Source organism: Microbacterium ginsengisoli (assembly GCF_000956535.1).
In the GTDB taxonomy this organism is placed as follows: Bacteria; Actinomycetota; Actinomycetes; order Actinomycetales; family Microbacteriaceae; genus Microbacterium; species Microbacterium ginsengisoli.
In genome coordinates this window covers 1-57,270 of record NZ_JYIY01000065.1, presented here as the reverse complement: position 1 = coordinate 57,270, position 57,270 = coordinate 1, and the positions used below count along the sequence as shown (strand labels likewise).

General features: G+C 69.5%; 54 protein-coding genes and 3 tRNA genes (1 of these 57 only partly in view). 26 read left to right on the top strand and 31 right to left on the bottom strand.

The features are described 5' to 3' along the window. Positions 1-1,023: the 5' portion of an ImmA/IrrE family metallo-endopeptidase gene (locus RR49_RS04545; protein WP_045246879.1), read on the bottom strand. Its footprint begins 165 nt before the window's first position; only the first 1,023 of its 1,188 coding nucleotides appear in the window; the start codon lies at positions 1,021-1,023; its stop codon lies off the left edge, out of view. A gap of 630 nt (positions 1,024-1,653) precedes the next feature. On the opposite strand from RR49_RS04545, the gene RR49_RS04535 reads away from it, so the two are divergent. The 4 genes from RR49_RS04535 (at position 1,654) to RR49_RS15100 (ending at position 4,498) form a co-directional block, all read left to right on the top strand. Continuing rightward, on the top strand, positions 1,654-2,403 hold the full coding sequence (locus RR49_RS04535; RefSeq protein ID WP_045246877.1) for a hypothetical protein: 750 nt from the start codon (positions 1,654-1,656) through the stop codon (positions 2,401-2,403). A 491-nt stretch (positions 2,404-2,894) separates the two neighbouring features. Beyond that, positions 2,895-3,131 carry a hypothetical protein gene (locus tag RR49_RS04530; protein ID WP_045246876.1) on the top strand — a complete coding sequence of 79 codons (237 nt, stop codon included), beginning with the start codon at positions 2,895-2,897 and terminating at the stop codon, positions 3,129-3,131. A 72-nt stretch (positions 3,132-3,203) separates the two neighbouring features. Further along, on the top strand, positions 3,204-3,374 hold the full coding sequence (locus RR49_RS15360; RefSeq protein WP_048809266.1) for a helix-turn-helix domain-containing protein: 171 nt from the start codon (positions 3,204-3,206) through the stop codon (positions 3,372-3,374). After that, positions 3,371-4,498: a tyrosine-type recombinase/integrase gene (locus tag RR49_RS15100; protein ID WP_048809265.1), complete on the top strand. Its 1,128-nt coding sequence runs from the start codon at positions 3,371-3,373 to the stop codon at positions 4,496-4,498. Before RR49_RS15360 ends, RR49_RS15100 begins: the two co-directional genes overlap by 4 nt. Before the next feature lie 25 nt (positions 4,499-4,523). On the opposite strand, the gene RR49_RS04520 is transcribed toward RR49_RS15100, so the two are convergent. After that, positions 4,524-4,596, bottom strand: a tRNA-Val gene (locus RR49_RS04520). 195 nt (positions 4,597-4,791) lie between these two features. Between RR49_RS04520 and aceE the strand changes: the two genes are divergently transcribed. From aceE to RR49_RS04490, 6 genes are all read left to right on the top strand, one after another. After that, on the top strand, positions 4,792-7,521 hold the full coding sequence (aceE, locus tag RR49_RS04515; protein ID WP_045246875.1) for a pyruvate dehydrogenase (acetyl-transferring), homodimeric type: 2,730 nt from the start codon (positions 4,792-4,794) through the stop codon (positions 7,519-7,521). 5 nt (positions 7,522-7,526) lie between these two features. Next, positions 7,527-8,753, top strand: a complete 1,227-nt coding sequence (locus RR49_RS04510) for a PucR family transcriptional regulator (protein ID WP_045246874.1) — start codon at positions 7,527-7,529, stop codon at positions 8,751-8,753. A 91-nt stretch (positions 8,754-8,844) separates the two neighbouring features. Beyond that, on the top strand, positions 8,845-9,765 hold the full coding sequence (locus tag RR49_RS04505) for an ACP S-malonyltransferase (protein ID WP_045246873.1): 921 nt from the start codon (positions 8,845-8,847) through the stop codon (positions 9,763-9,765). Further along, on the top strand, positions 9,762-10,766 hold the full coding sequence (locus RR49_RS04500; protein ID WP_045246872.1) for a beta-ketoacyl-ACP synthase III: 1,005 nt from the start codon (positions 9,762-9,764) through the stop codon (positions 10,764-10,766). Before RR49_RS04505 ends, RR49_RS04500 begins: the two co-directional genes overlap by 4 nt. 75 nt (positions 10,767-10,841) lie before the next feature. After that, a complete protein-coding gene (locus tag RR49_RS04495; RefSeq protein ID WP_045246871.1) occupies positions 10,842-11,090 on the top strand; it encodes an acyl carrier protein in 249 nt (82 codons plus the stop codon). Positions 11,091-11,140: 50 nt separating this feature from the next. Beyond that, a complete protein-coding gene (locus tag RR49_RS04490) occupies positions 11,141-12,379 on the top strand; it encodes a beta-ketoacyl-[acyl-carrier-protein] synthase family protein (RefSeq protein ID WP_045246870.1) in 1,239 nt (412 codons plus the stop codon). A 130-nt stretch (positions 12,380-12,509) separates the two neighbouring features. On the opposite strand, the gene RR49_RS04485 is transcribed toward RR49_RS04490, so the two are convergent. The 3 genes from RR49_RS04485 to RR49_RS04475 all read right to left on the bottom strand — a co-directional run bounded on the left by RR49_RS04485 (position 12,510) and on the right by RR49_RS04475 (position 14,201). Beyond that, on the bottom strand, positions 12,510-13,013 hold the full coding sequence (locus RR49_RS04485; protein WP_045246869.1) for a DUF3145 domain-containing protein: 504 nt from the start codon (positions 13,011-13,013) through the stop codon (positions 12,510-12,512). Between the two features lie 115 nt (positions 13,014-13,128). Further along, positions 13,129-13,202: transfer RNA gene (locus RR49_RS04480), tRNA-Ile, on the bottom strand. A gap of 24 nt (positions 13,203-13,226) precedes the next feature. Further along, entirely contained in the window at positions 13,227-14,201 is a 975-nt protein-coding gene (locus RR49_RS04475; RefSeq protein WP_045246868.1) for a DMT family transporter, read from the bottom strand. Positions 14,202-14,246: 45 nt separating this feature from the next. Here RR49_RS04475 and def point away from each other — a divergent pair, with 45 nt between their 5' ends. Further along, on the top strand, positions 14,247-14,813 hold the full coding sequence (gene def / locus RR49_RS04470) for a peptide deformylase (protein WP_048809264.1): 567 nt from the start codon (positions 14,247-14,249) through the stop codon (positions 14,811-14,813). Positions 14,814-14,866: 53 nt separating this feature from the next. Here the strand turns inward: def and RR49_RS04465 are convergent. The 4 genes from RR49_RS04465 to dusB all read right to left on the bottom strand — a co-directional run bounded on the left by RR49_RS04465 (position 14,867) and on the right by dusB (position 19,361). Next, positions 14,867-14,942 (bottom strand) — tRNA-Asn (locus RR49_RS04465). A gap of 72 nt (positions 14,943-15,014) precedes the next feature. Continuing rightward, positions 15,015-16,862: a DNA primase gene (dnaG, locus tag RR49_RS04460; protein ID WP_045246891.1), complete on the bottom strand. Its 1,848-nt coding sequence runs from the start codon at positions 16,860-16,862 to the stop codon at positions 15,015-15,017. Continuing rightward, positions 16,862-18,205 (bottom strand): deoxyguanosinetriphosphate triphosphohydrolase, encoded by a 1,344-nt coding sequence (locus RR49_RS04455; RefSeq protein WP_045246867.1) that lies wholly within the window; start codon positions 18,203-18,205, stop codon positions 16,862-16,864. Before RR49_RS04455 ends, dnaG begins: the two co-directional genes overlap by 1 nt. Further along, positions 18,195-19,361 carry a tRNA dihydrouridine synthase DusB gene (gene dusB / locus RR49_RS16085; protein WP_045246866.1) on the bottom strand — a complete coding sequence of 389 codons (1,167 nt, stop codon included), beginning with the start codon at positions 19,359-19,361 and terminating at the stop codon, positions 18,195-18,197. Before dusB ends, RR49_RS04455 begins: the two co-directional genes overlap by 11 nt. 57 nt (positions 19,362-19,418) lie before the next feature. On the opposite strand from dusB, the gene RR49_RS04445 reads away from it, so the two are divergent. Beyond that, the gene (locus RR49_RS04445; protein WP_045246865.1) at positions 19,419-19,922 is read left to right on the top strand and encodes a glutathione peroxidase; all 504 of its coding nucleotides are present in this window, start codon (positions 19,419-19,421) and stop codon (positions 19,920-19,922) included. Between the two features lie 12 nt (positions 19,923-19,934). On the opposite strand, the gene RR49_RS04440 is transcribed toward RR49_RS04445, so the two are convergent. Beyond that, complete coding sequence (locus tag RR49_RS04440; protein ID WP_045246864.1) at positions 19,935-20,612, bottom strand: DsbA family oxidoreductase; 678 nt, start codon at positions 20,610-20,612, stop codon at positions 19,935-19,937. A 139-nt stretch (positions 20,613-20,751) separates the two neighbouring features. Here RR49_RS04440 and RR49_RS04435 point away from each other — a divergent pair, with 139 nt between their 5' ends. Next, entirely contained in the window at positions 20,752-21,864 is a 1,113-nt protein-coding gene (locus RR49_RS04435; protein WP_045246863.1) for a PIG-L family deacetylase, read from the top strand. A gap of 3 nt (positions 21,865-21,867) precedes the next feature. Here the strand turns inward: RR49_RS04435 and RR49_RS04430 are convergent, their stop codons facing one another. Further along, entirely contained in the window at positions 21,868-22,671 is an 804-nt protein-coding gene (locus RR49_RS04430) for an isoprenyl transferase (protein ID WP_045246862.1), read from the bottom strand. Next, positions 22,668-23,396: a DNA repair protein RecO gene (gene recO, locus RR49_RS04425; protein WP_045246861.1), complete on the bottom strand. Its 729-nt coding sequence runs from the start codon at positions 23,394-23,396 to the stop codon at positions 22,668-22,670. Before recO ends, RR49_RS04430 begins: the two co-directional genes overlap by 4 nt. Positions 23,397-23,432: 36 nt before the next feature. On the opposite strand from recO, the gene RR49_RS04420 reads away from it, so the two are divergent. Continuing rightward, positions 23,433-24,128, top strand: a complete 696-nt coding sequence (locus RR49_RS04420) for a trimeric intracellular cation channel family protein (RefSeq protein ID WP_045246860.1) — start codon at positions 23,433-23,435, stop codon at positions 24,126-24,128. 18 nt (positions 24,129-24,146) lie between these two features. On the opposite strand, the gene leuA is transcribed toward RR49_RS04420, so the two are convergent. From leuA to lepA, 12 genes are all read right to left on the bottom strand, one after another. Further along, positions 24,147-25,907, bottom strand: a complete 1,761-nt coding sequence (gene leuA / locus RR49_RS04415) for a 2-isopropylmalate synthase (protein ID WP_045246859.1) — start codon at positions 25,905-25,907, stop codon at positions 24,147-24,149. A 170-nt stretch (positions 25,908-26,077) separates the two neighbouring features. Further along, positions 26,078-26,980 carry a GTPase Era gene (gene era, locus RR49_RS04410; RefSeq protein WP_045246858.1) on the bottom strand — a complete coding sequence of 301 codons (903 nt, stop codon included), beginning with the start codon at positions 26,978-26,980 and terminating at the stop codon, positions 26,078-26,080. Then, positions 26,977-28,320 carry a hemolysin family protein gene (locus RR49_RS04405; protein ID WP_045246857.1) on the bottom strand — a complete coding sequence of 448 codons (1,344 nt, stop codon included), beginning with the start codon at positions 28,318-28,320 and terminating at the stop codon, positions 26,977-26,979. Before RR49_RS04405 ends, era begins: the two co-directional genes overlap by 4 nt. After that, positions 28,317-28,793: an rRNA maturation RNase YbeY gene (gene ybeY / locus RR49_RS04400; protein WP_045246856.1), complete on the bottom strand. Its 477-nt coding sequence runs from the start codon at positions 28,791-28,793 to the stop codon at positions 28,317-28,319. The genes RR49_RS04405 and ybeY overlap by 4 nt, the downstream gene beginning before the upstream one ends. Continuing rightward, positions 28,790-29,818 carry a PhoH family protein gene (locus tag RR49_RS04395; protein WP_245610946.1) on the bottom strand — a complete coding sequence of 343 codons (1,029 nt, stop codon included), beginning with the start codon at positions 29,816-29,818 and terminating at the stop codon, positions 28,790-28,792. The genes ybeY and RR49_RS04395 overlap by 4 nt, the downstream gene beginning before the upstream one ends. Before the next feature lie 43 nt (positions 29,819-29,861). Continuing rightward, positions 29,862-30,209 (bottom strand): HIT domain-containing protein, encoded by a 348-nt coding sequence (locus RR49_RS04390; RefSeq protein ID WP_045246854.1) that lies wholly within the window; start codon positions 30,207-30,209, stop codon positions 29,862-29,864. Between the two features lie 25 nt (positions 30,210-30,234). Beyond that, positions 30,235-30,966, bottom strand: coding sequence for a 16S rRNA (uracil(1498)-N(3))-methyltransferase (locus RR49_RS04385; protein WP_045246853.1), 732 nt, complete (start codon positions 30,964-30,966; stop codon positions 30,235-30,237). 3 nt (positions 30,967-30,969) lie between these two features. Next, positions 30,970-32,079, bottom strand: coding sequence for a molecular chaperone DnaJ (dnaJ, locus tag RR49_RS04380; RefSeq protein WP_045246852.1), 1,110 nt, complete (start codon positions 32,077-32,079; stop codon positions 30,970-30,972). Positions 32,080-32,119: 40 nt separating this feature from the next. Further along, a complete protein-coding gene (gene hrcA, locus RR49_RS04375; RefSeq protein ID WP_045246851.1) occupies positions 32,120-33,160 on the bottom strand; it encodes a heat-inducible transcriptional repressor HrcA in 1,041 nt (346 codons plus the stop codon). An 86-nt stretch (positions 33,161-33,246) separates the two neighbouring features. Continuing rightward, entirely contained in the window at positions 33,247-34,461 is a 1,215-nt protein-coding gene (gene hemW / locus RR49_RS04370) for a radical SAM family heme chaperone HemW (protein ID WP_045246850.1), read from the bottom strand. After that, entirely contained in the window at positions 34,461-35,111 is a 651-nt protein-coding gene (locus RR49_RS04365) for a DUF1990 domain-containing protein (protein WP_045246890.1), read from the bottom strand. The genes hemW and RR49_RS04365 overlap by 1 nt, the downstream gene beginning before the upstream one ends. A 13-nt stretch (positions 35,112-35,124) precedes the next feature. Beyond that, positions 35,125-36,975 carry a translation elongation factor 4 gene (gene lepA, locus RR49_RS04360; protein WP_045246849.1) on the bottom strand — a complete coding sequence of 617 codons (1,851 nt, stop codon included), beginning with the start codon at positions 36,973-36,975 and terminating at the stop codon, positions 35,125-35,127. A 72-nt stretch (positions 36,976-37,047) separates the two neighbouring features. Here lepA and RR49_RS04355 point away from each other — a divergent pair, with 72 nt between their 5' ends. Both RR49_RS04355 and rpsT read left to right on the top strand, forming a co-directional pair. Then, positions 37,048-37,794: an alpha/beta fold hydrolase gene (locus tag RR49_RS04355; protein WP_045246848.1), complete on the top strand. Its 747-nt coding sequence runs from the start codon at positions 37,048-37,050 to the stop codon at positions 37,792-37,794. Positions 37,795-37,940: 146 nt separating this feature from the next. Further along, positions 37,941-38,201, top strand: a complete 261-nt coding sequence (rpsT, locus tag RR49_RS04350) for a 30S ribosomal protein S20 (protein ID WP_045246847.1) — start codon at positions 37,941-37,943, stop codon at positions 38,199-38,201. A gap of 185 nt (positions 38,202-38,386) precedes the next feature. On the opposite strand, the gene holA is transcribed toward rpsT, so the two are convergent. The 5 genes from holA to RR49_RS04325 form a co-directional block, all read right to left on the bottom strand. Then, positions 38,387-39,412, bottom strand: coding sequence for a DNA polymerase III subunit delta (gene holA, locus RR49_RS04345; protein WP_045246846.1), 1,026 nt, complete (start codon positions 39,410-39,412; stop codon positions 38,387-38,389). Positions 39,413-39,422: 10 nt separating this feature from the next. Continuing rightward, positions 39,423-41,744, bottom strand: a complete 2,322-nt coding sequence (locus RR49_RS04340; RefSeq protein ID WP_048809261.1) for a ComEC/Rec2 family competence protein — start codon at positions 41,742-41,744, stop codon at positions 39,423-39,425. Between the two features lies 1 nt (position 41,745). After that, on the bottom strand, positions 41,746-42,342 hold the full coding sequence (locus RR49_RS04335; protein ID WP_045246845.1) for a ComEA family DNA-binding protein: 597 nt from the start codon (positions 42,340-42,342) through the stop codon (positions 41,746-41,748). 89 nt (positions 42,343-42,431) lie between these two features. Further along, positions 42,432-45,026: a leucine--tRNA ligase gene (gene leuS, locus RR49_RS04330; protein WP_425411853.1), complete on the bottom strand. Its 2,595-nt coding sequence runs from the start codon at positions 45,024-45,026 to the stop codon at positions 42,432-42,434. 42 nt (positions 45,027-45,068) lie between these two features. After that, entirely contained in the window at positions 45,069-46,337 is a 1,269-nt protein-coding gene (locus RR49_RS04325) for an anthranilate synthase component I family protein (protein ID WP_048809260.1), read from the bottom strand. 41 nt (positions 46,338-46,378) lie between these two features. On the opposite strand from RR49_RS04325, the gene RR49_RS04320 reads away from it, so the two are divergent. Genes RR49_RS04320 through RR49_RS04305 form a run of 4 tightly spaced genes read left to right on the top strand, consistent with a single transcriptional unit; the run spans position 46,379 to position 49,749 of the window. Next, positions 46,379-47,056: a DedA family protein gene (locus tag RR49_RS04320; RefSeq protein WP_045246843.1), complete on the top strand. Its 678-nt coding sequence runs from the start codon at positions 46,379-46,381 to the stop codon at positions 47,054-47,056. Positions 47,057-47,060: 4 nt separating this feature from the next. Continuing rightward, entirely contained in the window at positions 47,061-48,104 is a 1,044-nt protein-coding gene (locus RR49_RS04315; RefSeq protein ID WP_045246842.1) for an App1 family protein phosphatidate phosphatase, read from the top strand. A 29-nt stretch (positions 48,105-48,133) separates the two neighbouring features. Continuing rightward, positions 48,134-48,847 (top strand): SOS response-associated peptidase, encoded by a 714-nt coding sequence (locus RR49_RS04310; protein ID WP_045246841.1) that lies wholly within the window; start codon positions 48,134-48,136, stop codon positions 48,845-48,847. 14 nt (positions 48,848-48,861) lie between these two features. After that, positions 48,862-49,749 carry a hypothetical protein gene (locus RR49_RS04305; protein ID WP_045246840.1) on the top strand — a complete coding sequence of 296 codons (888 nt, stop codon included), beginning with the start codon at positions 48,862-48,864 and terminating at the stop codon, positions 49,747-49,749. Here RR49_RS04305 and RR49_RS04300 read toward each other — a convergent pair. Continuing rightward, entirely contained in the window at positions 49,719-50,600 is an 882-nt protein-coding gene (locus tag RR49_RS04300; RefSeq protein ID WP_045246839.1) for a ribokinase, read from the bottom strand. The two genes, RR49_RS04305 and RR49_RS04300, sit on opposite strands and share 31 nt — an antisense overlap. A gap of 40 nt (positions 50,601-50,640) precedes the next feature. Between RR49_RS04300 and RR49_RS04295 the strand changes: the two genes are divergently transcribed. Then, positions 50,641-51,609, top strand: coding sequence for a nucleoside hydrolase (locus RR49_RS04295; RefSeq protein WP_045246838.1), 969 nt, complete (start codon positions 50,641-50,643; stop codon positions 51,607-51,609). On the opposite strand, the gene RR49_RS04290 is transcribed toward RR49_RS04295, so the two are convergent. Then, positions 51,578-52,165, bottom strand: coding sequence for a TetR family transcriptional regulator (locus RR49_RS04290; RefSeq protein ID WP_048809259.1), 588 nt, complete (start codon positions 52,163-52,165; stop codon positions 51,578-51,580). The genes RR49_RS04295 and RR49_RS04290 overlap by 32 nt on opposite strands. A 48-nt stretch (positions 52,166-52,213) precedes the next feature. Here RR49_RS04290 and RR49_RS04285 point away from each other — a divergent pair, with 48 nt between their 5' ends. The 5 genes from RR49_RS04285 to RR49_RS04265 all read left to right on the top strand — a co-directional run bounded on the left by RR49_RS04285 (position 52,214) and on the right by RR49_RS04265 (position 57,112). After that, on the top strand, positions 52,214-53,266 hold the full coding sequence (locus RR49_RS04285) for an SDR family NAD(P)-dependent oxidoreductase (protein ID WP_045246836.1): 1,053 nt from the start codon (positions 52,214-52,216) through the stop codon (positions 53,264-53,266). 156 nt (positions 53,267-53,422) lie between these two features. Beyond that, positions 53,423-53,698, top strand: coding sequence for a hypothetical protein (locus RR49_RS04280; protein WP_045246835.1), 276 nt, complete (start codon positions 53,423-53,425; stop codon positions 53,696-53,698). Positions 53,699-53,848: 150 nt separating this feature from the next. Then, positions 53,849-55,051 carry a methyl acetate hydrolase AcmB gene (acmB, locus tag RR49_RS04275; RefSeq protein ID WP_048809258.1) on the top strand — a complete coding sequence of 401 codons (1,203 nt, stop codon included), beginning with the start codon at positions 53,849-53,851 and terminating at the stop codon, positions 55,049-55,051. A 38-nt stretch (positions 55,052-55,089) separates the two neighbouring features. Next, the gene (locus tag RR49_RS04270; RefSeq protein WP_084603799.1) at positions 55,090-56,034 is read left to right on the top strand and encodes an alpha/beta hydrolase; all 945 of its coding nucleotides are present in this window, start codon (positions 55,090-55,092) and stop codon (positions 56,032-56,034) included. A 43-nt stretch (positions 56,035-56,077) separates the two neighbouring features. Beyond that, positions 56,078-57,112 carry a helix-turn-helix domain-containing protein gene (locus RR49_RS04265; RefSeq protein WP_045246834.1) on the top strand — a complete coding sequence of 345 codons (1,035 nt, stop codon included), beginning with the start codon at positions 56,078-56,080 and terminating at the stop codon, positions 57,110-57,112. The last annotated feature ends 158 nt before the right edge of the window (positions 57,113-57,270 follow it).

The following is a 57,270-nucleotide window of genomic DNA, read 5'->3' as shown; positions in this document are numbered from 1 at the left end:
GCCGTCCCCACCGTTGGCCTTCCGCGGTTCGGGTCCGCTCGACCAACGGTCGGTGTCGTTGTACTCCTCGCGCCAGTTCTCGTAAAACTCCTGGCTCGCCTTGCCATGGGTGAACAGCTTTCGCAGAATCACTTCCGGACTCACGCCCCAGGCTCGCGCCTCGTCACGGAGCTGCCACAGCTGCCAGTCCGACGCGCCAGTCTGCGCGCCGAGCACGATCGGGCGTTGAGCGAATGCGGCGCTAGGCACCAGAATCTCTGCGGCTAGCCAGTTGCACTCGACCTCGATGCGGTCCACGTCATCCGCGCCCGTCGATTCCTCGTGGAGGTCGCAGAGCGCGGACGTGTTGTGCAGCAGGTGCGCGTACTCGTGGAGCAGCGTGAAGATACGGCGATTGAAATGGGTAGCACCGTTGACGCCCACAACCGGCACAGGGTCTAGAGCGACGGAGAAGCCGTCTGCCTCCTGGGCAGGTACAGCATTGGCCGTGACGACGAGTACGCCCATCTCTTCCAGGGCGCTACTCCAGTAGAAGAACCAGTCCGTTGGCTTGCCGGACTGACCGGGCCGCGCAATCAAGGAGTGCTTATTCAGAAGCGTTCGCGCGCGCGCCGCTACGTCCTCGAACCCGGCAGGCTCTTTCCATACATGGGTCGGCTCCTGGTCCCGCAGCTCCATGATTTCCAGCACGTTGTCGCGCTGGAACTCCGCTCGCCGTATCTCAGCCGCGAGCATCGGGCTCTCTCGGCGTCGTGCGGTGAGCCAGGGACGCCGGTAGTCGCGGACGCGCTCCGGCACCTCAGGGCGCTCGCTGAGGTAGAACGCTGCCAGGGGGCGCCGGTACAGGTCTGCAACGGCCTGGAGCTTGGCCACCGTCAGACCGGGGTCCCCGCTCTCCCAGGCGAGTAACTGGGCCTCGTCTACGGACAGGCGAGCAGCCGCCACGGCAGGTTCCAGGCGCGACGTTTCGCGAGCCCACACGAGCATGTCGGGGTTCGGGAACGCAGGGATGGAGCGGGACACTCAGGCCTCCGGGCGACGGTTCACGTGAGACTATCGCGCAGTTCTATTGCAGCGCACGCCACCGACACGGCCTACCGAAACTCATCGCGGAGTCGGCTGTACCTCACGCGGCGGACCCCACCGGGGTAGCGGTAGACCTCGCCAGCGCCTCCGACGGTCGCCACGTGCTTCGCGCCAGCAGGGGGACTCTGAGTGCCGTGGTTCAGTCCAACGCAGGCACACTGACACATCATGATCGCCTCGTCAGAGTCCGATCCCGTGTAACAGGCGCTGGAACACCCGCCCTCCCGGCCCTGGTAGAGCGCTAGGTCGATGTCTTCAATATCGGGCCGCTTCATCAGACCTGCGACCAACATCCCGAGGTGGTTCCGACCCACGAGCCAATCCCCGGACCGCGGGCCGCGCGTGACCTGTGACCCCGTGGGAAGAATCGAACGGATGACACCCTCCCAGCTGTGGCCTGTGTAAGGAATGCGGACTGTCACCTTGCCCGTCTTTGGTCGCGTGACCTTCGCGATAACCATGCTTCCCCCTCAGCGCGGTAACGGTGTGAGCAGATGCTAGAGCACGCCTGCCGCCTCGCACACCGCGGTGTCGAGTCACATGCGCGGCTCGTGCGAGGATGCCGCTGTGTACGCCCTCATGGCCACTCCTGCCCCCGAGCTGCAGCAGTCTCTGCCGGACCCCATGTCCGCATACGTGGTTCCTCTCGTGCTGGCGCTTCTCGGTATCGCCGGGATAGCCCTGGGAGCGTGGATCGCCGCGCGATCGGCACTCCGTAGCCGTCTCATCGACCTCAACGTGAAGGAAGCCGAGGACGAACGCGCGTTCGGCGTCCGGGCGGTTTCCGTCGTGACCAGCCTGGGCATAGCGACCCACCACCTCATTGAAGACTTGAAGCGCCGTAGCGATGAGCTGGCGCGGCCTGCGAACGGCCAGCCGGTGACCGTGATGCTCACCCTCGACGTAGAACGGTCAGCGCATGTGGCCCGGCTCACAGATGAATGGCGCGCGGTGATGGCCGAAGCGCAGTTCTACACGTCCGGCGACCTGGCGAAAGCGTTCTACGCCTTCGACAACCAGCGCGACATCGTTATCCAGAGGGTCAACGGGGCAAGTACCGCGGCAGACCTCAACGCCGCAATAGAAGAGTGCGAAACACTGCGGGAGCACAGCGCCGTGCAGATATACCGCCTCCTCCAGGTGGCGAAGGTGAAGGGCCGCGCCCGCATCTACCGGCTTGCTCACGTGCGGCGCCTCCACCACTTCGCTGAAACGCTGGATGCGGCACTGACGCGCGAAATCGCGACTGGGGAGAGCATCGCCCGTGACGCGGAGACCCGCCATGCTCGTGACGCAACCGCGGAGCCCAACGGCTGAGGGTCCCCAGGCGCTGGAATATCCGCCAGCTCGCGTTCATTTCGGGCGTACTGTCGCGGCCACGGACCCGTGCTGGAGGTGCCCGAGCTGTGGCGCCGTCACGAGCCCCTGACGAATCCGCCCGTCCCGTGGGCGCCAGCTCCGCGGCGAGCGCGGCCCAGCTCTACCCACTCCTCCGCGCGCCCTCTATCTCCGATCGCAGCGCGGTGCACAGCTCGTAAGCGTGCGGCCCGTCATAGAACCCCGCGACTCGCCCAGCGACCTGCGCCAGGATGTCGGTTCGCTCGCCAGCTACGCGTCGCAGCTCAGCAATGACCGGCGCTGGATCGTGCGTGTATTGGTTGCGCGTGCAGATGGCCGACGGGTGCACGTTTAGGGCCGTTTCTGGGCTCAGTCCGGGGCGGGGCATGCCAGGACGCTACGCGGCGCCCACGACACTGAGCTGCCTTCTGGTACGTTTCCAGTACGTTTAAAGTACGGAGAGTGGGACGATGACCAACCACGACGACCTGACGCCGCAGCAGTTCAAGGCTTGGGAGAACCGCATGCGGCGACGCCTCGCCGTGCAGGGACTGACGCTCTCCCGATCCCGCTCCCGGCTGTCCGTCGCAACCGACTATGGCCTCTACGGCGTCGCGGACCCCACCGGAAAAAGCCTCAGCCACGGCTATACGCTCTCGCCCGCCGACGTGGAGCGCTGGGCCGCTGGGGACGTGAGCAAGTCATGAGCCCGCACCCTGTGCAACGCGCCCGTAGCGGCGTATCACTCCCTGAGGAGATACCTCGGGCAGGAGAACAACATGCAGAAACTACTCACGAGCAAGGAGGTCGCGGGCATGCTGGACGTGTCTGAATCGACGCTCTCGCGCTGGCGCGAGGCGGGCACCGGTCCCCGGTTCGCCAACCTCGACGGCATCATCAGGTACGCGCAAGGCGACGTGATCGCCTACGCGGAGGGCAAGCGCGCATGAGCATTCAGGTCGTCATTAACGCCCAGGGGAAGAAGCGCTACCGGGCTAAGCCCAAGGTGGGCCGCATCGTCATTGCCTCGAAGACTTTCGACCGCAGGAAGGACGCCGAGGCCTGGCACGACGCGCAGCTCCGTGCTTACCACCTGGGCTCGTTCGTTCACCCCAAGGCAGGAAACGAGAAGTTCGGCGCAGTCCTGGACCGCTGGCGCGCCGCGCGAGAGGGCACCATTGGCGTGAAGACCTACCGGAACGAGGGGTACGCCCTCAAACACGTAGACGCACTCCGCAACCGCCCGATCGCGGCCCTTGATAAGGGCGAATGGGAAGCGCTCTACGCCAAGCTCCTGCGCACAACGGCGCGCAGCACGGTTTTGCGCTTCCGGGACAGCATGAGCGCGCTGTATGAGTGGGCCGTGGGTGAGAACATCGTGCCCGCGAACGTCATCCGTGCATCCCGCGTACCCCGAGGCACCGCCGAGCGGGCGACTCGCGAAATCTTCCCGTATAACCTCGCAGAGCTTCGCGCCGTCTATGCGGCTATGGCTGAACGCACCACTAAGTCGAACGCGGATATCTTGCTTGTGCTGGGCCTCACAGGTCTGCGCTGGGGCGAGCTGTCCGCGCTTCGCGTGCGTGACGTTCAGGAACTGCCGTATCCCGCTCTACGCCCCTCGCGGTCAAAGTCAGACGGCGCACCCCTCCGGACCATCACCAAGGGCGGGCAGCCCCGCACAGTGCCGATGTCGGAGGACGTGGCCGCCATGGTTTTCCTTCTCATCGACGGGCGGGGACCTAACGAACTCGTGTTCCCCAGCACGGTCGGATCGTTCCGAGCTGAGAACAACTGGAAACGCGATTCGCACTGGGATGACGTGAAGCGCGGGCGCCGCGTTCACGACCTCCGCCACACGTTCGCGACCCTCGCCTTGTCCAACGGCGTAGACATCAAGACGGTGCAGAACTGGCTGGGTCACAGCACCGCGAAACTCACCCTGGACACCTACGGCCACTACATGCACAGTGACGCTGATACGGCGGGCATCGCACGCCTGAACGACGCCCTCTCGGGGGACGCCGGGGGGACGCGCCATACAAAGCGGAGGAAGCGTGAGAGCGGGCGATAACCCGCCTCACCTACTCCCGTCTGAGTGGGCCCTGCCGGGATCGAACCGACGACATCCACGGTGTAAACGTGGCGCTCTACCAGCTGAGCTAAAGGCCCTCGGGGCCGAGTGTACGAGACATCCGCTCTTCGTGCGGCCCGATCAGAGGGTGCGTGGGGCGCGCTGACACCGGTGCCGCCGATCTTCGTCTGCGGCGGCGCTAGGCTATCCGTCGGCGTTGTAGACCGCGGACAAAGCCGCCGGTCTCGGTGATCTGATCTGGCACGACCTGCCAGCCCGACGAAAGGTGCCTCGTGACTGTTCACGACCAGGATCCCTACTCGCAAGGCCCCCTCGACAGCGACCCTGAAGAGACGTCCGAGTGGCAGGAATCCCTGCAGCAGCTCGTCGACGCCAAGGGTCACGGTCGCGGGCGCGAGATCATGCTCAGCCTGCTGAAGACCTCGCGAGAGCTGCACCTCGGCGTGCCGACGGTGCCGACCACCGACTACATCAACACGATCGCGCCCGAGAACGAGCCCGAGTTCCCCGGTGACGAGGAGATCGAGCGCCGCTACCGCGCGTGGATCCGCTGGAACGCGGCCATCACCGTGCACCGCGCGCAGCGTCCCGGCATCGGCGTCGGCGGCCACATCTCGACCTACGCGTCGTCGGCGGCGCTCTACGAGGTGGGCTTCAACCACTTCTTCCGCGGCCAGAACCACCCCTCGGGCGGCGACCAGATCTTCTTCCAGGGCCACGCCTCCCCCGGCATGTACGCCCGCTCGTTCCTCGAGGGACGCCTCACCGAGCAGCAGCTCGACGGCTTCCGCCAGGAGAAGTCGGCCTTCCCGAACGGCCTCCCCTCCTACCCGCACCCGCGCCTCATGCCGGAGTACTGGCAGTTCCCGACCGTGTCGATGGGCCTCGGGCCGATCAACGCGATCTACCAGGCGATGACGAACAAGTACCTCACCAACCGGGGCATCAAGGACGTCTCCGACTCGCACGTGTGGGCGTTCCTCGGTGACGGCGAGATGGATGAGGTCGAGAGCCGCGGTCAGCTCCAGGTCGCGGCCAACGAGGGCCTGGACAACCTGACGTTCATCGTCAACTGCAACCTGCAGCGCCTCGACGGACCCGTGCGCGGCAACGGCAAGATCATCCAGGAGCTCGAGAGCTTCTTCCGCGGCGCCGGCTGGAACGTCATCAAGGTCGTGTGGGGCCGCGAATGGGACGACCTGCTCGCCCGCGACAGCGACGGCGCGCTGCTCAACCTCATGAACATCACGCCCGACGGCGACTACCAGACCTACAAGGCCGAGAACGGCGCCTACGTGCGCCAGCACTTCTTCGGCCGGGACGAGCGCACCGCCGCCCTGGTCAAGGACTACAGCGACGAGCAGATCTGGAACCTCAAGCGCGGCGGTCACGACTATCGCAAGGTCTACGCCGCGTTCAAGGCCGCCGTCGAGCACAAGGGCCAACCCACCGTCATCCTCGCCAAGACCATCAAGGGCTACGGCCTCGGTCCGCACTTCGAGGGCCGCAACGCGACCCACCAGATGAAGAAGATGACCCTTGACGACCTGAAGCTGTTCCGCGACGCGATGCACATCCCGGTCACGGACGCGAAGCTCGAGGAGAACCCGTACCTGCCCCCTTACTACAACCCGGGACCGCAGGACGAGACCATCCAGTACCTGCTCGAGCGTCGCCAGGCCCTCGGCGGATACCTGCCGGAGCGCCGCTCGCACCACGTCGGCATCGAGCTGCCGGGCGACGCGGCCTACGCGCTGCCGAAGAAGGGCTCGGGCACCCAGGAGATCGCCACCACGATGGCGTTCGTGCGTCTGCTGAAGGACCTCTTGCGGGTCAAGGACTTCGGCAACCGCATCGTGCCGATCATCCCCGACGAGGCGCGCACCTTCGGCATGGACGCGTACTTCCCGACGGCGAAGATCTACAACCCGAACGGCCAGAACTACACGTCGGTCGACCGCGAGCTGCTACTGGCCTACAAGGAGAGCCCGCAGGGCCAGATCGTCCACGTCGGCATCAACGAGGCCGGCGCCCTCGCGGCCTTCACCGGTGTCGGCACCTCGTACGCGACGCACGGCGAGCCGCTCATCCCGGTCTACGTGTTCTACTCGCAGTTCGGCTTCCAGCGCACCGGCGACGCGAACTGGGCCGCGGGCGACCAGATGGCGCGCGGCTTCGTGGTCGGCGCCACCGCCGGTCGCACCACCCTCACGGGTGAGGGCCTGCAGCACGCCGACGGCCACTCGCACCTGCTCGCGGCCACGAACCCCGCCACGGTCTCGTACGACCCCGCCTACGGCTACGAGATCGCCCACATCGTGCGCTCCGGCATCGACCGCATGTACGGCGGCAGCCACAGCGACCCGAACGTCATGTACTACCTGACGGTCTACAACGAGCCGATCGTGCAGCCTGCCGAGCCGGCGGATGTCGACGTCGACGGCATCGTGCGCGGCATCCACCGCATCTCCACCGTCGCGGCCGAGGGCGCCGCGCACGCGCAGCTGCTCGCGAGCGGTGTGGGCGTGCCGTGGGCGCTCGAGGCGCAGCAGCTCCTGAAGGACGACTGGGGCGTGGGCTCGGATGTGTGGTCGGTCACCTCGTGGACCGAGCTGCGCCGCGACGGCCTCGCCGCCGACGAGCACAACTTCCTGCACCCCGACGAGGAGCCGGTCACGGCCTACCTCACGCAGAAGCTCGCCGGAACGCCCGGCCCGGTCGTCGCGGTGAGCGACTTCATGCACGCCGTGCAGGACCAGATCCGTCCGTGGGTGCAGCACAATTTCTGGACGCTCGGCGCCGACGGCTTCGGCTTCTCCGACACGCGTGCCGCGGCACGACGCTTCTTCAAGATCGACGGACCGTCGATCGTCGTGCGTGCCCTCCAGGCGCTCGCGGCCGAGGGTGCGGTCGATCGTGCGCTGGTCGGTCAGGCGATCCAGAAGTACCGTCTGCACGACGTGACCGCGGGCACGACGGGCAACGCCGGCGGCGAGAGCTGACCGACGTGCCGGCGACGCCGCCCGGACACGAGCTGCCCGTCGACAAGTCGGGGACCCTTGCGTGGCTGCGCAAGGTCTCCGGCGACCTCGCCACGGCGACGCTCACCCGGCTCGAGGCGACGCTTCCGTGGTACTCCGACATGCCGCCGGCGCGGCGCTCGGCGGTGGGCCTGGTCGCTCAGGCCGGCATCACCTCGTTCATCCAGTGGTACGACGATCCGAAGTCGACCCCCTGGATCGCGTCGGACATCTTCGCCGCCGCGCCGCGGGAGCTGCTGCGCAGCGTGAGCCTGCAGCAGACGCTCCAGCTGATCCGGGTGACGGTGGAGGTCACCGAGGAGCGCATCGCCGACAAGGACTCGCGCCTGCGCGAGGCGGCGCTGCTCTACTCGCGCGAGGTCGCGTTCGCGGCGGCCGACGTCTACGCCCGCGCCGCTGAGGCGCGGGGCCTCTGGGATGCGCGCCTCGAGGCGCTCGTGGTCGACTCGATCCTCAGCGGCGAGGCCGACGACGAGCTGCCGAGCCGTATCGCGGCCCTCGGCTGGCACGGACACGGCGAGGTCGCGGTGCTCGTGGGCACGACGCCCCCGCAGTTCGACGTCGACCAGTTGCGCCGCATGGCGCGCAAGCTCGGTGTCGACGTGCTCGTGGGCGTGCAGGGCTCGCGGCTCGTGCTCGTGATCGGTCGCAGCGAGGCCGGCCAGCGCACGGGTGAGGATGTCGCAGACCTCCCCTTCCCCGAGATCGCCCGGCGCCTCGAGCCGGGATTCGGCACGGGGCACCTGGTGCTCGGCCCGACGGTGCCGGCGCTCGTCGACGCGAGCCAGAGCGCCCGCGCGGCTCTCGCCGGGTTCGCGGTGGCCGGCGCATGGCGCAACGCGCCGCGTCCGGTGGACGCCGACGATCTGCTGCCCGAACGTGCCCTCGCGGGCGACCCGCTCGCCAAGCGCACGCTCGTCGAGAAGATCTACCGTCCGTTGAAGGCCCACAGCTCCGATCTCGTGACCACGCTCTGGAGCTACCTCGACAACGGCCGATCGCTCGAGGCGACGGCTCGCGAGCTGTTCGTTCACCCCAACACGGTGCGCTACCGACTGAAGCGCGTCTCGGACGTGATCGGCTGGGACGCGACGGGTCCGCGCGAGGCGCTCATCCTGCAGACGGCGCTCGTTCTCGGGGCGATCGGCAGTGACGTCACGCGTCGCCGTGCCGGTGTTCCTCGGCGCGCATGAGCCACGTCGCTGTAGGGCGCGCACAAAGCATCCGGTCATCCTTGTGCGTACCTCGCCAGTGCGCCGCCCGGTTCCTTGGCAGGATGGAACGGTGATCATCGCGGTGTTCCCCGGTCAGGGTTCGCAGACCCCCGGCTTCCTCAGTCCTTGGCTCGAGCTCGACGGCGCGACTGACCGGTTGTCGTCGTTCTCGGAGGCAGCGGGTGTCGACCTCGCCGCCGCCGGCACCGAGTGGGATGCCGACGCGATCCGCGACACGCAGGTCGCTCAGCCGCTCATCGTCGGCGCGAGCCTCCTCTCCTACGCCGCCTTCGTCGAGGCGGCGGGCACCACGCCCGCGGGTGTGGCCGGTCACTCCGTCGGTGAACTGGCCGCCCTCGCCGCGGCAGGCGTGCTCTCCCCCGTCGACGCACTCACTCTCGCGGGCGTGCGGGGTCGTGCGATGGCGGATGCCGCGGCCCAGACGCCGACCGGCATGAGCGCCATCCTCGGGGGCGACGAAGCCGCGGTGCTGGCGCGTCTCGCCGAGCTCGACCTCACCCCGGCCAACCACAACGGTGCCGGCCAGATCGTCGCCGCCGGCGCCCTCCCCGCCCTGGCAGTCCTCGCCGAGGCGCCGGTGCCGGCGACGCGGGTCATCCCGCTCCAGGTCGCCGGCGCGTTCCACACGTCCTACATGGCCCCGGCCGTCGACGCGCTGCGGGAGGCCGCGGCATCCGTCGCGGTGAGCGACCCGCAGACCACCCTCTGGACGAATGCCGACGGCACCGTCGTCGATGACGGCCCCCGGGCGGTCGAGCTGCTCATCGGACAGGTGGCCTCCCCCGTGCGCTGGGATCTGTGCATGGCCTCGTTCGCCGAGGCGGGCGTGACGGGCATCATCGAATTCGCGCCGGCGGGAACGCTCGTCGGCCTCGCCAAGCGCGCGCTGCGCGGAGTGCCGTCGGTTGCCGTCAAGACACCCGACGACCTCGACGCCGCCGTCGCGCTGCTGAAGGGATCCGCCGCATGAGCGCACCCGTGCTGAAGCAGGGCAGCGGCCCCGCGTTCACCCGCATCTACTCGTACGGGGCCGCCCGTGGCGAGAACGCGGTGCCGAACGACGATCTGGTCGCCGCGATCGACTCGAGCGACGAGTGGATCCGCCAGCGCACCGGCATCATCACGCGGACGCGCGCGGTGCACGGCACGAGCGCGACCGATCTCGCCACCGCGGCCGGTCGGGAGGCGATCGAGCGTTCCGGAGTGCCGGCCGACCAGATCGACCTCGTCATCGTCGCGACCATCAGCAACTCCCGCCAGACCCCGTCGATGTCGGCCGTCGTCGCCGACCGCGTCGGAGCGAACCCGGCCGCCGCCTACGACTCGAACGCCGCGTGCGCCGGATTCGCCTACGGTGTCGCCCAGGCCGATGCACTCATCCGCACCGGCGGGGCGCACTACGCCCTCGTCATCGGCGCCGAGAAGCTCTCCGACGTCGTCGACCCGACCGACCGCAGCATCTCGTTCCTCCTGGGCGACGGCGCAGGAGCCGTGGTCATCGGACCGAGTGACTTCCCCGGCATCTCCCGCACCGTGTGGGGCTCCGACGGCTCCAAGGCCGAGGCCGTCGGCATGAACGCGACCCTCACCGAGTTCCGTGACGGCGAGGCTGCCTGGCCGACGCTCCGTCAGGAAGGCCAGACCGTCTTCCGCTGGGCCGTCTGGGAGATGGCGAAGGCCGCGCGCCTCGCCCTCGAGGAGGCGGGGGTGGAGGCATCCGATCTGGCCGCCTTCGTGCCGCACCAGGCCAACATGCGCATCATCGATGAGTTCGCCAAGCAGCTGGGGCTGCCCGAGAGCGTGGTCATCGGCCGTGACATCGCGACGACGGGCAACACGTCGGCGGCGTCCATCCCGCTCGCCACGCATCGTCTGCTCGAAGAGCACCCCGAGCTCAGCGGCGGCCTGTGCCTGCAGATCGGATTCGGGGCCGGGCTCGTCTACGGCGCGCAGGTGGTCGTGCTCCCGTGAGCGCCGCAGCGGCGCCCCTAAACTGATTCGCGGCCTTGCGGCTGCTGTCCACACCCCACAGAGAAGGAGAAACCCATGGCCCTTTCGACCGAAGAGGTCCTCGCCGGCCTCGCCGAGCTCATCACCGACGAGACGGGCATCTCGGCCGACGAGGTCGCGCTCGAGAAGTCGTTCACCGACGACCTCGACATCGACTCGATCTCGATGATGACCATCGTCGTCAACGCCGAAGAGAAGTTCGGCGTGACGATCCCCGACGACGAGGTCAAGAACCTCAAGACCGTCGGCGACGCAGTCACCTTCATCACCTCGAACCAGGCGTGAGTCCCGTCCGGTGGGGGCGTGAGCCCCCACCGGGAAGAACAGGAAGCAATATGACGTCCCCTCGCATCGTCGTCACCGGAATCGGCGCGTCGTCCCCCATCGGCGGCACGGCTCCCGACAGCTGGAACGCGCTCCTCGACGGCGCCAGCGGCGCCCGCTCGCTCGAGCACGACTGGGTCGCCCGCTACGAGCTGCCGGTCACCTTCGCGGCCGAGGCGCTCGTGCGTCCCGATACCGTGCTGGAGCGCCCGGTGGCCAAGCGTCTCGATCCGGCCTCGCAGTTCGCCCTCGTCGCCGCCCAGGAGGCCTGGGCCGACGCGGGTGCGCCCGACGTCGAGCCCGAGCGTCTCGGTGTCGACTTCGCGACCGGAATCGGCGGCGTATGGACGCTGCTCGATGCGTGGGACACTCTGCGTGAGAAGGGTCCCCGTCGGGTCATGCCCATGACGGTGCCCATGCTCATGCCGAACGCTGCAGCGGGCAACCTGTCGCTCCACTTCGGCGCGCGGGCATTCGCCCGGACCGTCGCGAGCGCGTGCGCGTCGAGCACCGAGTCGATCGTCAACGCGGTCGAGCACATCCAGGACGGCCTCGCCGACATCGTGATCGCCGGCGGCACCGAATCGGCCGTTCACCCCATCACACTCGCCGCGTTCGCGTCGATGCAGGCGCTCTCGCGTCGCAACGACTCGCCCGGCACGGCGTCCCGGCCGGCGAGCATCGACCGCGACGGCTTCGTCATGGGCGAGGGCGCCGCGGCGCTCGTGCTCGAGCGTGAAGACCACGCTCTCGCTCGCGGAGCGAAGATCTACGCGGTCGTCGTCGGCGGCGGCGTCACCGCCGACTCGTACCACATCACCGCCAATGACCCCGAGGGCCGCGGCGCGGCGCGTGCCGTGCAGCAGGCGCTGGCGGCGGCGGGTGCGAGCCCCGACGAGGTCACGCACATCAATGCGCACGCGACATCCACCCCTGTCGGCGACCCGAACGAGTACCAGGCCCTGCGAGCGGTGTTCGGCGCCCGGATCGACGAGATCCCGGTGTCAGCCACGAAGGCGTCGACCGGTCACCTCCTGGGCGGCACCGGAGCCCTCGAGGCCATGTTCACGATCCGCGCGATCCAGGAGCGCATCGCGCCGCCGACGATCAACCTCACCGAGCAGGACCCGGAGGTGCCGTTCCGACTGTCGGGCAGCACCCAGGCGCTCGGCGCCGGCGACCAGCTCGCCATCAGCAACTCTTTCGGGTTCGGCGGTCACAATGCCGTCGTGGCGTTCCGAAACGTCTGACCACCGACACCACGAAGGCCCCCGGCACACTGCCGGGGGCCTTCGTCATGGTCGGGCATCGACCGCGTTCCCACCGCCGGGACGATTCACCGGCGCTCGGTAGTGGCGTGTCGTCTGCCCGGGGTCTGGGTCAGCCCACCTTGTGGAGCCAGACGACCGGTACCTCGTCGCCCGCATGGCGGAACGGTTCGAGCTCCTCGTCCCACGCTGCTCCGAGAGCAACATCCAGCTCACGTCGCAACTCCGCCGCATCACCCAGCGACACCTCGAGGGCGTAACGCAGCCGGTCCTCGGGGACGACCACGTTGCCCGCAGCGTCGGTGGGCGCGAAGTGAATGCCGAGGTCCGGTGTGTGCATCCAGCGCCCGCCGTCCGTGCCCCGAGCCGGATCCTCGGTGACCTCGTAGCGCAGGTGCTCCCAGCCGCGCATCGCGCTCGCCAGAGCCGCGCCGGTGCCGGCCGGGCCCTCCCACGCGAATTCGGTGCGACGAGCGCCCGGCAGCACGGGCTGCGCGATCCACTCGAAGTTCAGCGCCTTGCCGAACACGCGACCGGCGGCCCACTCGAGGTGCGGGCACAACGCCTTCGGCGCGGAGTGGATGTAGATCACGCCGCGCGTCTGTGATGTCGCCATCGGTTCTCCATTCGTCAGGTGCGTCTTCCCCTACGACCTGACCGGAACGGTGGCTCTTCGGTTATGGGGTCATTATCACCCGGTCGGTGCCGGAATGACAAGACTGTGATTCGAGTGGGGCGGGTGGGACTTGAACCCACGATCGTCGGGTTATGAGCCCGCTGCCTTGACCAGCTTGGCCACCGCCCCGTGCGGCACGCCGCACCAGCGAGCCTAGTGGGAGCCGCCGCGCGGGATGGGCAGCTCCTGGCTGTCGCTGATGACCTGCGGATGGTTGCGGGCCAGCGAGAAGACGCCGTACACCGCGATCGCGCCGGCGACGACGAACCCGATCATCGGCCCGATGCCTGCGGTGGCTGCCTCCTGGAGGACGACGAGACCGATGAGCACGGCGACCATCGGGTCGATGACGGTGAGGCCGGCGATGACGAGGTCAGGGGGTCCCGCGGAGTATGCCGTCTGAACGAAGTAGGCGCCGAGGGCGACCGCGGCGAGGAGCGCGACGAGACAGGTGAGGGTGAGCCATTCGAAATCGCCCGCCTGCACTCGTTTGATCACGACCTTCGCGAGCGTCGCGACGAAGCCGTAGATCATTCCTGACGCGACGATGTAGAAGAGCGCGCGGCCACCGCGCCGACGCACCCAGATCAACCAGATCGCCGTGAGCGACCCGACCACGACCACGAGAAGTCCGAGGATGATGAGCAGCTCGCTGTCGGCGACGGGCTGCTCGGTCGCGACGAATGCGGCGATGGTGACGAAGACGAGGATGCCTCCCACGCACGCGATGATCGATCTCACCGATTTCAGGGTGGGTCGGTGGCCGGAGATGCGGGCGTTCAGCAGTGTCGTGATCACGAGGGAGACCGCGCCGAGCGGCTGGACGATGATGAGCGGCGCGATCGCGAGGGCCCCGAGCTGGCAGAGGATCGCGAGTCCCAGCATCACGGTGCCGAGCACCCAGGAGGGGCGGCCGAGCAGTCGCAGCAGCTGTGCGCCGCTGAGCCCCGTGCTCGTGCCGCCGAGCGCGTGGTTGACCTTCACGACTCCGCGGTGCTGGTACTGGGCGCCGAACGACATGAACACCGCTCCGAGAAGCGCCAACGGGATACCGAGGAGGATCGCGGGGTCGCGGAACACCCCGACGAGGTTGTTCGTGACGTCGTCGATGGAAAGCGGCACCGTCATCACCGTTCGACACTATCCCGAGACCGGCTCGATAGGCTCGAAGACGTGACCGTTCTGCCGATTCGCATCATGGGTGACCCCGTGCTCCACTCCCCCGCCGCCCCCGTCGACGAGATCACGGACGAGATCCGCACACTGGTGGCGGACATGTTCGAGACGATGGATGCCGCGCCCGGCGTGGGGCTTGCGGCACCGCAGGTGGGGGTCGGGCTGCGGATCTTCACGTACACCTACCAGGACGACGACGGCGCTCCGTGGCGCGGGGTGGTCATCAACCCGGTGCTGTGGATCTCCCCGGCCGAACCCGGCCAGCCGGACCCTGACGAGGAGTCCGAGGGCTGCCTGTCCTTCCCCAGCGAACGGTTCCCGCTGCGCCGCGCCGAGCGCGCCTTGCTGATCGGCACGGACCTGGAGGGCGCCGAGGTGCGCATCGAGGTGTCCGGATGGCGTGCGCGCATCCTGCAGCACGAGTTCGACCACCTCGACGGGGTACTGTACGTCGACCGGCTGGATGACAGCGACTGGAAGACCGTGCAGAAGATCGCGAAGAAGCGCGGCTGGGGTCGTCCCGGTCAGTCGTGGACGCCCGGGATCGACCTCATCGAGGCCTGAACCTCGAGACGAGAAATCCCGCCTGCGTCGACCGACGCGGCGGGATCTTCTCGTGGCTCCCCGGCTTGGACTCGAACCAAGAACCTATCGGTTAACAGCCGATTGCTCTGCCAATTGAGCTACCGAGGAAGAGTCATCCCGAATCAGGACAACCCTGAGATCGTAGCAAAGGATGAGGCTGCGACGCGAACCGGGACGGGGTCAGCCGGCGTCGAGGAGACGCTGCCGCTCGACATCCAGATCGCGCAGGCGCAGCCTCACGGCACGCCCCTCGTCGGAGTCGGCCGGCACCCGCTGCATGGCACCGAGCAGCTCGCTCTTCGTGCGATCGAGGGTGCGCAGGCTCAGTCGCCTGGCGAGGTCCTGGGCTGACAACTGGGCGTGCAGAGCGTCGCGTGCGGGGAACGTTCCCGTGAGCAGCTCGGCGGCGAGGGAACGGTACGGCTCACGCACCGCCTGCACCGCGGCGGCGGCCCATCCGGGGTGCGAGTAGTCCGGCATCGCCGCGACGACGCCGCGCACCGCGTCGAGGCCCGGAACGGTGAATGTGGTGTCGAGGGCGCGCCGTACGAGCTCGCCGTCGATCAGGTGCCCGTACTGCAGGAATCCCATCAGCGCATCACGCTCGAGCGCGGCATCCGCTGTGGTCGGCAGTGTCTGGAGGGTGATCCTCAGCTCGCTGGGGGTCTCGGCCGAGTGCGGGATCTCCTCCTGCTCGCGCTGCGCACCGACCGACCGCGACGCGCGTCGCACCGCACCGGACACCTCGCCGAGCTCGAGGCCGAGGCGTCGGGCGAGCACCTTCACGTACCCCGGCTGCAGCGAGGGGTCACGGATGCCGGCGACGATCGGCGCCCCGGCACGCAGAGCCCCCGCCCGCCCTTCGACGGTGCCGAGGTCGAAGCCGCGGATGCGCTGGTCGATCGCGAACTCGAACATCGGCACCTTCGACTCGATGATCGCGCGCACGGCGCCGTCGCCGCGGGCGAGGCGCAGGTCGCACGGGTCGAGACCGGGCGGAGCGACGGCAACGTAGGTCTGCGCGGCGAAACGCTTCTCGTCGGCGAACGCGCGCATGGCGGCGCCGACCCCTGCGTCGTCCGGGTCGAAGGTGAAGACGACCTCGCCGTGTGCCGAGTCGTCGCCCATCACGCGACGCAGAGCCGTGATGTGCTCCGAGCCGAACGCGGTGCCGCAGGTCGCGACCGCCGTGGTGATGCCGGCGAGGTGGCAGGCCATGACGTCGGTGTAGCCCTCCACCACGACGACCTGGCGCGACCGCGAGATGTCCTTCTTCGCGAGGTCGAGGCCGTACAGCACCTGCGACTTGCGGTAGATCGGGGTCTCAGGGGTGTTGAGGTACTTCGGCCCCTGGTCGTCGTCGTAGAGCTTGCGGGCCCCGAAGCCGACGACCTGGCCGGTGACATCGCGGATGGGCCACACCACGCGCCCGCGGAACCGGTCGTACACGCCGCGCTGCCCCTGCGACAGCAGTCCCGCGGTGAGCAGCTCTTCGTCGCTGAAGCCCTGGGCGCGCAGCGCCTGCTGCAGGTTGCCCCACCCCTTCGGCGCGTACCCGACGCCGAAGTGCGCGGCGGCTCCCGCATCGAATCCGCGGCCGCCGAGGAAGGCGCGCGCGGTCTCGGCCTCGGCGCTCTGCAGCTGCTCGCGGAAGTACACCGCGGCCGCGGCACCCGCCGCGTAGAGCCGGGTCCGGCCGGAGGTCTCCACCGCGGGGCCGCCGTCCTCGTAGTGCAGTGCGTAGCCGAGCCGACCCGCGAGGCGCTCGACCGACTCGGTGAACGAGAGGTGGTCCATCTCCCGCAGGAACGTGTAGACGTCGCCCGAGGCGCCGCATCCGAAGCAGTGGTAGAAGCCGTGCTGCGGCCGCACGTGGAAGCTCGGGCTCCGTTCGTCGTGGAACGGGCAGAGCCCCTTGAGCGAGCCGACGCCCGCGGGCTTCAGCGCGACCCGCTCCCCCACGATGTCCGCGATGTTGGTGCGCGACTTGACCTCGTCGACGTCGGTCTGCACGATGCGACCGGGCATCAGGCGAGTCCTGCCGGCGCGGGCCGCACCGGCGGCACCCACACGCCGAGTGAGGTGGGATCGAGCGGTGCGACGAGACGCTCATGCCAGGCGATCGCGAGCTGATCCGTGAGTCCGGCGACCTGGTCGACGACGACGCGGCGGCGAGCCGCGTCATCCGTCGCGGAGGTGAAGTCGCCTCGATAGACCGGCTCGAGCTGGTCGGGACGCTCCCACAGAGCCGACGCGAGGCGCTTCAGCACTCGCCGCTGTTCCTTGTAGAGCTCCTTGCGGCCATCGATCGAGACCACCGTCGCACCGATGATTCCTTTGAGCACCGCGATCTCGGCCTCGACGACCGCGGGCACCATGACCCGCGCCCGATAGCGCGTGAGGGATGCCGCGGGGTACGCGTCGCGCGTCGCCGCCGTCGCCGCCCGCGCGAAGCGCCCGATGAGATCGGACGTGAGGTTCTTGAGTCCGGCCAGGTCGCGGCGGGATCCGTCGAACGTCGGCACCCACTCGGGGAGCCGGGTGAGCCGGTAGAGCGCGTCGGAGAGCGCATCGCGGGTGAGGTCGAAGCCGACCCACGCCTGGATCGCGTCGATCAGGGCCTCGTGCTCGTTCGGGGCGACGAGACGGCGCGGATCGAGGTAGCCGTTGACGATGGCGTCCTCGAAGTCGTGCACCGAGTATGCGATGTCGTCCGACAGGTCCATGACTTCGGCCTCGATGCACCGCACGCGGCCGGGCGCGCCCTCGCGGAACCAGCGGAAGACCGCCTCGTCGTCGGGGTAGACGCCGAACTTGAGGCGACCGCCCGGGTCGGGCAGGGGATGTTCGTCGGTCCAGGGGTACTTGCAGGTCGCGTCGAGGCTCGCGCGGGTGAGGTTGAGGCCCGCGGAATGCCCCTCCTCGTCGAACACCTTCGGCTCGAGCCGGGTGACGATGCGCATCGTCTGCGCATTGCCCTCGAACCCGCCGATGTCCTCGGCCCAGTCGTTGAGGGCCCGTTCGCCGTTGTGTCCGAAGGGCGGATGCCCGAGGTCGTGGTTCAGGCAGGCGGTGTCGACCACGTCGGGCGCGAGGCGCAGGGCGAGGGCGAGCTCTCTACCGACCTGGGCGACCTCGAGCGAGTGGGTCAGCCGGTTACGGGCGAAATCCGCAGGGCTGGCAGGCGAGAGCACCTGGGTCTTCGCGCCGAGGCGGCGCAACGCCGCGGAGTGCAGCACCCGCGCCCGGTCGCGCGCGAAATCGTCGCGCTGCGAGCGGTGCTGCTCGGGGACGAAGCGCTCAGCGTCCCGATCGTCGTAGCCGCTCGGGCGCCCGAGGGCGACACCGAGCGCGGATGCCTCAGCCGCCACTGTGCTCCAGTTCGGCGTCGGCGAGGGCGCACGACTCGTCGGCGGGGATCTCCCGGCTGTCGAGCCATCCGTCGGGCAGGGCGGGACGCTTCGGGGTTCCCGCGCGACCGCGCTGTCCCTCGGCGGCGGCTCCCGGATAGGGCGCGTCGAGATCGAGGGTCGCGAGCAGTGCATCGATCTCGTCGAGCGACGACACCGTCGCCAGCTGCGCGCGCAGCTCCCCGCCCACCGGATAGCCCTTGAAGTACCAGGCCACGTGCTTGCGGATGTCGCGGCATCCGCGGTCCTCGTCCTCGAAGAACTCGACCAGTAGTTCCGCGTGCCGGCGGAACGCGCGAGCGACGAAGCCGAGGGTCGCATCCACGGGCTCGCCATAGGCCGCGTCCTCGCCGCCGAGCGTGCGGGCGAGGTCGCCGAACAGCCACGGGCGGCCGAGACAGCCGCGGCCGACGACGACGCCGTCGCATCCGGTTTCCGCCATCATGCGCACGGCGTCGTCGGCGCTCCAGATGTCGCCGTTGCCGAGCACCGGCACCGAACGGATCTCGTCCTTCAGACGCGCGATCGCGCTCCAGTCGGCGGACCCCGAGTAGAACTCCGCGGCCGTGCGCGCGTGCAACGCGATCGCCGACACCCCGGCGCGCTCGGCCGTGCGGGCGGCGTCGAGATAGGTGAGGTGGTCGTCGTCGATGCCCTTGCGCATCTTCACAGTGACCGGCACGTCACCGGCGTTGCGGACGGCCTGGGTGACGATGTCGGCGAAGAGGTCCTTCTTCCAGGGGAGCGCCGCTCCCCCGCCCTTGCGGGTGACCTTGGGGACGGGGCATCCGAAGTTCATGTCGATGTGGTCGGCGCGGTCCTCGTCGACAAGGAGCTTCACGGCCGCGCCGACGGTCGCGGGATCGACTCCGTACAGCTGGATCGACCGCGGGGTCTCGGACTCGTGGTGCGTGATGAGCCGCATCGTCGTGGCGTTCCGCTCGACGAGCGCGCGCGTCGTGATCATCTCGCTGATGTAGAGACCTGCGCCGTACTCGCGACACAGCCGCCGGAACGCGGTGTTCGTGATACCCGCCATCGGCGCCAGCACGACCGGGGCGTCGAGGGTGAGCGCACCGATCTGTAACGGCCGGGTGGCGGGGGCGATCGTGGTCACCCCGACATTCTCCCAGACGGCGACCCTCCCGCGGCCCGCCGCGCCTACGCTGGGCACATGGCCGCCACCGACAGCGCAGACCTGCGCAGCATCCCGTTCCTCGACGCCGAGGGGGCCGAGCGCACGCTCGCCGACTACGGCGACAAAGTCCTCCTCGTCGTGAACGTCGCGTCGAAGTGCGGACTCACCCCGCAGTACGAGGCGCTCGAGCAGCTGCAGCGCGAGTACGGCGAGAGGGGCTTCAGCGTCGTCGGATTCCCCTGCAACCAGTTCATGGGTCAGGAGCCGGGCTCGATCGAGGAGATCCTGGAGTACTGCTCCGCGACCTGGGGTGTGAGCTTTCCGATCAACGCGAAGATCAAGGTCAACGGACCCGGTGTCGCGCCGCTCTACAAGGCGCTGAAGAAGGCCAGGAACCCCGAGGGTGAGCGGGGACTCGTGCACTGGAACTTCGAGAAGTTCGTGCTCACGCCCACGGGAGACGTGCACCGTTTCCGTCCGTCGACGAAGCCCGACGACCCGGCGGTCGTGTCGGTCATCGAGGCGGCACTCCCCGCCTGATCTCGGCGACGGTCAGAGAGCGGATGCCGCGCTCCGCCGTTCCGCCCACACCTGGCGCGCGATCTGGGCGAACGCCTCCGGCGGCTGCGCGCCGCTGACGCCGTACTTGCCGTCGATGACGAAGAACGGCACTCCGTTGATGCCGTAGGCCTGGGCCTGCGCCTGGTCGGCGCGCACGTCTGGCAGGTGACGCTCGTTCTCGAGCGCGTCGCGCACGGCGTCGCCGTCGAGCCCGATCTCCGTCGCGAGGTCGACGAGGTCGTCGATGCGTCCGACGTGGCGCCCCTCGGTGAAGTAGGCCGACATGAGGCGCTCCGCCATGTCGTGCTGGCGCCCGGCCTGCTTCGCGAAGTGCAGCAGTTCGTGCGCCTTCACCGTGTTCGTGTGACGCAGCAGGTCGAAGCGGTACTCCAGTCCCGCGTTCGCGGCCACGCCCGTCACGTTCGACAGCATCTGCGAGACCTGGTCCCGCGGCATCCCCTTGTGTCCGGCGAGGAAGTCGATCTCGTCACCCTCGAAGTCCACGGGCGTGTCGGGAGACAGCTCGAAGGAGTGGAAGGTGACGGTCGTCACGGGTGCGTCGTCATCGGATGCCGCGTCCGCCAGTCCCTTCTCGAGGTTGCGCTTGCCGATGTAGCACCAGGGGCAGGCGATGTCGCTCCACACGTCGATCGAGATGGCGTCTGTCATGACGGGTGCAACGCCTGCGGGTTCGCCGACTATTCCCCCGCTGTGAGCAGGATTCACAGCGTCGTGTCGGGCGCGCCGGGAGCGGATATGTCAGCATGATGCGGGCCCGATGGGGATCGGGGTGGGAGAGAGGAACGGCATGGGTGCTCGCGCGCGCCGCCGCATAGGTCGCATCCTGTTCGCATCGACGGTCGTGATCGTCGCCGCAGCAGTTGTCGGCGCGGTCGTGGTAGCGGTGCAGACGCGCGCGCAGTGGTGGCCGACCGCGTTCTCGACTCCGGGCGGGATCGCTCCGTCCGCCTCGGCCACGCCGCTCGGGCCCGCTCTTCCCGCGCCGGCGCCGGTCGTGAATTCGGATCCTGCGCCGGGATCGCTCGTCACCACATGCGAGGGCGAGACGGTGCTGTCGGTCTGGGCCCACTACGACGATGACCTGATCTTCGCGAACCCGACGCTGCAGGGGGCGATCTCGAGCGGATTCTGCGCCCGGACGGCCTATGTGACCGCGGGTGACGGCGGCCTCGGTGCCTCCTACGTCAAGGCTCGTGAGTTCGGCATCCTCAAGGCGTACAACGTCATGCGCGGGAGCTCGGCCGAGTGGACGCAGTCCACCGTGACCCTCGCATCCGGAGTGCAGCTCACCCAGTACGTTCCTGTCGACGCGACGAACGTCTCGGTGCTCTTCTTCCACCTGCCCGACGGGGGGCTGAAGGGCAAGGGCTTCCGGACGACCGGGTCCGTCACGATCCGGATGCTCCTCGACGGCCGCGTCGACAAGCTCACCCCGGTGGGCGGCGGTGATGCGGTGTCGGCGGTGAGTCTGCGGGACTCCCTGGCCGACCTCATCACGATGTTCCATCCCGCCATGGTGGGAACGCTGATCCCGAGCATTGCCGCGCAGGGTTGGCAGGGCGATCATCCCGACCACAGCACGGTGGGCACGTTCACCCGCGAAGCGGCGCAGAAGGCCGGGTACGACCTCGCCGAGATGCGCTACTTCGAGGGATACCCCGTGCATCTCCAGCCGGCCAACATCACCGGCGCAGCCCTGACGACGAAGCTCCTGGCGTACCGGGCGTACGCGGCGAACGACAAGGTCATCGGCTGCGCCACCGACCAGGCGTGCCTCCAACGCCGCGGCTTCGGCGCCTGGGTACAGCGTCAGTACTCGTTCACCGACGAGCAGCTCTTCCCGGGAGGCAAGACCATCCCGCTCTCGGCGAGTGCGAACGCCGTCGCCGTCGAGTACTGACCGTCACGTGGTCGGCGTGTCGATCGCGCCGCCGAACCGACGGTCGCGCGACAGGTAGAGCCCGATCGCCTGCCAGAGGTCTGTGCGCGAGAAGTCGGGCCAGAGGGTGTCGAGGAAGGCGAACTCCGCGTACGCCGACTCCCACAGCAGGAAGTTCGAGGTGCGCTGCTCTCCGCTCGAACGTACGAACAGGTCGACGTCGGGCATGTCGGGCTGGTAGAGCCGCCGGCGTATGAGCTTCTCGCTGACGGCGCTCGGACGCACCCGGCCCGCGGCGACGTCGTCGGCGATGGAACGCATCGCGTCGACCAGCTCTACGCGCCCCCCGTAGTTCACGCACATCGTCAGCGTCAGCACGTCGTTGTCACGGGTGAGCTGCTCCGCGAATTGCAGCTCGGAGATCACCGAGCCCCACAGGCGCGGCTTCCGCCCGGCCCACCGCACCCGCACGCCCCACTCGTTGAGCTGATCCCGTCGACGGTGCAGCACGTCGCGATTGAACCCCATCAGGAACCGCACCTCGTCAGGTGAGCGCGACCAGTTCTCGGTCGAGAACGCATAGACCGAGAGATGTTTCACGCCCGCCTGGATGGCGCCCGCGACGACGTCGAGCAGCGCCGCCTCACCTGCCTTGTGTCCCTCGACCCGCGTGAGGCCGCGTCGGTTCGCCCAGCGACCGTTGCCGTCCATCACGATCGCCACATGGTTCGGCACGGACCCGGCGGGGAACGCCGGCGGGTAGACGCCTGTCCAGTCGATCGGACGGTACGCGACCGCATCCTTGTGGGTGAAGGGCTTCGGAGTCATCGCCCCGACTCTACGTGGGCGAGCGAGCGGATGCCGCGCTCGAGCTGCCACTGGGTGAACGCCGCGACGAGACCGGATGCCGCGGCCCGGTCGGCGTCGGACACCGCGTCGATGATGTCCCACTCGCCGCGCAGCAGGGCACGCAGCTGGGCGAGCACGTCGGCGGAGACCCGCACGGACCCTGCCGGTGCGCAGGACGAGCAGAGCATCCCGCCGCCGTGCGCGAGGAACGACGAGTGCGGGCCGGGACGTCCGCAGCGGGCGCAGTCGTCGAGCCCCGGCGACCAGCCGGACATCGCGAGCGCCCTCAGCAGATACGAATCGAGCACGCTGCGGGGGTGGTGGTCGCCGCGGCTCAGGGCGCGAAGACCGCCGAGCAGGAGGATGTGCTGCTGAGGAGTGGCCTCGGCCTCCCCCAGCCGGTCGGCGGTCTCGACCATCGCGCTCGCGGCGACGTAGCGGTCATAGTCGCCGACGATGTCGGCACCGTAGGTGGCAAGGCTCTCCGCCTGCTGCACGATGTCGAGCGAGCGCCCCTTGTAGATCTGCACGTCGGCGACCATGAAGGGCTCGAGCCGTGCGCCGATGCGCGACGAGGTGCGTCGCACCCCCTTCGCGACCGCGCGGATGCGTCCGTGCTGACGACCGAGGAGGGTGACGATGCGGTCCGCCTCCCCCAGCTTCTGGGTGCGCAGGACCACGACCTCGTCGCGGTAAGTGGGCACGCATCGATTATCGTCGCGCCTTGCGACAATAGACGCGTGACCGAGCCGACGTTCATCATCCCCCTGTGGGCAGATCTGCTCGCGGTGGGCCTGGGCGGCCTCCAGGGCGCGCTGTTCGCCTCCGGATTCCGGGGGCAGCGTCGTCTGGATCTTCTCGGGGTGGCGTTGATCGGTGTGCTCATGGGCATGGGCGGCGGACTGATCCGCGATCTGCTGCTGAACGTTTCGCCCGTGACACTGCAGAGCAACTGGTACCTGCTCACCGCGACGGCGGCGTCGCTCGTCGGCATGCTCCTCGCCGGGCCGCTGCAGCGCATCAGTGCCGTCATCGTCACGCTCGATGCGCTCGTGATCGGCATGTTCGGCGCATTCGGCACGACGAAGGCGCTCGCGCTCGGGCTCCCGGTCGTTCCCGCTGTGTTCGTCGGCGTCTGCTCGGCCGTCGGCGGTGGGGTCCTGCGCGACGTCATGATGGGACTGCCCGTCGCGATCATGCACGTGGGATCGCTCTACGCGGTCGCCGCCGGCGCCGGATGCACCGTGCTCGTGGCGCTCTCCTCGTTCGGCGTGCCGATCGTCATCGCAGCCATCGCCGGATTCCTCGTGACCGCGGTGATCCGCATCCTCGCCGTCATCTTCGACCTGTCGCTGCCCGAGCAGCACATGCTCTACAGGCGAAAGGTCGCCGTCGAGACATCCGCCATTCCGATCGTGAGACCGGAGAGCGACTGACCCGACGGCGACCTGAGTTCAGACCGCGGTGAGGGCGCCCTCGCGCTCGCGAGCGCGGATCGCACGATTCACCGCCGAGACGATCGCCTTGAGCGATGCCGTCGAGATGTCGCCGTCGACGCCGACTCCCCACAGGCGCTCCCCGTCGACCTGCAGCTCCACGTAAGCCGCCGCCTGGGCGTCGCCGCCCGCGCTCATCGCGTGCTCCACGTAGTCGTAGAGCGTGACGTCGAAGCCGCGCTCGTGCAGCACCGACAGGAAGGCTGCGACCGGTCCGTTGCCGATACCGTCGGCCGCGGTGCTCGCCTCGCCGTCGCGCAGCGTGACATCGAGCCGCAGCTGACCGCCGACATCACTCTGAGTGCGGGTCGACAGCAGTTCGAAGCGGCCCCAGCGCTCGTCCGCGGCATCCGCCGGCAGGTACTCGTCGCGGAAGATCTCCCAGATCTGGGAGCTCGTGAGCTCGCCACCCTCGGCATCGGTTTTCGCCTGCACGACGCCGGAGAACTCGATCTGGAGCTTCCGGGGCAGGTCGAGCGCGTGGTCGCTCTTGAGCAGGTAGGCGACGCCGCCCTTGCCCGACTGCGAGTTCACGCGGATCACCGCCTCGTAAGAGCGGCCCAGGTCCTTCGGGTCGACGGGCAGATACGGCACGGCCCATTCCAGGTCGTCGACCGACACGCCCTCGCGCTCGGCGCGGGCGGCCATCGCCTCGAAGCCCTTCTTGATGGCGTCCTGGTGGGAGCCGCTGAACGCGGTGAAGACGAGGTCGCCGGCCCAGGGGCTGCGCTCGGGCACCGGCAGCTGGTTGCAGTACTCGACCGTGCGCTTGACCTGGTCGATGTCGCTGACGTCGATCTGCGGGTCGATGCCCTGGGTGAACAGGTTGATCGCGAGGGCGACCAGGTCGACGTTGCCCGTGCGCTCGCCGTTGCCGAACAGGCAGCCCTCGATGCGGTCGGCACCGGCCATGTAGCCGAGCTCGGCGGCGGCGATCGCCGTACCGCGGTCATTGTGAGGGTGCAGGGACAGGATCACGTTCTCGCGGTACGCCAGGTGGCGGTTCATCCACTCGATGGAGTCGGCGTACACGTTGGGCGTCGCCATCTCCACGGTCGCGGGCAGGTTGATGATGACCTTGCGCTCGGGCGTCGGCTCGAAGACCTCGAGCACGGCGTTGCAGATCTCGGCCGCGAACTCCAGCTCGGTGCCGGTGTAGCTCTCTGGCGAGTACTCGTAGTAGACGGCCGTCTCGGGGATGCGCTTCTCGAACTCGCGGCACAGGCGCGCGCCCTCGAGGGCGATGTCGATGACGCCCTGCGTGTCGGTGCGGAACACGACGTCGCGCTGCAGGATGCTCGTCGAGTTGTACAGGTGCACGATCGCCTGCTTCGCCCCGGCGATCGCCTCGTAGGTGCGCTCGATGAGGTGCTCGCGCGCCTGGGTCAGCACCTGGATGGTGACGTCGTCGGGGACCAGGTTCTCGTCGATGAGCTGACGCACGAAGTCGAAGTCGGTCTGGCTGGCGCTCGGGAACCCGACCTCGATCTCCTTGTAGCCCATGCGCACCAGCAGGTCGAACATGACGCGCTTGCGCTCGGGGCTCATCGGGTCGATGAGGGCCTGGTTGCCGTCGCGCAGGTCGACGGCGCACCAGCGCGGCGCCTGGGTGATGCGGGCGTCGGGCCAGGTGCGGTCCGGCACGTCGACGCGGATCTGCTCGTGATACGGGCGGTACTTGTGGATCGGCAGCGCCGATGCCTTCTGGGTGTTCTCCATGATCGTCTTTCCTCGTGTGGGATGTGGCGGGCCGACGACAAGCTCCGCGACGAGGTGGCCCTAGGTCTAGGCCCCGCCGCGGCAGCTAAGGAGGAGGAGATCACCCGCACGCATGCGACCAGGCTACACCCGGGTGAGCCCCGGTCGATGACGGATGCCGCGACCCCGCGTCAGAACCCGAGCCGGCCGAGCTGCTTGGGGTCGCGCTGCCACTCCTGGGCGACGCGCACGTGCAGCGACAGATAGACCCGCGAGCCGAGGAGGCCCTCGAGCTGCGTGCGGGCGCGGGCGCCGACATCCTTCAGGTGCGCGCCCTTGCGGCCGATGATGATCGCCTTCTGACTGTCGCGTTCGACGACGATGTCGGCGAACACGTCGATCAGATCAGAGTCCTCGCGCGGGCCCATCTCCTGCACGACCACCGCGATCGAGTGCGGAAGCTCTTCGCGCACGTCGCGCAGTGCCGCCTCGCGGATGATCTCCGCCACCCGGTCGCTCTCGGATTCATCGGTGACGACGCCGTGTTCGTACAGCGCCGGACCTTCGGGCATGAGACCGAGGAGCTCGTCCGCCAGCACATCGAGCTGGGCGCCCGTGAGCGCCGAGACGGGGATGACCGCGGCCCAGTCCTCGCGCAGCGCATCGACTTCAGCGAGACGCTCCAGCACCTCATCGCGCGACGCCGCGTCGGTCTTGGTGATGAGCGCGACCTTGCGCGATCGCGGATAGCCGTCCAGCGATGCGGCGATGCGGCGGTCACCGGGACCGACGCGCTCCCCGGCCGGCGCGCAGAAGGCGATGACATCGACGTCGCCGAGCACGTCCTCGACGAGGTCGTTGAGACGTTGCCCGAGCAGAGTGCGCGGGCGGTGCACGCCCGGGGTGTCGACGACGACGAGCTGGCCGTCGGGACGGTCGACGATGCCGCGGATCGCTCGCCGCGTGGTCTGCGGCTTGTCGCTCGTGATCGCGATCTTCTCGCCCACGAGCGCGTTCGTCAGCGTGGACTTGCCGACGTTGGGCCGCCCGACGAAGGTGACGAAACCGCTGCGGTAGGGGCTGTCTTCGGTCATGCGCGGGCCGCCTTCGCTGTGCGCTTCTTCTTCGATCCGGCGGGGTGCTCGTCGGTCGCGTGTTCCTCGGGAGCGGATGCCGCGGCGTCGGCTGCACGCGTCACGAACACCGTCGCGAGTCCGCGGCCGCGGCCGCGAGAGGTGCCGCCGGTGAGCAGGAGCCCCAGCGCCTCGGCCGTCGCGCCCGGCTGCGGAACTTGACCGAGCGCTTTGCCGAGCAGTCCTCCGATGGAGTCGACATCCTCATCGTCGAGGTCGAGCCCGAACAGCTCGCCGACCTCGTCGAGGCCGAGGCGCGCGCTCACCCGGAACGTTCCGGGGCGCACCTCGACCACCTCGTCGGCGCGGGGGTCGTACTCGTCGGCGATCTCCCCCACGAGCTCCTCGATGATGTCCTCGAGGGTCACGAGGCCGGCGATGCCGCCGTACTCGTCGACGACCATGCACACGTGCACCGCGTCGCGCTTCATCTGCTGCAGCAGTGTCTCGGCGCGCATCGACTCGGGCACGAACACGGGCGGACGGGCGATGCCCGCCACCGGCACCGCACTCGCGACCGTACCGTCGCGGAAGGCGATCTGCACCAGGTCCTTGAGGTACAGCACGCCTCGTACGTCGTCGCCGTCCTCGCCGATCACCGGGATGCGGGACACCCCGCGATCGAGGAACAACGCGATCGCGGCGCGGGTGGAGGCATCCGCCCCGATCGTGACCATGTCGGTGCGCGGCACCATCACCTCGCGCACGTAGGTCTCGGTGAACTCGAACACGGAGTGGATCAGCTCGCGGTCGTCCTCCTCGATGAGGTCCTGCAGCGCGGCCTCGTCGACCATGCTCAGCAGCTGTTCCTCGGAGGTGAAGCTCGATGCCCGCGCCCCACCCGGGGTGACCCGGTTGCTGAGGATCACGAGCAGGTGCGCGATCGGGCCGAGCAGAAGACGGATGCCGCGCACGAGCCCGGCGCTGCCACGCAGGAGCCCCGCCGCGTTGCGACGCCCGACCGACCGGGGCGAGGTGCCCACGAGCACGAACGACGCGATGGTCATCAGCACGACCGCCGCGAGCAGCGCCCACCAGATGTCGTCGAACCAGAGCATGAAGGCCGCGGCGGTGAGCACCGCGGCGCCGGTTTCAGCGAGGACGCGGATGAAGACCACCGAGTTCGCATGCGCGGCGGGGTCGGCCGCGATGCGATGGAGCGCCCGCGACGACCGCGCGCCGTCGGCGAGCTCGTCCAGATCCTGTGTCGAGGTCACCGAGAGTGCGGCGTCGATCGCCGCCATGAGGCCGCCGAAGGCGACCAGCAGCACCGCGGCGACCAGCAGGAGCGCGACGGTCATGACGCCGGTCGTCGACGCTCGGAGTGCGCGAAGGCGATGATGAGGTCGCGCTGCAGGCCGAACATCTCCTTCGACTCGTCGGGCTCGGCGTGGTCGTACCCGAGGAGGTGCAGCAGGCCGTGGGTGGTGAGCATCACGAGCTCGTCCTGCGTGGAATGCACGGGCGACGCCTCACGCGCCTGGGTCTCGGCGACCTGCGGGCACAGCACGATGTCGCCGAGCAGGCCCGGCGGGGTGGGCTGCTCCTCGGTGCCGGGGCGCAGCTCGTCCATCGGAAAGCTGAGTACGTCGGTCGGGCCGGGCTCGTCCATCCACTGCACGTGCAGCGACTCCATCGCGCCCTCGTCGACCAGCAGGATCGCCACGTCGGCGTCGGGGCTGATGTGCAGCTCCGCGAAGTTGTGCTCCATGAGACGCAGCAGCACGGTCTCGTCGACAGCCACCCCCGACTCGTTGGTGATCTCGATGGTCATGTGCGTCCCCGCTTCGGAAGGTGGTCCCGCGGGGAGCCCCCGCGGGCGGCGGTGCGTCGCTCGACGCGCCCCGCGAACTCGGATGCCTCGTCCCGCTCGCGGCGGGAGGCGAGTCGACGTTCGTCGTACTCGGTGTAGGCGTCGACGATGCGTCCGACGAGCGTGTGGCGCACGACGTCGTCGCTGGTCAGGTAGGAGAAGTGGATGTCGTCGATGTTCGACAGCACGCGGGTGACGAGCCGCAGGCCCGACGCGCCTTGCGGCAGGTCGATCTGCGTGATGTCGCCCGTGACGACCATGCGCGTGCCGAACCCGAGACGCGTGAGGAACATCTTCATCTGCTCGGGAGTCGTGTTCTGTGCCTCGTCGAGCACCACGAACGAGTCGTTCAGCGTGCGCCCGCGCATGTAGGCGAGCGGCGCGACCTCGATCGTGCCCGACGCCATGAGCTTCGGCACGATCTCGGGGTCCATCATCTCGTTGAGCGCGTCGTAGAGCGGCCGAAGATACGGGTCGATCTTGTCGGTGAGGGTTCCGGGGAGGAAACCGAGCCGCTCCCCCGCCTCGACGGCGGGCCGCGTCAGGATGATGCGGGAGACCTCCTTGCGCTGCAGGGCCTGCACCGCCTTCGCCATCGCGAGGTACGTCTTGCCCGTGCCGGCCGGACCGATGCCGAAGACGATCGTGTTCTCCTCGATCGCGTCGACGTACGCCTTCTGCCCTGCGGTCTTCGGGCGGATCACCTTGCCGCGTGAGGACAGGATCGCCTCCCCCATGACCTCGGACGGACGGGGTGACCCGTCGGTGCGCAGCATGCGGGCAGACGACGCGACACCCGCGGCATCCAGGTCGACGCCGTTGCGGGTCATCTGCAGCAGCTCCTCGACGAGCTCGGCGGCGCGGGCCACGGGATCCTCGTCACCGGTGAGGGTGATCTCGTTGCCGCGCACGAGCACCTGCACGTCGGGGTGCGCGCGCTCCACGACGCGCAGCAGGCGGTCCTGCGGGCCGAGCAGACGCACCATGGCGACGCCGTCCGCGAGGAGGCGGCGGGTGACGGGTTCGGAGTCAGGCACCGAGCCCCTGCTCCGAAAGGCCGCCCGCGAGCACATGGGCGTGCACGTGGAACACCGTCTGGCCGGCACCGGCGCCCGAGTTGAACACGAGCCGGAAGTCGCCGTCGGCGTGCTGGGCCGCGAGCTCGGAGGCGAGGGCGACGATCTCCGCCAGCAGGGCCGGGTCGGTGGCCGCGAGCTCGGTGACATCGCGGTATTCGGCGGACTTCGGGATCACCAGGAGGTGCACCGGAGCCTGCGGCGCGATGTCGCGGATCGCGAAGAGGGTGTCGGTCTCGGCCACGATCTCGGCGGGGATCTCACGCGCGAGGATGCGGCTGAACACGGAGGCTTCGCTCATAGGAACGAGTCTACCGGCGCCCGTCTCACCAGCGCCCGAGCAGCACCGACACGGCGGCGAGCGCCGCGGGGCCGGCGGTCGAGGTGCGCAGCACCGTGTCGCCGAGTCGGACGAGCTCCGCTCCCGCGTCCGCGAGCGCGGTCAGCTCGTCGGGGGCGATTCCCCCCTCGGGGCCGACGATGAAGGTCACATCGGCGAGGTCGCTGCTCACGGCGTCGGCGAGGCGCACGCTCGCGGTCGGCTCGAGCACGAGAAGACGGGATGCCGCACCCCGGCCGGCGAGCTCACGGGTGGTCACGAGCGGGCTCACCTCGGGGAGCCACGCACGATGGGCCTGCTTGCCCGCCTCCCGGGCGATCGCCTCCCAGCGGTCCCGTCCCTTGACGGCCTTGCCCGCGTCCCAGCGGGAGACGCTGCGGGCTGCCTGCCACGGCACGATCTCGTCGACCCCGAGCTCAGTGGCGGCCTGCACGGCCAGCTCGTCGCGATCGCCCTTGGCGAGGCCCTGCACGAGGCGCAGACGGGTGGCGGGCGGGGCATCCACCCGTCGGTCGTCGATGCGCACGACGACGAGCTTCGGTGAGACCGACTCGCAGGTGCCGGTGAGCCACACGCCGCGGCCGTCGCCGACCGTGACCTTCTCCCCCGGGCGCACACGCCGCACCGCGGCGGCGTGATGTGCCTCGGCCCCGGTGAGTGAGACGGTGTCACCGGCCCTCGCGGCGGCGGCGCCATCGTCCACGAAGTGGAGCGCCACGGATCAGCCGTTCCGGAACCGGTCACGCAGCCGCGCGAAGAGGCCCTGGTGGAACTGCGCAAGCTGCGGCTCCGGCGCCTTCGACTTGCGGGCGAACTCCTCGATGAGGGCGCGTTCCTTCGCGTCGAGGCGAGAGGGCGTGAGCACATGCACGCCGATGCGCAGGTCGCCGCGGCCGCTGCCGCGCAGCGGTGAGACGCCGCGGCCCTTGATCGTGAGCACGTCGCCCGATTGCACCCCTGCGCGCAGCTCGAGCTCGACGGGCCCGTCGAGGGCGTCGATCAGGGTTGTCGTTCCCAGCACCGCGTCGGGCATCGAGATCTCGAGCGTCGCGAGCAGGTCGTCGCCGTCACGGCTGAAGATGTCGTGCGGGGCGACCGTCACCTCGAGGTAGAGGTCGCCGTTCGGGCCCCCCGCGGGTCCCACTTCACCGGAGCCCGGCAGCTGCAGGCGCAGGCCCGTCTCGACGCCGGCCGGGATGTCGACGGAGACCGTGCGACGCGAGCGCACGCGTCCCTGGCCCTGGCAGGTGGCGCACGGGTACGGGATGGTCGTGCCGTAGCCCTGGCAGCTCGCGCAGGGCTGCTGCGTGACGACATTGCCGATGAGGCTGCGCACCGTGCGCTGGATGTGTCCGGTGCCGTGGCAGATGTCGCAGGTGACGGGAGCCGTCCCCGGCTGGCAGCACGAGCCCTGGCAGGTTTCGCAGAGCACAGCGGTGTCGACCTCGAGGTCGCGATGCGCGCCGAACACGACGTCGGCGAGATCGAGCGTCACGCGCACGAGCGCGTCCTGGCCGCGCTCCCGGCGAGAACGAGCGCGCGCCCGGCTCCCACCGCCCCCGCCGAAGAAGGTGTCGAAGATGTCGCTGAAGCCGCCGAACCCGGCGCCGCCGAACGGCGATCCCGTCTCGCCGCCCATGTCGTAGGCGCGTCGCTGATCGGCGTCACTGAGCACGTCGTACGCGTGGGTGACGAGCTTGAACTGCTCCGCCGCCTCGGGGCTCGGGTTGACGTCGGGGTGCAGCTGGCGGGCCAGCCGTCGATACGCCTTCTTGATGTCCTCGGGGCTCGCGTCGCGTTCGACACCCAGCACCTCGTAGTGGTCGGCCACAGTCACCTCTCCGCCCGCGAAGCGGGCAGGGTCGTATTCGTCATCGCGCGCGCTCGTCGTCGGCCATGAGGCGGCTCAGATAGTGAGCCACGGCGCGCACGGCGCTGAGATTGGTCGCGTAGTCCATGCGCGTGGGCCCGAGCAGACCCAGGCGTGCCTCGCCGATCGTGCCGGCATAGCCGCTGGTCACGACGGATGCCTCGCTCAGCCCGAACGCCTCGTTCTCGCGGCCGATGGAGACCGCCAGGCCCTCGGCGTCGGCCGCCATCTCGGTCATGAGCTTGAGCAGGGTCACCTGCTCCTCGATCGCCTCCAGCAGCGGGTAGATGCTTCCCTGGAAGTCGGACTCGCGTCGCGCCAGGTTCGCGGCACCCGCCATCACGAGGCGATCCTGACGGAACTCCTCGAGCTCTTCGGCGACAGCAGCGAGCAGCGCGCGCGAGGCAGCATCCTCTCGCGGTGAACGGGTGGGCGTCTCGGCGAGGGTGTGGGCGATCTTGCCGAGGCCCTCCTGCACCGAGCCGCCCGTGACCAGCACCGAGACCTGGGCGCGGAGGGTCGCGACATCCGCGTCGTCGAGGTCGGTCCCGAGGCTCGCGATCCGCTGGGACACACGACCGGTGTCGGTGACGAGGATGACGACGACGCGCGGGCCGCCGAGGTGCACGAGCTCGATGTGCGTCACGTTCGCGCGCTCGAACGACGGGTACTGCACGAGAGCGACCTGGCCGGTGACTTGCGTGAGCACGCGCACAGTGCGCGCGAGCAGGTCGTCGAGGTCGGCAGGGGCCTCGAGGAATGTGGCGATCGCGTTGCGCTGAGCAGTGCTGAGCGGTCGCAGCTCGGCGAGGTGGTCGACGAAGACGCGGTACCCCTTGTCGGTCGGCACGCGTCCCGACGAGGTGTGCGGCGCGCTGATGAGCTCTTCGTCCTCGAGCAGCGCCATGTCGTTGCGGATGGTGGCGGCCGACACCCCGAAGGCATGGCGCTCGACGATCGACTTGCTGCCGACCGGTTCGCGGGTCGCCACGTAGTCCTGCACGATCGCCCGCAGGACGTCGAGGCCGCGTTCGCTGACCATTCCGCCTCCCCTCGCTGGCACTCACATCACGTGAGTGCCAATATTAGCGCGGACCGGGGCGCCTCTCGCGGCGCGACGCACATGGCTCAGGCAGTGAGCCGTCGCACGACCGCGTCGGCCAGGAGTCGACCGCGCAGCGTCAGGACGAGGCGCCCGGCGATGGCGGATGCCCCGTCGACCAGTCCGTCCGCGATGAGTCCCGCCACCTCCGTGCGACCGGCGGCCGGCAGGCTCGCCACGGCCAGCCCGTCGGCGATGCGCACCTCGAGCATCGTGCGCTCGAGGGCGCGGGACGCGGCATCGGGCGTCTCCCGTCCCGCCGCGGGCGAGGAACCCAGCGACAGGCGCTGCGCGTACGCCGCCGGGTGCTTCACGTTCCACCAGCGCACGCCGCCGACGTGCGAGTGGGCGCCCGGCCCGAACCCCCACCAGTCGGCGCCGCGCCAGTAGGCGAGATTGTGTCGCGAGCGGGTCGCCTCATCGCGCGACCAGTTCGACACCTCGTACCAGCCGTACCCCGCCGCCGCGAGGCGCGCGTCGGTGAGCTCGTACATGTCGGCCTGCACGTCGTCGTCGACCGTGTCGATCTCCCCGCGTGCGATGCGGCGGGCCAGCGCCGTGCCCTCCTCCACGATCAGCGCGTACGCCGACACGTGGTCGGTCTCGAGAGCGGTGACGGCGTCGAGGGTGCGCTCCCAGTCCGCGAGCGTCTCCCCCGGCGTGCCGTAGATGACGTCGACGCTCACCTGCAGCCCGGCCGCGCGCGCCGCAGTGACCGCCCGCGGGACCGCGGCCGGCTCGTGGGTGCGGTCGAGGGTCGCCAGCACCGACGGAACAGCGGACTGCATGCCGATCGACAGACGTGTGACGCCCGCCTCAGCGAGCCTCGCCGTCAGCGCCGGTGTGACCGTGTCGGGGTTCGCCTCGACCGTCACCTCCGCATCGGCGGCGATGCCGAACGCGTCGCGCACGTCACCCAGCATGCGCGCGAGCGCATCGCCCGGCAGCAGCGTCGGCGTGCCGCCGCCGAAGAACACGGATGTCGCCGCCCGCCGCCGACCCGCGGCATCCATCACCTGTGCGGCCAAGGCGATCTCGCGCGCCACGTCGTGGGGATAGTCCGCCTGGCTGGCGCCGCGCAGCTCCGTCGCCGTGTAGGTGTTGAAGTCGCAGTACCCGCAGCGCACGCGGCAGAACGGCACGTGCACGTACACGCCGAAGTCGGGGTGCGCGGGCGGGAGCAGGTCGGGCAGGCCGCCGTCGGCCGGAGCCGGATCGCCGAGGGGAAGCGCTGAGGGCATCAGGCCGGGGTGGTGAACATGGGCGACACCGCGCGCAGGTAGCGGGTGAACAGCGCACGACGACGACGGCGCACGAGGGTGCGCAGCGCCCGGTACAACAACGCGGTCGGGCTGTCGAAGGCCCGCACCGAGAACCACACCTCATCGTTCGGGAGCCACTCGATGAGGAACGACTCCTCCCCGCTGACCACCGACTCGCCGAGGGTGCCGAGCACGAATCCGACGCGGCGCGGCTCCTCCGTGACGAAGATGACCCGGAGGTGCCCGTCGGCGTTCATGCCGTCGACACGGCCGTGCAGTCGCACGCTCGCTCCCGCGGCCACCCACGGTGTGCCGTCGGCGTCGAAGCGCTGATCGGCCTCGAGACGGCTGGGCGCGATGGGCTGACGGTTCTCGTCGAAGCTCACCCCGGCGTAGGTGGGGCCGGCGGCGGGGGTGACGTCCTTCACGGTGAGGCCCGCATCACGCAGCGCCTGCCAGCTCAGCAGCGCGTCGCCCGCCGCGCGGAATCGCTCTTCGCCGCTGCCGATGCGCCAGGACGACTCTGCCGGGAGGCTCCGCTCCGGCGGGTACTGCATGAGGTCGACCGCCTGTGTGGCTCCGACCGCCGCGTAGTCGACGACGCCGTCCCGGGTCGTTCCCTTGCGCATGTGGTGCACCCGCCTACTTCTTCTCGTTGCCGTCCACGTCTCCCGACAGGGCGGCGATGAACGCCTCCTGCGGCACCTCGACGCGACCCACCATCTTCATGCGCTTCTTGCCCTCTTTCTGCTTCTCGAGGAGCTTGCGCTTTCGGGTGATGTCACCGCCGTAGCACTTCGCGAGGACATCCTTGCGCATCGCCCTGATGTTCTCCCGGGCGATGATGCGGGCGCCGATCGCGGCCTGGATCGGCACCTCGAACTGCTGGCGCGGGATGAGCTTGCGCAGCCGCTCGGTCATCATCGTGCCGTACGAGTACGCCTTCTCACGGTGCACGATCGAGCTGAACGCGTCGACCTTGTCGCCCTGCAGCAGGATGTCGACCTTGACGAGGTCGGCGGTCTGGGATCCCGCGGGTTCGTAGTCGAGGCTCGCGTACCCCTGGGTCTTCGACTTCAGCTGGTCGAAGAAGTCGAAGACGATCTCGCCGAGCGGCATGTTGTAGCGCAGCTCGACGCGGTCCTCGCTGAGGTACTCCATGCCGAGCAGGGTGCCGCGGCGCGTCTGGCAGAGCTCCATCACGGTGCCCACGTAGTCCTTCGGCAGCAGAATGCCGACCTTCACGACCGGCTCGGAGACCGACGCGACACGACCGTCCGGGTACTCGCTCGGGTTCGTGACCACGACGGTCTCGCCGGTGTCGGTCGTGACCTCGTAAGTGACCGACGGTGCGGTCGTGATGAGGTCGAGGCCGAACTCGCGGGCCAGGCGCTCGGTGATGATCTCGAGGTGCAGCAGACCGAGGAACCCGCAGCGGAACCCGAACCCGAGGGCGACCGAGGTCTCGGGCTCGTACTGCAGCGAGGCGTCGGAGAGCTTGAGCTTGTCGAGGGCCTCGCGCAGATCGGCGTAATCGCTGCCGTCGATCGGGTAGATGCCGCTGAAGACCATCGGCTTCGGGTCCGTGTATCCGGCGAGTGCCTCGGTCGCGGGCTTGCGGAGGTTCGTGATGGTGTCGCCGACCTTCGACTGGCGCACATCCTTCACGCCCGTGATCAGGTAGCCGACCTCGCCCACGCCGAGCCCCTTGGTGGGCGTCGGCTCGGGGTTCGAGACACCGATCTCCAGCAGCTCGTGCGTCGCCTTGGTCGACATCATCTGGATGCGCTCCCGCGGCTCCAGCTTCCCGTCGACCATGCGCACATAGGTGACGACGCCACGGTAGGCGTCGTACACGGAGTCGAAGATCATCGCGCGGGCCGGGGCATCCGCGTTCCCCTTCGGCGACGGGATGCGCTCGACGATGCGGTCGAGCAGCTCCTCGACGCCGAGGCCGGTCTTCCCGCTCACCCGCAGCACATCGTCGGGCGACCCGCCGATGAGGTTCGCGAGCTCGCCGGCGAACTTCTCGGGGTCGGCGGCGGGCAGGTCGATCTTGTTCAGCACCGGGATGATCTCGAGATCGTTCTCGAGCGCCAGGTAGAGATTCGCGAGCGTCTGCGCCTCGATGCCCTGTGCGGCGTCGACCAGCAGGATCGCGCCTTCGCAGGCGGCGAGCGACCGGGACACCTCGTAGGTGAAGTCGACGTGCCCGGGTGTGTCGATCATGTTCAGCGCGAACGTGCCGTCCGCGGTCTGCCAGGGCATGCGAACCGCCTGGCTCTTGATCGTGATGCCGCGCTCGCGCTCGATGTCCATGCGGTCGAGGTATTGCGCACGCATGTCACGGTCGGAGACGACACCCGTGATCTGCAGCATGCGGTCGGCCAACGTCGACTTGCCGTGGTCGATGTGGGCGATGATGCAGAAGTTGCGGATGCTCGCCGGCGGGGTGGCGCTGGGCAGCAGCGGAGAGAGGGCACGCGGAGACATGTCCCGACGATTCTAGGGTGCCGCCTCGGATGCACCGCCCTCACGCCCAGCCGCCGGTTCTAGATTGGGCACATGGCGACGACCGTGGTGCTGGTGCACGGCATCCGCACGTCCGCGACCATGTGGCGCGCGCAGGTGATCCATCTCGAGCAGCGCGGGGTGGAGGCTGTCGCCCTCGACCTGCCCGGACACGGCACGCGGCGCGGCGAGCCGTTCACGCTCGATGAGGCCTTCCGCACGATCAACGACGCGGTGCGGGCGGCCGCGGAGACGGGCCCCGTGCTCCTGGTCGGGCACTCCCTCGGGGGACTCCTCACGACCCAGTACGCCGGCGCCGTGGTCGCTCCCCCGATCGCCGCGTACATCGGTGCCTCGTGCACGGCGCTGCCGCGCGGCATCCCTCTCGTCGCCTACCGCGCCGCGGTCGGCACCTTCAACAGCCTTCCTGGTCACGGCGAATGGCTGGGAGAGCGTGTGCTCGATCGCACCCTCCCGTCGGAGACGCGGTGGGACTTCGGGGCGGGCGGGTACGCGTTCGAGTCGCAGGACACGGCGCTGCGCGCCCTCGGCGCCCTCGACCTCATGGCGGCGGTCTCGCGCATCCGGGTGCCGACGTGGTTCGTGAACGGTCAGTGGGACCAGCTGCGCGTGAGCGAGAAGCTCTTCCAGACGCTCCTGCCCAACGCCGAGCTGATCGTCGTTCCCCACACCACGCACCTGGTGACGGCGATGGCACCGCGCGTGTTCAATGCGGTGCTCGATCTCGCGCTGGCCACGATCGAGAGCACCGACGTCGACGAGACGGATGCCGTGGCCTGACGTTTCGTGCGGAGCCCGCTCGTTTGGTAGACTCGGCTTTTGGCTTGCGTGTGGGGAATCCCAGACCCCCGCGATTCGCCGCACAGCGCCCCTCTCTCGCTGCGCGGCACCACCACGACAACACCGAAACGAAAGTCTGACCACACGTGGCAAACATCAAGTCGCAGATCAAGCGCAACAAGACCAACGAGAAGGCGCACGAGCGCAACAAGGCCGTCAAGAGCGAGCTGAAGACCGCGGTGCGTCGCACCCGTGAGGCCATCGTCGCCGGCGACAAGGCCGCCGCCGAGAAGGCTCTGGGCACCGCGACCAAGAAGCTCGACAAGGCCGTGAGCAAGGGCGTCATCCACCAGAACCAGGCCGCGAACCGCAAGTCGGCGATCGCGAAGCAGGTTTCCGCTCTCTGAGCGACCATCGTGAAGGCCCGCACCGCTTCGGCGGGGCGGGCCTTCACGTTTTGTGCGCGGGGTCGCGCGCTGTGCGCGGGATCGCGTGGTGTGCGCGGGGTCGCGTGGTGTGCGCGGGGTCGCGTGCACACCGTGGGGCCGGCATGCGCGCGTGGAGCGCGAGCGTGACGCCGAAGCCGCGGTGCTCAGTCGGGGTACGGACGCCGCGTCGCCACGATCGTGAGAAGACGCTCGACAGCGAACGTCGCGTCGCGGCTGGCGCCCTTGACCTCGGCGTCTGCGCGGGCGGCGGCCTGAATCGCTCCCCCGAGCGCCTCTGACGACCAGCCGTTGAGATCGCGACGCGCGCGGTCGACCTGCCAGTCCTTCATGCCGAGTCGCGCGGCCAGGGCGGGCGCGGATTCCCGCGAGCCCACCACGCGTGCCATGGTGCGCAGCTTCGAGGCGAGCGCGGCGACGAGGGGCACGGGGTCGGCGCCCGAGGCGAGCGCCTGACGCAGCGCGAGCAGCGCCTCACCGTGCCGCCCGGCGATCGCTGTGTCGGCGACCGTGAACGCGGATGTCTCGACTCGCCCGCCGTAGTAGCGCTCGACCATGCGGTCGTCGATCGTGCCGTCGACGTCAGCGAGAAGCTGCTGGCAGGCGGCGCCGAGCTCGGTGAGGTCGTCGGCGAACGCGGCGACGAGAGCGCGCAGCGCCGTGGGCTCGATGCGGCGGTTCGCGGCACGGAACTCGCCCGCCGCGAAGTCGACGCGGTCTGCGTCGCGGGTGATGGCGGGACAGGCGATCTCGACGCCTCCGCCCTCGCCCGCCCTGATGGCGTCGAGCAGCTTCTTGCCGCGCACGCTCGCGCCGGTGTGACGCAGCACGACTGTCGCGCCCTCCTGGGGGCCGGCGAGGTACGCGAGCGCGTCGGCGAGGAACGCATCGCTGCATTTCTCGACCGAGGTGACGCGGATGAGGCGCGGTTCGCCGAACAGCGAGGGCGCCGCGTAGGCGGGCAGTGACCCCGCCGTGTAGTCCGCCGCGTCGATGTCGCTGACTTCGAGCGCCTCGTCTTCGGCTCGCAGATAGCTGCGGATGCCGCTGGTCGCCCGTTGTGCGCAGACCTCTTCGGGGCCTGAGACGAGCACGATCGGCGCGGGTTGCGGGGTGCGCCAGGAGAGCTGCGGGATGGCGCTCGCGCGAGCGGGTCTACGGGGAGCGGCCATGCCGAGAAGCCTATCGAGGGCTACCGACGTCACGGGCTCCGGCGTGCCAGACGACGAGGCGCCCGTCGACCTCGCTGACGGCAGCCATGCCGTCGGTGTCGGTGCGGACGACCGTCGTTGCGGCGGCGGCGAGCAGCGCGAGTGCGGTGTCGCGCGGGTGGCCGTAGCTGTTCCCGGCACCGACCGAGACGAGCCCGATGACGGCACCGATGCGACGGTAGAGACCGGGGTCCTGGTCGCCGGAACCGTGGTGCGACACCTTCACCACCTGCAGCCCCGACGACATTCCACCGGAACGCAGGAGCGCCCGCTGCGCCGTCGCGCCGAGGTCACCGAGGAAGATCGCGGGCGGGACCGCACCCCCGCCGATCTCGACGACCACGCTGCCGTCGTTGCCTTCGGCGAACTCCCCCGCCGTCGCCGTGGGCCACAGCACGCGCCAGCGCGCATCGCCGAGCATTCCGCTCATCCCCGCGTGGGCGACGACGGTGCGGACGGCGCCGAGCGCGCGGACGATGTCCGTCTCGCGACGTTCGGTCGTCGGACCGTGCATCACGGTGTCGACACGTCCGTTCACTGCGTGCGCGGCACCCACGTGATCGCGGTCGAAGTGGGTGAGCACGAGCAGGTCGATGCGGTCGATCCCGGCGCGGTCGAGGCATCCGCTCAACAGCTCGGGATCGTCTCCGGTGTCGATCAGCGCCACCTCGCTCGCGGAGCGCACCAACACCGCGTCGCCCTGGCCGATGTCGCACATGGCGATGCTCCAGTCCGGTGGCATCGTGCCTCGTGAGACCACGGGGAGAAGCACCGTCGCGGCGATCGTGGTGCCCGCCGTCACCGAGACGACGAGAACGGATGCCGCGCGCGTGACGGTGCGCAGTCGCCGGCGTGGGAGCGGCGCGAGCAGTCCGAGCGTGGCGGCGCCCACGAGGGCGAGCGCGACGATGCCGAGGGGGCCGCCCGGCCACGGCGCGGTCGCAAACGGCAATGCGGCGAAGAGGCGGGCGGTCTCGGCGATCCACGCGGCCGGCAGCCACGCCACGGCGACCAGTCCCTGCTGCAGCACCGGGAGGGGCGCGGCGAGCGTGGCGACGAGCCCGACGATCGTCGCGACGGGCGCCGCCGGGGCAGCGATGAGGTTGGCGACGACGCCGTAGATCGGCACCGTCGGGGTGAGCACGACGATGAGCGGCGCACAGACGAGCTGGGCGGACAGCGGCACCGCGATGCCGAGTGCCAGCGCACGGGGCATCACGCGGCCGAGCCCGGCGGCGAGGGGCCGCGCCAGCACGAGCAGCGCCGCCGTCGCCGCGGCAGACAGAGCGAAGCCGATCGAAGTGGCGAGCCACGGGTCGAGCACGAGCAGCACGGTGAGCGCGAGCGACCAGACGCCGATGCCGGTGGCGGTGCGCCCTGTCAGCACGGCGATCATGGCGATCGCCGCCATCGCCCCGGCGCGCACGACGCTGGGTTCGGGCGTCGTGAGCGTGATGAACCCGACGAGCAGAGTGAGGCCGACAGCGACGCGCATGCGTCTGCGCGCGCCGAGCGCGGCGGCCGCGGCGAAGCCGAGCGCGACGACGATCGCGCAGTTCGCCCCGCTCACGGCGGTGAGGTGAGTCAAGGAGGCGGTCTTCATCTGCGCATCGAGCGTGTCGTCGACGAGTGCGGTGTCGCCGATCGCGAGCCCGGGGATGAGGCCCGCAGCCGGGCCGGGCAGGCCGACGGTGGCGTGGGCGAGCGCGCGGCGCAACGTGGCCACCCCCGCGAGCACGCCGGCGGCCGGCTGCTCGATGTCGGGCGGCGCGTCCGCCGTGAGCACGGCGACGGCGCGATCGCCGGCGTCGGTCGCGAACGCCGATGCCTCGACGCGCACGACCGCGCCCACTTCGGTGCCTGCGCTGACACCGCCTCGCGCGAGCACGACGACGGGAACGGCACTTCCGGGGCGCACGCCGGATTGGGAGTCGACGGACACCACCTGCGCGTCGAACGCAGACCCCTGCGCGCGCGGTTCGACCTTGCCGACGACACGCACCGACACCGACTCGGCGCGGGAATCGATCAGGGCGTCACGTACCTGCTCGCGCGCGGGTATCGAGAACACGACAGCGGATGCCGCGGCCCCCGCACCGCACGCCGCGAGCACCGCGACCACCAGCGCCGCGCGCGCACGACCGCTGGCTCGGCGCGCACAGCACAGCGTGACGATGGCTCCGAGAGCAACCGCTGCACCAATCGCCGCAACGATCGACGCGCCTCCGAACAGCGCGATGCCCGCGGCCGCCCAGGTGAGACCGGCGACCGGAACGAGGCGATAGGCACCCACCTCACACCGTGACCTTGTCGCGCAGCTCGTCGAGCGTCTTCTCGCCGATCCCCGACACGCTCAGCAGGTCATCGACGCTGCCGAATCGGCCGTGCTCCTCGCGCCAGGCGAGGATGCGCGCGGCGGTGGCCGGCCCGACACCTGGAAGGGTGTCGAGCGCCGCGGCATCCGCCGTGTTCAGGTTCACGAGTCCGTCGCCGGCCGCCGGCGCTGTGCCGCCCTGCGGAGATGTGCCGGCGACCGGCACGACGAGTTGCTCGCCGTCGGAAACGGTGCGCGCGAGGTTCACGGCCGCCCGGTCGGCATCGGCGGTGAACCCGCCCGCCGCGGCGATCGCGTCGGCGAGGCGCGCGCCGCTCTCGAGCCGGTACATCCCGGGCGTCGCCACGGCCCCCGCGACATGCACGTAGACCTGTCCGAACGGCGCGGCAGAGGGCGAGGTGGATGCCGCGGCATCCATCACCTCTGTCGACCCGCCGGATCGCACCATGCCGATGACGACGGTCACCCCGAGGGCGATGAGCACGACGACCACGGCCGCCCCGACGCCCACCCGCACACCCGGGCGCACAGTGGGGAGGTCATCGGAGCCGCGCACACCCCGACGCTAGGCGCGCCGGTCTCGCGGCCCGGGCGCCACCGCGATGCCGGGTGGACGACCGGTGCCCCGGCGTCGCTGTGGAGGGCTCAGCGCGTGCTGAGGCTGACGACCTTCGGGGCGCGCACGATCGCGCGCACGATCTGCTTGTCGCCGAGGGCGCGCACGACCCGCTCGTCGGCACGGGCGAGCTTCTCGAGCTCCTCCGCGCCGATGCGCGCCGGCACCTCGAGGGTGGCCCGCACCTTGCCGTCGATCTGCACGACAGCCGTCACGGCGTCCTCGATGAGCAGCGTCGGGTCGGCCTGGCGCCATCCCGCGAGCCCCACGAAGGGCTCGTAGCCGAGCTGCTCCCACATCTCCTCCGCGGTGTGCGGGGCGAACAGGTCGAGCACGAGCGCCACAGCCTCGATCGCCTCGCGCACGGCGGCGTCGCCCGCTCCGGCTCCCCCGTCGATCGTCTTGCGGATCGCGTTGACGAGCTCCATGAGGCGCGCGACCACGACGTTGAACTTGGTCTGCTCGACGAGGGTCGGCACATCGGACCACAGCTTGTGGGTGACGCGGCGGAGCGCGGCATCCCCGTCGGCCCAGACCACCTCGGGGTCGCTCGTGACCTCACCGGCGATGCGCAACGCCCGCGCGAGGAACTTCGCCGCCCCGACCGTCGAGACGTCCTTCCAGTCCTTGTCGTCCTCCACCGGGCCGGCGAAGGCGAGGGCCACGCGCAGCGCGTCGGCGCCGTGCGCGTCGAGCTCGTCCTGGAAGAGCACGAGGTTGCCCTTGCTCTTGGACATCTTCGACCCGTCGAGGATGACCATGCCCTGGTTGATCAGGCTCGAGAACGGCTCGGTGAAGTCGACGAGACCCATGTCATAGAGCGCCTTCGTGACGAAGCGCGCGTAGAGCAGGTGCAGGATGGCGTGCTCGACTCCGCCGATGTAGAAGTCGACCGGCGCCCAGGCGCGCGCCGCGGCCGGGTCGAACGCCTGCGTGGCGTCGCCGGGCGAGAGGAAGCGCAGGAAGTACCACGAGCTGTCGACGAACGTGTCCATCGTGTCCGGGTCGCGCAGCGCCCGCTCCCCCGTCTCGGGGTCGACGCTCTCGACCCACGACGTCGCGGCGCCGAGGGGCGACGAGCCCTTCGGCTTCAGGTCGAGGCCTTCCGAGGCGGGCAGCGTCACCGGCAGCTGGTCGCCGGGCACCGGCACGATGCGCCCGTCGTCGGTGTGCAGCATCGGGATGGGCGTGCCCCAGTAGCGCTGCCGGGAGATCAGCCAGTCGCGCAGGCGATACGTGCGGGACGCGCGGCCGGTGCCGGCCGCCTCGAGCAGCTCGATCGCGCGCGTGATGGCGTTGCGCTTGCTGAGCCCGTCGAGGGGTCCCGAGTTGACCATGCGGCCCTCGCCCGTGAGCGCGATGCCCGTGGTGGCGGGGTCGAGATCGGCAAGGGATGCCTCGTCGGCGCCGAGGTCGAGCGGCGTGCCCGCGGCACCCGTCTCGATCACCGGGATCGCCCCGGTGACGGGCGCCGTCGTGTCGACCACGACGCGCACGGGGAGGTCGAACGCGCGCGCGAAGTCGAGGTCGCGCTGGTCGTGCGCGGGAACGGCCATGACCGCGCCGTGGCCGTAGTCGGCCAGCACGTAGTCGGCCGCCCAGATCGGCAGACGCTCGCCGTTGATCGGGTTGATCGCAAAGCGGTCGAGGAACACGCCGGTCTTCGGCCGATCGGTGTTCTGACGGTCGACCTCGCTCGTCATGCGGACGCTCGCCAGGTAGTCCTGGAAGCGCAGCCGCACCTCGGCCGAGGAGCCGGCCGCCAGCTCCGCCGCGAGGTCGGAGTCGGGGGCGATCACCATGAAGGTCGCGCCGTGCAGCGTGTCGGGGCGGGTCGAGAAGACCGTCACCTTGTCGGCGCGGCCTTCGATCTCGAAGTCGATGTCGGCGCCGACCGAGCGTCCGATCCAGTTGCGCTGCATCTGGATGACCTTCTGCGGCCAGAAGCCCTCGAGCTGGTTCAGGTCGTCGAGAAGGCGGTCGGCGTAGTCGGTGATGCGGAAGAACCACTGCGTGAGCTTCTTCTTCTCCACCAGCGCGCCGCTGCGCTCGCTCGTGCCGTCCGCCAGCACCTGCTCGTTGGCGAGCACCGTCTGATCGACCGGGTCCCAGTTGACCAGCGCATCCTTGCGGTACGCCAGGCCCTTCTCGTAGAGGCGCTGGAACAGCCACTGGTTCCACTGGTAGTAGTCGGGGTCGCTCGTGTGCAGCACACGCGACCAGTCGAACGAGACGCCGTAGGCCTTGAGGCTCGTGCGCTGCTGCGCGATGTTGTCGTACGTCCACGTCACGGGGTTCGCGCCGCGCTTGATGGCTGCGTTCTCGGCCGGCAGTCCGAAGGAGTCCCACCCGATCGGGTGCAGCACGTTGTACCCGCGGTGCCGCCAGTAGCGGGCGACGATGTCGCTGTAGAGGTAGTTTTCGGCGTGGCCCATGTGCAGATCGCCCGACGGGTACGGGAACATCGCGAGCACGTACTTGCGGGGGCGGGTATCGGCGGCGTCGCCGGCGCGGAACGGGTCCGCGGTCGCCCAGCGTTCCTGCCACTTCGCCTGGATGGCGTGCACGTCGTCCGACGGAGACGGTGCGGCTGAGGTGGTGGGGGCGTTCGTCGACACAGAGATACCTATCCGATGGATGCTGCGGGGCGCGCCGAAGCGCAACCTTCAGGCTACCGGACCGCGCTCGGCCCAGTCCGGTGGCAGCGTCGCGCCGATCGCGGCGAGCGGCGCGCGCGCCTTGAGCGCGACCTCGGCGACCTCGTCCGCGGCGGTCGAGCCCCAGGTGATGCCCCCGCCGGCGCCGACCGTCACCCGGTCGCGCTCGATGAGGAGGCTTCGGATGGTCATGCCGAGGGTCGCCGTGCCGGATGCCGCCACCCACCCTGCGCACCCGGCGTAGGCGCCCCGCGGCTCGACCTCCAGCCGCCCGAGGATCTCGATCGCCGCGAGCTTCGGCGCCCCGCTCATCGAGCCTGCCGGCAGCGTGGCCCGCAGCACCTCGTCGAGCGTGGTGCCGGGGTGGAGTCGCCCCGCGACGGTCGAGACGAGCTGGTGCACGGTGGGTGTGGACTCGAGGTGCAGCAGGCTCTCGACGGTGACGGTCGCGGGGTCGCAGATGACGGCGAGGTCGTTGCGCATGAGGTCAACGATCATCACGTTCTCGGCCCGCTCCTTCGGGCTCTCGCGCAGCTCGGCGACGAGAGCGGCATCCGTCTCGTCATCGTCGGCGCGGCGCCGCGTGCCCTTGATGGGACTGGTGCGCACGACTCCTCCCCCGATCTCCAGGAACGTCTCGGGGCTGCCGCCGGCGAGGGCCACACCTCCGACGCGCACGAACAGCCCGCGTCGCGCGCCCGTGAGCCGGCGCAGGCGCAGGTACGCGTCGACCGGGTCGACGGCGGCATCGACGTTCATCGAGGTCGTCAGGCAGAGCTGATACGCGTCGCCGCGGCGGATGTGCTCCCGGCATCGCTCGACGAGCGTGGCGTAGAGGTCGGGGCTGTCGCGCGAGTGTGCCGGCCCGAGCGGCGGGGCGACGGGAGGGTGGGCTTTCGCGAGGGGCACCCGCAGGCGATCGGCGGCCGGTCCCGAGAGCGATACGTAGCCGGTGCGGCGGTCGATGCGCGCGACCGCCTCAACGCGCAGCCACCCGTCGGGCAGGCCGCCGGCGGGCACGTCGGCCCCCGCTCGCCGTGCAGCGTCGTCGTACCCCCACCAGCCGACCCAGTCGGGGGATGCCTCGCCGGCGGAGCGCCCGCCGACCACGACCTGTCGGGGTTCCTCCGGCGAGACCGGCGAGCCGATCCCGACCCAGTCGACGCCGTCCGGTCCGGTGCCGGCGTCGATCCAGAACAGGTGCGGCTCGTGTCGCAGCGCAGCGAACAGGCGCGCGGCCGTCGGAGCCGCGGCATCCGGTTGCGACACGACGCCCATCCACTCAGGTTAGATGCGGCATCCGCCCCTACGCTCGCATCGTGGATCAGGTTCTGACGTGGCTGCTCGACGCCGTGCAGTCGGTGGATCCGCTCGTGCGCGTGCTCATCGTGGGCTTCGCGATGATGTGCGAGACCAGCATCCTCATCGGCCTCATCGTTCCCGGCGACACCGTCGTGATCGTCGCCGCGACCGCCGTCACCACCCCGCTGCAGGGCGTCGCGATCGCGACCGCCGCCGTCGTGGGGGCGCTCATCGGCGAGTCGATCGGGTATGCGCTCGGCAAGTTCCTGGGGCCGAAGATCCGGATGTCGCGCCTCGGCCGTCGCATCGGCGAGCACAACTGGCTGCGGGCGGAGAACTATCTGCAGCGCCGCGGCGGCATCGCCATCTTCCTGTCGCGGTTCTTGCCAGTGCTGCACTCGCTCGTGCCGCTCACCGTCGGCATGTCGGGGTATTCGTATCGGCGCTTCCTGGCATGGACGACGCCGGCGTGCGTCATCTGGGCGGCGCTCTACGTGACAGTCTCCGCCCTCGCGTCGGGCACGTACCGCGATCTCTCGGGCGAGATCCATTTCGCTGGCTACGTGTTCGTCGGCATCATCGTCGTGTTCGTCGTGCTCGTGTATGTCGTCAAGAAGGTCATCGAACGGGCCGAGCGCAAGCACCTCGCGACCGACGGGGAGCCCACGGGCGCGGCATCCGACGTGACAGACTGAACGGGTGCCCTCCCGCTCGACCGATTCCCCCCGGCCCGCGAAGGTGCTCTGGCTCGCCCGACTGGAGCGTCGATTCCACGCCTGGCGTGAGCGCCGCGCCCGCCGCCGCGGCCTGACGCCTGTCGTCGCCGCGTTCCCGGGCTACGGGGGCGCGGACTGGGTACGTGTGCTCGGCCGCGTCATGATCGTGCCGCCGGCATCTCGTGCGTCGCGGGCGTCGTACACCGGCGTGCGCGGGTGGCGCAGCTTCGCTGCGGTGCCCATCGCCCATGCCCGGGTCGAGGTCCTCATCGACGGGGCGGCGCATGAGGTGACCGCCGACGCAGGCGGCGTGGTCGACGTCGTGGTTCCGGCCCGGCTCGAACCCGGGTGGCAGGAGTTCTCCGTCTCGGTCGAAGGCGGCGAGCCGATCACGATGCGCACCTTCATCGTCGGGGCGGAGGTCACCTTCGGCGTGGTCTCGGACGTCGACGACACGGTGATGGTCACCGCGCTCCCCCGTCCGCTGCTCGCCGCATGGAACTCGTTCGTCGTGAACGAGCACGCCCGCCAACCCGTGCCGGGCATGGCGGTGCTGCTCGAACGACTTGCGACCCAGCACCCCGGCGCTCCGGTCATCTACCTCTCGACGGGCGCGTGGAACGTCGCCCCCACTCTTCGCCGGTTCCTGCGGCGTCATCTGTTCCCCGCAGGCGCCATGCTGCTCACCGACTGGGGACCCACCCACGACCGGCTGTTCCGCAGCGGTCGACTCCACAAGCAGGAGAACCTCGAACGGCTCGCCCGCGAGTTCCCACACGTGCGCTGGCTGCTCGTCGGCGACGACGGACAGCACGATGACGCGCTCTACACGGCGTTCACGATCGCACATCCCGACAACGTCGCCGGTGTCGCCATCCGACGCCTCACACCGGCGGAAGCCGTGCTCGCGGGCGGTCGGACCGCGGTTGACGACCACTCCGCGGCATCCGTGCCGTGGGTCACCGGAGACGACGGCGCAGCGCTCATGAAGAAGCTCGCCGGCGTCGGACTCGTGTCGGGACGCTGACGTCGTACCCCGGGCCTAGGCTCAGGGCCATGTGCGGAAGATTCGTGGTCGCGAACGTCGGATCCGAGCTCGTCGGCGTGCTGCGGGTCGACACGATCGCGGACGATCTGCCCCAGCCCTCGTACAACGTCGCACCGACGATGAGGGCGGCGATCGTGCTCGACTCGGCGAAGACCGATCCCCCGACCCGCCGCGTCGAAGCCGCGCGGTGGGGTCTCGTTCCCGCCTGGGCCAAGGACCCGTCCATCGGCACGCGCGCCTTCAACGCTCGCAGCGAAGAGGTCGAGGACAAGCCGATGTTCCGAGCGGCGCTGGTGAAGCGTCGGGCCATCGTGCCGGCGACGGGGTATTTCGAGTGGCAGCAGACGCCCGATGGCAAGGTGCCCCACTACATCCATCCCGCCGATGACGCCCCTCTGTTCTTCGCGGGACTCTACGAGTGGTGGAAGGACCCGTCGAAGGCCGACGACGATCCCTCGCTGTGGCTGCTGAGCTTCACGATCCTCACCCGGTCGGCGGTCGGCCGGCTCGGCTCCGTCCACGAGCGGATGCCCCTGTTCGTCGATGCGGACTTCGCCGACGCCTGGCTGGACACCGACCTCGACAACGTCGGAGACGTGCTCGACGCCGCCATCGATGCGGCGCCCGACGTGGCCGAGTCGCTTGCCGACTGGCCGGTTGCGTCGCAGGTCGGCAACGTGCGCAACGACTCGCCCGCGAACATCCTGCCGGTCGGTCCCTGACGTATCCTCGTGCGGTGACCCTTCAGACGGATGCCGCGCCACTGGCCCCGCCCGTCTGGCATGCGCTCGAGTCGGCTCATGCCGCCCGTGCCGACGCTCTGACGTCCGCGCATCGCGCGCGCAAGGCGCGCGGCGAGAAGCATCCCGTCGAGGACTTCCTCTTCACCTACTACGGCTACAAGCCTGCGGTGCTGCGCCGCTGGCACCCCGGCATCGGCGTCGCACTCGCGGATCCCGACGGCGTTCGCGCGCAGTGGCGTCACTACCGCACGGACGACGGGGTCAGCGCTGTGCACGCCGTTGCTCTCGCCGAGTCCCACGGTGACCTGATCGCACGAGTCGGTGATCTGCTCACGGCCGTGCACTCCCGTCGCGGCATGTACGGTTGCTTCGGCCTCCACGAATGGGCGATGGTCTACCGAGCGCCCGAGACGCGTCATGAGGTACCGCTGCGGCTGGGGTCCGCCGGCACCGACGCCGTGGTGGAGGCATCCGTTCTGCAGTGCTCGCACGTCGACGCGGTGCGCTTCTTCACACCCGCGGCACTGCCCCGTAACGCTCACCGGCCGACGCGGGAGATGCAGCGCGATTTCGACCAGCCGGGGTGCCTGCACGTCAACATGGACCTCTACAAGTGGGCGATCAAGCTCGGTCCGCTCGTGCCGGGTGAGGTGCTGCTAGATGCGTTCGAGCTCGCCCGCGACATCCGCGAACTCGACATGCGCGCCTCGCCGTACGACCTCGGCGACTGGGGGTACGAGCCCGTGCGCATCGAGACGCCCGACGGCAAGGCGGCGTATGTGAGCGCCCAGCGCGCCTTCACCGCACGGGCGGACGAGATTCGCGGCGCGCTCCTGGCGGTGCACGCGGACTACACCGCGGCGCTCACCCGCTCGGCGTAGGACTCCAGGCGTGCGAACTCGGGGCGAGCTCCGCGCACGCGCACGGCGTCCGCGCCGACAGCGCACGCGAGCGTCAGCGCCACGTGCGCGTCGAGTCCGCCCGCGAGCGCGATCGTCACCGCGGCGCAGAAGGCGTCTCCCGCGCCGACGGTGTCGACGGGTGTGACGCGCTCGGCGGGCACGCGCGCGATCTCGGTTCCGCGCTCCAGCAATGACGCACCGCCGGCGCCGTGCGTCACGACGACGCGCTGTGCGGTGGCCAGAGCGGGCAGTGCCGCGTACTCGCTGTCGTTGACGATCACCAGGTCCGCACGCGCGATCGCGGCTCCGCTGAGTGCGCGCGCGGGAGCAGCGTTGATCGCGAGGTAGCCGGTTGCCTCGGATGCGAGCCGGTCGATCACGGCGAGAGGGATTTCCAGCTGGGTGAGAATCACGGATGCCGCCACCACCGCCTCGTCCGTCACGGTCAGCGTCTCGTTCGCCCCGGCGCACACGACGATCTGGTTCTCACCCGCAGCGTCGACGGCGATCAGCGCCGTGCCGGTCGGCTCGACACTCGTGCCGACGGCGGACACATCCACCCCGGCCTGTCGCAGCGCCTCGCGCATCTCGCGCCCGTCGGCGTCGTCGCCCACCGCACCGATCATCACGGTGGCGGCTCCGAGGCGCGCGGCCGCCGCGGCCTGATTGGCTCCCTTTCCGCCCGGCGATCGACGCAGGCGCCCGCCTCCGACCGTCTCCCCCGCCGCAGGCAGACGTTCCACATCGGCGACGATGTCGATGTTGATGCTGCCGATCACCAGCAACCGCGTCTGGTGTGTGATCCGGGCGACATCTGCGGCGTCTAGCATCGCTCCAGGCTACGCGTGCGCGTGGTCCGAACGGAGAACCATGTCGTCTGCACGTCCCCGCCCGGTCTACTTCGACTGCGATACGGGCGTCGACGACAGCGTGGCGCTCGCGTTGCTGCTGGCATCGCCGGAGATCGCGCTGGTCGGCATCGGCACGGTCAGCGGCAACGTCGATTCGACGCAGGCGGCCCGCAACACGCTCGACCTGCTCGCTCTGGCGGCGCGCGACGACGTGCCGGTCGCCGTAGGCGCCCACGACCATCTCTCCCACGCGCACGATGGCGGCGTCCCTCACATCCACGGGCACAACGGTGTCGGAGACGTCGTGCTGCCGACGTCCCCGATCGAGCCCGACCCGCGCACGGCCGTGCAGCTCCTCCTCGACCTTTCTCACGCGCACTCCGGTGAGCTCGTCGTCGTCACGGTGGGTCCCCTCACCAATCTCGCGCTGGCGCTGCGTGCGGATCCGACGTTGCCCGAACGCGTCGCCTCCGTCGTCACGATGGGGGGCGCGGCGCTCGTTCCGGGAAACATCACCGCCGTCGCGGAGGCGAACATCTACAACGATGCCGAGGCCGCGGCCGAGGTGGCCGAGGCATCCTGGCCGCTCACCCTGGTTCCGCTCGACGTGACTCTCGAGCACCGTCTCGATGAGGACGATCGGGCGGCGCTGTTGGCCTCGGGGCTGCCTCTCGCACGGGCGATCGGCGACATCCTCGACCTGTACTTCGACTTCTACGTCGGCCTCTACGGCACGCGCAGCTGCGCGCTGCACGACCCCCTCGCGGCGGCGATCGCCATCGGTCTCGTGACGCCCACCGTGGCACCCGCCGTTCCTCTGGTGGTCGATGCCGGCCATGGTCCCGGGCGCGGTCAGACGATCGCCGACCTGCGGGCGCCGCGTACGGGCTACATCGACCACCCGGGCGTGACGACGCGCATCGTGCTCGACACCGACCGTGCACTGGCGCCGGTGCTCATCGAGCGTCTGACGACGCCGCGGGCCTGAACGCCCGCGCGAAGATGGCCCGACCGCGGGTCGCGAGGGCCGCGCGTTCGTCCTCGTCGGAGCGGGCCAGCACCGTCGCGATCATCCCGACGGCCAGCAGCACGTCGTCGACGTCGACATGCGATGCGAGTGCGCCCGTCTCGCGCTCCGTGAGCACCAGGCGTCCGACGATCGCGGCGAACCGCGCGCCGAGGCGCTCGACGTCGGGATCGTGCCGGTCTGCCTCGACGAGGTCGATCATCGCGGTCGAGACGACGGCCTGAGCGCAGACCACGTCGAACAAGGCGGTGAGTCCGGTGCCGGATGCCGCGACGAACTGCTCCACCTCATCGAGGTTCTCGTCGAACACGGCAGCCGCGAGCGCCGTGCGGGTCGGGAAGTGCCGATAGAGGCTGCCTTGGCCGACCCCTGCCCGGCGGGCCACCGCCGACAGCGGCGCGGAGAGTCCCTGCTCCCCGAAGACCTCGCGCGCGGCAGCCAGAAGTGCCGCTCGATTCGCCGGGCCGGCCGCGCGTCCCCGATTGGGGCGAGCAGCATCTTTCGCGGAGGACGACATGGGCATAACCTAATACCGGACACAGTTGTCCGGTAGAAAGGGGACCCCATGTCCGGCTCGACGCTCACCGCAAACTCCTCCATTGCCGACTGGCTCGCCGACCCGGCGGGCAACGCGATCCTCACCGAGATGCTCGCTCAGAACGGGCAGACTCCCGACGTGTTCAAGCCCGTCCGTCGGCTCGCCATCAAGCGCCTGGTGCCGCTCAGCCGCGGAATGTTCACGCAGGAGATGCTGGATGACCTCGTGCGGCGCGCAGCATCGGGAGAAGTGCCCGCGGGCGCACCCGCACCGATCGACACCGACGCGCCGCCCGCGGCATCCGTCCCCGCTGTCGAACCATGGACCGAACGGATCGACGCAGGCCGCTTCGCCGGCAAGACGGTGATCGTCACCGGTGCAGGCTCGGGCATCGGACGCGCCACCGCCTCGCGCATCGCGCGCGAGGGCGGCCACGTGATCGCCGTCGACGTGAGCGCCCCGCGTCTCGAGGAGTTCGCCGGCGAACATGCGGATGCCGCAGTCACGACCATCGTCGCCGACATCACCGACGATGCGGGCGTCGACGCGATCATCGCCGCCGCGGGCAACACGGTCGACGGCCTCGCCAACATCGCCGGCATCATGGACGACATGACGCCCGTGGGCGAGCTCACCGACGCGGTGTGGAACCGTGTCATGGCGATCAACGTCACGGGCACGATGAAGCTCATGCGTGCCGTGATCCCCGGCATGGTCGCGCGCGGATCGGGAGCGATCGTGAACACCGCCTCCGAGGCCGCGCTCCGCGGCTCGGCCGCAGGCGCCGCCTACACCGCCTCGAAGCATGCAGTGGTGGGGCTCACGAAGTCGAGCGCGTTCATGTACGGGCCGAGCGGCCTGCGTGTCAACGCCGTCGCACCGGGCGCCACGATCACGAACATCGAGGCCTCGTTCGCCTCGCCTCTGGGCGCCGAACGTGTGCAGTCCGCGATGGTGCTCATCCCGGGCGCCGTGGAGGCCGAGGCGCTCGCGGCATCCATCACCTTCCTGCTGAGCGACGACGGTGTGAACGTCAACGGCGTCGTTCTCGCGAGCGACGGCGGATGGTCGGCCGCCTGATCCACGGAACGAAGAAGGGCTCCCGATGGTCGGGAGCCCTTCGCGTGTGGTGGACCTACTGCATGTTTACTCGATACAACCAGGCGGCGCTCCCCCGGTACATAGCCTGGTCGGGAAGGCGCGGGCTTCGAGCGCAGGAGCGCCAGCGCGCCAGCGGTGAAGCGCGCCCGGCAGCTTCGGCCGGACGAGATCGAGGCGCTCATTGCGCACTACCGCGACACTGGCAGCGTCACCACCGCGGCGAAAGCTGTCGGCATCACACGCCAGACCGCGGGCAAGTACCTCACGGACGCAGGCTTCTTCACCATCCGGCGGATGAGCGACGACGACATCGCTCGCGCGCGGGGAGCGCGCGAGGCAGGTCAGTCAATCAACAGCATCGCATGCGTCACAGGCTTCAGCCCGCACACCGTGGCAAGAGCACTCCGGTAGTGGGCCGCACTGCGGCGCCCCGCCAACTGTCGGTAGCTGGACGGGAATCGGCGACGCGTTGTCGGTACCGGGAGTCGCGACGCCCGTGCGAATCTACAGTTTCCACCTCAACGACGAGGTCGAGGTGGAAACATCTACGAAGGGAATCTCATGAGCGAGAGCCTTGCTGCCGCCGTCGACGCCGTCGTGCAGAATGCTTCACAGGGACCGGTCTCCGGCGAGGGGAGGGTTCCGGGAGTCGTCGCCGGCGTCACCGATCGCAACTCAGACATCTACCTCGGTGCATCCGGTGTTCGTGATCTCTCGACCGACATCGCGATGACCACCGACACGGTCTTCAACATCTGGTCGACGACGAAGGCCATCACCGGAACCGCGTGCCTGCAGCTCGTCGAGTCGGGCGACCTCGACCTGGACGCCCCCGCGAAGGAGTACGCCCCGGCCATCGGCGAGCTGCAGGTCATCGAGGGCTTCGACGCCGCGGGCCAGCCGATCCTGCGGGCACCGGCCAGTGACATCACTACCCACCACCTGCTGACCCACACCGCGGGCTTCGGTTACGACTTCTTCAACGAGACGTACAACCGGCTCGCCGAGGAGCACGGCCAGCCCAGCGTCGCGACCGCCACCCGAGCGGCACTCCGAACGCCGCTGCTGTTCGATCCGGGAACCAAGTGGGAGTACGGCAGCAACATCGACTGGGCAGGGCAGGTCGTCGAGGGGATCACCGGCAAGCGACTCGGAGAGGTCTTCCAGGAGCGGATCTTCGCCCCGCTCGGGATGAACGACTCCGCGTTCTCCCCCACGGGGGACATGCGGGCGCGACAAGTCCGGCACCACCAACGCGAAGCAGACGGGACCCTGACGCCGAGCGACTTCGCCGCTCCCGTCACCCCGGAGGTCGACTTCGGTGGACACGGCCTGTTCTCAACGGTGCCCGACTATCTGAGGTTCATCCGCATGTGGCTCAACGAGGGCCGCAGCGCATCGGGCGAGCAGGTACTGTCTCCGGCATCGGTCGATCTCGGATTCACCAACCAGCTGCCGGCCAACCTGCAAGTGACGATGCTTCCCGGCGTCATCGGATGGCTCTCCAACGACGCCGAGTTCTTCCCCGGCCTCAAGAAAACCTGGTCCTACACGTTCCAGTACACCGAGGACCCATGGCCGACGGGCCGACCGTCCGGCGCCATCGGATGGGCGGGTCTGGCCAATCTCTTCTACTGGATCGACCGCGACAACGGCTTCGGCGGCTACTGGGCAACGCAGATCCTCCCGTTCGCAGACGGTCCTTCGTTCACCGACTTCGTCGAGTTCGAGACCGCGGCATATAACGCGTTCGTCGAAGTCTGACCCGTCGCGGGCACGATCGGCTGGTACGAATGAATGTCATGTCCGATCCACGCCGCGTGTTCGATCCCGAGCTCAGAGCTGCTCTGGCGGTGGTCGGCGGGGTCTTCCCGCCGACCATCACGCCGGAGCTGATCCCGTTCATGCGTCAGTCGTACGCCTCAGCGCCCCGAGCAGACCTGCTCTCAGGGCGGGAGATCGAGATCGTCGATCTCCTCATCCCCGGCCCGGATGGCGGTATAGACGCCTCGATAATCTCGCCGACGCACGCATCAGGGCCCTGCGGCGCAGTGTATCTGCTCCATTCAGGCGGCATGATGTTCGGCGACCGGTTCAGCGGCATCGACGATGCACTCGATTGGGTTGAGGATCTGGGTGTCCGAGTGCTCACCATCGAGTACCGTCTGGCGCCCGAGCACCCGCATCCCGCGCCGTTCAACGACTGCTACGCGGGACTCGTCTGGATGGCCGACCACGCCGACGACCTCGGGATCCGGCCGGACCGGATCGTCGTGGGAGGAGCAAGCGCCGGAGGCGGGCTCGCCGCGGCCGTCACGCTCGCCGCTCGCGACCGAAACGGCCCGAGGATCCGCGGGCAGCTGCTCGACTACCCGATGCTCGATGACAGGCCGACACCGTCGACAGCGATCTTCGACGGGATCGGGGTGTGGGATCGCGTCAGCAACGAGACGGGCTGGGCCGCCCTGCTCAGGAGCATCCGTCCCGTCCCGACCTACGCCGCGCCTGCCCGATCGGACGATCTGGGCGGGCTCCCCCCGGCATTCATCGACGTCGGCGCAGCGGAGATCTTTCGCGACGAGGCGGTCGACTACGCGCGCGGAATCTGGGCAGCGGGCGGCGAGGCAGAGCTGCACGTCTGGCCCGGCGCCTTTCACGCGTGCGACATCTTCGCTCCGCACGCCGGCATCTCACGACGCATGATCGCCGCTCGACGCGCGTGGCTCCGTCGGATGTTGGTGGACTGACCCAACCGGGCGATAATCGACTCACGGACGAAGGAGTCTCATCGTGCAGGAGTTGCTTGGCCGCCTGACAGCTCTCGATCCTGCCGCGTCGCAGAGCCTGCGGGTCATCGCCTGCTTCGACGAACTCATCGCCGGAGACGTCGGCGTCCACGGACTGCTGTCCGCCGCCGCAGCACTGGCCGGTCGGCCGGTCTGCCTGGCACGGGGAACGGCGGTGACGCGCGTCGATTCCCATGGTGGGTCTATGGATCCGGTCGGAGCTCCCATCCACGCGCATCCCGTCATGGACGATGTCGAGGTCTGGATCGAGAACCCTGCCGACGAGACGGCTGAACTGGATGCCATCATCCTCGAGCGACTCGCGCTCGCACTCCTGATCCGGCTCGACACAAAGCGCACGTCGGCGGTGCCGCCACGCGACATGACCCTGTTGCTCGAGCGAGGATCCTCCGCCACCGACCGACGGGATGCTGCGGCCCGGCTCGGTCTCGCGACGAACGCCCGGTACCGGATCGTCGTCGCCCCACTGTTCGCGACCTGGACGCGAAACCCACGCGGACCGGAGGATGTCGTCGCGACGCCGTTCGGCCCCGTCCACGCCGCCGTCGTGGACATCGACGCCGCACCTGCGGCATCGCCTGTCGGTATCGGATCGATTGCCCAGGTCGAAGAGATGGATCGATCGTTCCGCACGGCGATGATCGCGCTCCGTCTCCACGACGGCTCGAGCAATGAGAATAGTCGAGCCGACGATCTCGGAGGACTTGCTGAGATGCTCGCCGACCTCCCTGACGACCGCCACGATGACGGAGACCAGATGGCGGTCGAGATCATCGCGTCGCACCGCTGGGGCGCGATCACGATCGATGCGCTGGTTCGGTCGGGGTCCGTGCGGGAGGCAGCCCGTATCGCCCACGTGCACCACAGCACCATGACGGATCGAGTGGAGATCATCACCGACACGCTCGGATTCGATCCGATGAGCGGCATCGGCCGCACACGACTGAATCTCGCCTTCCTGCGGTGGCGCCTGCGGACATCACGCGTACTGGAACTCGTCCCAACCAGGAACGCGTGAAGCGGCGGAATGCGCTCGCAATAGAGCAGAGCTAGGCCGTGTTGATCAAGTCTGATTTGATCCAGATGAGCGTCGCGGCGAGGCTGACGGCGGCTCGGTAGCTGCGGAGGAGCTTGTCGGAGCGCATCGCGATGCCGCGCCACTGCTTGAGCCGGTTG

Coding starts and splice junctions, on each gene's coding strand:
- RR49_RS04485 (WP_045246869.1), bottom strand. CDS start 13,013: ATGGCGACATCACAGACGCGCGGCGTGATCTACATCCACTCCGCGCCG.
- hrcA (WP_045246851.1), bottom strand. CDS start 33,160: ATGGTCAGCGAACGCGGCCTCGACGTCCTGCGGGCGATCGTGCAGGAC.
- RR49_RS04355 (WP_045246848.1), top strand. CDS start 37,048: ATGGCGACGACCGTGGTGCTGGTGCACGGCATCCGCACGTCCGCGACC.
- RR49_RS04440 (WP_045246864.1), bottom strand. CDS start 20,612: ATGACAGACGCCATCTCGATCGACGTGTGGAGCGACATCGCCTGCCCC.
- hemW (WP_045246850.1), bottom strand. CDS start 34,461: ATGCCCTCAGCGCTTCCCCTCGGCGATCCGGCTCCGGCCGACGGCGGC.
- RR49_RS04390 (WP_045246854.1), bottom strand. CDS start 30,209: ATGAGCGAAGCCTCCGTGTTCAGCCGCATCCTCGCGCGTGAGATCCCC.
- RR49_RS04290 (WP_048809259.1), bottom strand. CDS start 52,165: ATGTCGTCCTCCGCGAAAGATGCTGCTCGCCCCAATCGGGGACGCGCG.
- RR49_RS04475 (WP_045246868.1), bottom strand. CDS start 14,201: ATGACGGTGCCGCTTTCCATCGACGACGTCACGAACAACCTCGTCGGG.
- RR49_RS04300 (WP_045246839.1), bottom strand. CDS start 50,600: ATGCTAGACGCCGCAGATGTCGCCCGGATCACACACCAGACGCGGTTG.
- RR49_RS04285 (WP_045246836.1), top strand. CDS start 52,214: ATGTCCGGCTCGACGCTCACCGCAAACTCCTCCATTGCCGACTGGCTC.
- leuA (WP_045246859.1), bottom strand. CDS start 25,907: ATGGAGAACACCCAGAAGGCATCGGCGCTGCCGATCCACAAGTACCGC.
- RR49_RS04430 (WP_045246862.1), bottom strand. CDS start 22,671: ATGACTCCGAAGCCCTTCACCCACAAGGATGCGGTCGCGTACCGTCCG.
- RR49_RS04310 (WP_045246841.1), top strand. CDS start 48,134: ATGTGCGGAAGATTCGTGGTCGCGAACGTCGGATCCGAGCTCGTCGGC.
- RR49_RS04325 (WP_048809260.1), bottom strand. CDS start 46,337: ATGGGCGTCGTGTCGCAACCGGATGCCGCGGCTCCGACGGCCGCGCGC.
- RR49_RS04490 (WP_045246870.1), top strand. CDS start 11,141: ATGACGTCCCCTCGCATCGTCGTCACCGGAATCGGCGCGTCGTCCCCC.
- dnaG (WP_045246891.1), bottom strand. CDS start 16,862: ATGCCCGGTCGCATCGTGCAGACCGACGTCGACGAGGTCAAGTCGCGC.
- RR49_RS04270 (WP_084603799.1), top strand. CDS start 55,090: ATGTCCGATCCACGCCGCGTGTTCGATCCCGAGCTCAGAGCTGCTCTG.
- RR49_RS04435 (WP_045246863.1), top strand. CDS start 20,752: ATGGGTGCTCGCGCGCGCCGCCGCATAGGTCGCATCCTGTTCGCATCG.
- RR49_RS04495 (WP_045246871.1), top strand. CDS start 10,842: ATGGCCCTTTCGACCGAAGAGGTCCTCGCCGGCCTCGCCGAGCTCATC.
- RR49_RS04500 (WP_045246872.1), top strand. CDS start 9,762: ATGAGCGCACCCGTGCTGAAGCAGGGCAGCGGCCCCGCGTTCACCCGC.
- era (WP_045246858.1), bottom strand. CDS start 26,980: ATGACCGAAGACAGCCCCTACCGCAGCGGTTTCGTCACCTTCGTCGGG.
- RR49_RS04295 (WP_045246838.1), top strand. CDS start 50,641: ATGTCGTCTGCACGTCCCCGCCCGGTCTACTTCGACTGCGATACGGGC.
- RR49_RS15100 (WP_048809265.1), top strand. CDS start 3,371: ATGAGCATTCAGGTCGTCATTAACGCCCAGGGGAAGAAGCGCTACCGG.
- RR49_RS04445 (WP_045246865.1), top strand. CDS start 19,419: ATGGCCGCCACCGACAGCGCAGACCTGCGCAGCATCCCGTTCCTCGAC.
- ybeY (WP_045246856.1), bottom strand. CDS start 28,793: ATGACCATCGAGATCACCAACGAGTCGGGGGTGGCTGTCGACGAGACC.
- RR49_RS04365 (WP_045246890.1), bottom strand. CDS start 35,111: ATGCGCAAGGGAACGACCCGGGACGGCGTCGTCGACTACGCGGCGGTC.
- RR49_RS04395 (WP_245610946.1), bottom strand. CDS start 29,818: ATGGTGCGTCTGCTCGGCCCGCAGGACCGCCTGCTGCGCGTCGTGGAG.
- holA (WP_045246846.1), bottom strand. CDS start 39,412: ATGGCCGCTCCCCGTAGACCCGCTCGCGCGAGCGCCATCCCGCAGCTC.
- acmB (WP_048809258.1), top strand. CDS start 53,849: ATGAGCGAGAGCCTTGCTGCCGCCGTCGACGCCGTCGTGCAGAATGCT.
- RR49_RS04530 (WP_045246876.1), top strand. CDS start 2,895: ATGACCAACCACGACGACCTGACGCCGCAGCAGTTCAAGGCTTGGGAG.
- RR49_RS04405 (WP_045246857.1), bottom strand. CDS start 28,320: ATGACCGTCGCGCTCCTGCTGGTCGCCGCGGTGCTGCTGGTCGCCTTC.
- lepA (WP_045246849.1), bottom strand. CDS start 36,975: ATGTCTCCGCGTGCCCTCTCTCCGCTGCTGCCCAGCGCCACCCCGCCG.
- RR49_RS15360 (WP_048809266.1), top strand. CDS start 3,204: ATGCAGAAACTACTCACGAGCAAGGAGGTCGCGGGCATGCTGGACGTG.